Raw genomic sequence first — 56,263 nt, forward strand, 5'->3', positions numbered from 1 at the left:
GCGTTCGCACCGCAAGGCGTGTTCGGCGACATCCTGAAGTCGGTCGCACCGACCGTCGGCTCCGTCGCCGGACAGCTCGGCGGCTTTCTGCCGTTCTCCGTCATGCCTGCCCAGCCGGCATTCCACTGACCGCTGCTACTGAAGACCTGCGCCACCGTGCGTGACCGCGCGGTGGCGCACCCGACGGACGCCCGTCGCGCAACGATCCGATCGCGTCGGGATGCGCGCCCGTTACTTTCGACCAACCAACCCCGCGACGCGTCGCGATTGGCGCGCCGCGAAGGAGATTGCGATGGACAAGGACAAGAAGCCCGCCGCCGCGAAGGCGGCAGCCATGCCGACGGACAGCGCGGCTGCCGCATCGGACGTCACGCCGCCCGATTCGGCCAACGAAGCGGTCCACGTGACGAGCGGCAAGCGCCAGTATCTGATCGCGCCTCGGCGCGGCGTGCTCGCACGTCAGGCGGCCGTGACGCCGATGTCGGCTCACGACCTCGACAACGCGGTCGGCCGGCTCCCCGGCGTCGAGGTCGTGCGCGTGATCAACAGCCACAAGAACGCGCAGATGATGTCGGCGAGGCCGGACGAAGCGACCGACACGTATGTCGTCAAGATGGATCCCGCGAACGCGCAAGTGCTGCAGGCGACGGCGCCGCCGGGAATGATCGTCGAGGAGGATCATCCGCTCGGCTATGGGAAAAAGCCGCAACAGGAGTCCGGCGCCGAGCTTCGTCCGCAGGCGGCCGTCGCGTCGATGATCTTGCGCCCGGTGACGATCCGCGTGCTGGGAGCGAACGACCAGCCCGAGCCCGGCGTGCCGGTGACGCTCGCGGGCGACGGCTTCCCGGTGAGCGGCACCACCGACGCGCGAGGCGAAACGACGCTGACCGTCGCGCAGATGGCGCCCGGGCCGCTCCAGTCGCTGGCGGTGCGACCGCCCCACACGTACTGGAATGTCTATTTGCCGGCGCCGCTGCTGTCGAGCGATCAGGCGAACGTGGTGCGGCTCACGCCGTTGTCCCAGCCGAACCCGAACGTGCCGCCGCGTGCGCCGCTCGGGTGGGGGCAGCGCCTGATGGGCCTCGACGAGCTTCCCGCCACGGCGACGGGGCGCGGCGTTCGCGTCGCGATCGTGGATTCGGGGGCGGACGCGTCGCATCCGCTGTTGAACCATATCCTGCGCGGTGCCGATCTGACCAACGACCAGAACCCGGATACCTGGAAGGACGACGTGATCGGCCACGGATCGCATTGCGCGGGCGTGATCGCCGCGCGAATCAGTCCGCAGGCTGCCGACGCGCAGATGGCGATGCGCGGTTTCGTGCCCGACGCAGAGATCCATGTGCTGAAGATCTTTCCCGGCGGCCAGTTCAGTACGCTGATCCAGGCGCTCGACTATTGCATCGACCACGACATCGACGTCGTGAACCTGAGCCTTGGCGCGCCGCAGGCGTCGCTCGCCGTCGAGCAGAAGCTGATGGAGGCCGTGCAATCCGGCGTCGCATGCATCGTCGCGGCCGGCAATTCGGGCGGCCCGGTCCAGTACCCGGCCTCGTCGCCGTACGTGCTTGCGGTATCGGCGCTGGGGCTGCAGCGCGAGCTGCCCGGCAACACGTGGGAGCAAACGCAGATCGTCGCGCAGGCCGCGACGCCCGACGGCCTCTTCGCGCCGACGTTCTCGTGCCACGGTCCGCAAATCGGCGTGTGCGGGCCGGGCGTCGGCGTCGTATCGACCGTGCCCGGGTCGGCGTTCAATGCCGAATCCGGCACGTCGATGGCGGCGCCGCACATCACGGGGCTCGCGGCGCTGCTGTTGAGCGATCCGCAGATCGCCAGCCATCTCGGGCCGCGCCGGCCGGAGCGCGTCGCCGCGCTGTTTCATCTGATCCGGATGATCTGCACGCCGATCGTGCAATACGACGTCGCGAATCGCTTCGGCGCCGGCCTGCCACGCATCCAGAACCTTCGCCAGCTGTTGCAGCAGGCGGCCCGCTGACCGCGCGCGAGCCGCGCCGGCCGATCGCCGATCGCCGATCGCCGGCCGATTCCGTCGGCCGGCGCACATCGCCACACACAAGGAGAAATTCGACATGTCGACCCTGTTGCGCATCACCCGGGCGGCCTGCGCCGCCAGCCTGATTCTGACCTGTGCCGGCGCACACGCGCAGGACTGGACGCTGTCGCTGTCCTGGAAGCTAGGCTCGTGCGTCGGCGGCGACGGCGCGCAGACATGCACGGCCGGCCAGCCGCCGTCCGCGCGCCAGGACGCCGACGGCACACCGATCCGGATCACGGCGATCGGCCTGTATACGCCTCGGCGCGATTGCGGCACGGCGGCGGTTCCGGCCGACACGCTGCCCGGCGATGCCGCGCCGTATATCGCGCTTGCGAGCGCCGATGCATTCCAGCAGCACTGGAACCGCTACGGGAGCTGCACGGGCTACGCGCCCGCCGGCTATGCCGCCGAGCTTGCCGCGATGGCGCGTGCAGTGGGCCTCACGAACCTCGGCCGCTACCTGAACGAGCACGACAACAAGGTGGTGCGGCTCGACGAGCTGAAGAACGCGCAACTGCACGATTTCTTCCTCGGCGCGGACAAGGCGGTCCAGTTCCTGTGCACGCCCGACGGACGGCTCGCGGAAGTGCGCTACCGGCTGCGCGACTGGTCCGACGTATTCGTGTATCGCGACAAGGGCGGCATGCTGGTCCTGGCGCCGGGCGGCAATTGCGGCGACGAAGTGCGGCTGTAGCGCGCGCTGCCCGCCGACATCGTGGAGAACCGTCATGCGCACGCATCGTTCATGGTCCCGGACAACGGCGGACGCACCGCCCGAAGCGGACGGTACGAACACGGCCGCATCGAGGCGCGATCTGATCGGGCAGCTGCAAATCGAATGCAATGCGATGGCGCGCTACGCATTGCAGCACGGAATCGCAGTGGCGCCCGATCTGATCGCGCAGTTGTCGATGCTGATGGTCGCGGCGTCGCGCGCCGCGGCCGAATCCGCGGCGGACGATGCGTCGTCCGTGCACGGCGCATCGTATGCGCTTGCCGCGATTCATCGTCGGCTCGCGGTCGCGATCGCGCCCGCGACGCCGCAGGCGGTCACGCTGCTCGACGGCGAACTGCGCGTCCGCTCGCGCTTCGCGTGGCTCGGCCCGGTACCGCTGATCCGCGCGCTGACGCTCTCCGCCGCGACGTTTCTGGTCGCGGTGATTGCGACGTCGCTGTCGCCGGAAGTGTCGGTCGCGAACATCGATCAGGGGTTTCTCGATTCGCACGGCACCCGGCTGCTGTGGAATGCGCTGTTCCTGATGTTCTGCGCCGGGCTCGGCGCGTCATTCGCAACGCTGTTCCAGGCTCATCGCTACGTCGCGAATTCGACATACGACCCGAAGTACGACGCGTCGTACGGCGCGCGGCTGATTCTCGGCGTGATCGCGGGCCTGATTCTCGTCGAGCTGCTGCCGCCGCACCTGTACGACGGCGCAAGCACGCGCAGCTTCGGCAAGCCGGCGCTTGCGATGCTCGGCGGTTTCTCGGCGACCGCCGTGCATCGGCTGCTGCACCGGCTCGTCGAAACGCTCGAGACGCTCGTGCGCGGCGACACCGCGGCCGCCGCGCAAGCGACCTTCGAAGCGCATCGCGCCCATGCGGCAACCGAGCGCGTGCAATGGCAAAGCGAACTCGCGGCGGATCTGCTGCGGCTTCAGCAATCGCTCGAAACGGGGATGCCGGCCGATGCGGTCAAGCAGCGGCTTGCCGAATTCACACGCGCAATGCTGTCGGCAGACGCGCCGCGCACGGGCCGTCACGACGGCGCAAATGCAATCGGGGAATGACCATGCTCTTTCTTTACAACTGGCCGTCGTGGCTGATGGGGCTCTTCATCGTGACCGCGACCGTCGCGGCCGCATTGGCCGGCTACGCGCTGTTCCGCCGCATCGCGCCGGTCGACGTGCATCCCGAGCAGCGAGCGATGGCGATCACGATGGTGTCGGTCATCACGACGATCAACTCGCTGCTCGTCGCGTTTTCGGCGATCAGCGTGTGGGACGCGTACAACAGCGCGGAGCGCACCGTGGACGCGGAAGCGACCGCGGCCGGCGAGCTGTCGCGCGATCTCGCCGCGTTCGGCGATCCGGTTGCCGACGCCGCCTCGGGCGCGCTGCGCGCCTATCTCGACGGTGTCGTCCGTTACGAGTGGCCGACGATGCAGCAGCACGCGAGTGCGGATGCGCAGGCGGCGGCCCGCTTCGATCGCCTGTTCGACATGGCCAACCGGATCGAGCCGCGCAGCGAGCGGCAAAGCGTGCTGCTCGGCGAGGTGCTCGCACGCGTCAACGAGATGGCCAAGCATCGCGAACAGCGCCTGCTGACGCTCGACGTCGCGATGCCGGCCACGCTGTGGGGCGTGGTGCTGCTCGCGAGTGTCGTGTCGTTTCTGCTCCTTTACATCCTTCCGGGCACGCGCTTCAACATCGCGCTCGTCGCGAGCTGGGCGCTCACGCTCGGACTCGCGTTCTTCTTCGTGCTTGCCGTCGACCGTCCGTTCGCAGGCGAAGTCAGCGTCAAGCCGGAGTCGCTGCGCGCGATCGTCGCCGCGATCGACGCGCAATCGCAACGAACCGGGCCGGCTGCGCATCGCAACGTTCCGCCTTCGCCGCGCAGCCCGACGCGTTCGGAGGTGGACGACGCTGCCGCGTTGACTGCTTCGACCGTTTCCTCACCGCCGAGCGCGTCCGGCGCGGCCTCGCTCGGCCATGCCTCGCAAGGAGAACGCGATGACACCCGATGAATTCCAGTCCGCCGCCGCCGTATCCGCCGTGCTCGCGCAACGCTGGTATCCGGCACTTGCCGCCGCGATGGCCGAGTACGGCATCTCGACCCCCGGGCGTATCGCGGCCTTCGTCGCGCAGACCGGCCACGAGACGCTCGGCTTCACGCTCACGCGCGAGCTGTGGGGGCCGACAACTGCACAGCGCGCCTATGAGCCGCCGTCGCGCAAGGCCGCCGAACTCGGCAACGTCCAGGCGGGCGATGGCAGGCGCTTCCTCGGACGCGGGCTCATCCAGATCACCGGGCGCGCGAATTACCGCGAATGCGGCAACGCACTCGGTGCCGATCTCGAGCGCCAGCCCGAACTCCTCGAACGGGAACCGCTGGCCGCGCGCTCGGCGGCCTGGTGGTGGGAACGGCACGGCTGCAACCTGATCGCCGACTCGGGCGATTTCGTGTCGCTGACGAGGCGCATCAACGGCGGTGTCAATGGACTCGAAGACCGGATGCACCGATGGGCGATCGCGAAAAAAGCGATGTGCCTGTGAGCGTGCGGCATGGAGCAAAGACCAACCAACGGAGGGCAACATCATGAAGACGCGAATCTGGGGTAAGTGCGTATCGATGCAGGGCGTGCTGATTGCGGTGGCGGTGACGGTGGCGAGCGCGGCCATGCCTCGGCACGCATCGGCGGAAATCGAATGCCGGCCTGTCACCGTGAAAACGGGCAAACAGTTGAACAACACATGGGGAAAAGACCTGCATCGTCTGGAAAGCAACGGCGGCGTCGACACGATCGTCAACAGGATGTGCCGGCCGGACTGGGCCCGCGCCGACGACTACTGGCTGTATGGCAACTATTACCCGCTCCACGACGACCCGCATACGCAGCAGCGTGAAGGCGCCGACCTCTTTGTCAAATCGAGGCCGAATCAACCCGAACTGACGAGATACCTTTGCAAGGATACTGGCGCGAACGGCGCGACGCCGTATGACAAGGCGACGCCGGTTGGCGTATTCGCTTACGAAACCTTCAAGACGGACGAGTCGCGGAAGAAGGCGACCGACATCGCCAAGCAAGTCGAGCTGCATGTGCTGTGCGTGGCGCCGGCAGCGCGAGAAAAGGGGCTCGGAATACGGATCCTGAACGAGGCCGTGCAGCGCATGACCGAGGGCGTCAACCACGACAAGAAGGTTCGCATGCAGCTGACCTCGCACGTGAAGGCGCAAGGCTTCTACGACCGGCTCGACATGACGTGCCGCGAGGAACAAGCGAGCGATTCCACCGCGCGCGTCTACGAGCGCACACTGAAACCCGGTGATCGCATCAAGCGGCGCGATGCGATGTATTACGTGGACTGGAACGACGGCGGCCAATGCCGGCGCGTGACGTTCGGTTGCGGCAATCGAAATGAGTATGAACAGCTGCGGCTACGCGCGTTCGATTCGGAAGATGGTTTCGAAAATTCCGATGACGCTGCGCATGTCAATGGAACGCTCGTGGCCGGCGCCTTTGCCCATGCCAACGGATGCAACGCCGAATCGGAGGAAATCGGGTATGACGAGGTGATCCGGAAACTGGGCGGGCACGGCCAATGAGTCTCCGGCGGTTGCGTCGTCGCAAGATGTGCCGCATTCGACGGGTAGCGGCATGCTTCGAGTGCCGTCGTGCGGCCGTCGGCGGCACAGGCACGACGCAGCCGATCCAGCCGATCGACCCGACTCGAAAGCGCTCTACATGGTCGGCGATCCGGGCAAGGTCCGACAAAGCCTTGCTTGTCGGCTGAACAGGAACGCTCATGCGCGAGCCTGTCGGATGTCCAGTGTGCGGAGGTCGGCGAGCCCCGGGAGCCTGCGTGCGACGCACCCGCAGCGAGGTCAGATTTGCTCGAGGCCGTCCGAATCGACGATGCGAATCTGCTTGCCGTGCGCCGCGACGAGCCCCTTGTGCTGGAACTTCGACAGCATGCGGCTGACCGTTTCGAGCTTCATCCCGAGATATTCTCCGATCTCGTCGCGCGTCATCCGCAGCACGAATTCCGCGGCGGAGTAGCCGCGTGCCTTGAAGCGCGTGGAAAGGTTCAGCAGGAATGCGGCCACGCGCTGCTCGGCTGTCATCGTGCCGAGCAGCAGCATCAGCGCGGATTCGCGGACGATTTCGCCGCTCATCATCTGGTACACGTGATGTTGCATCGACCGTACTTCGCGACACATCTGCTCGAGCTGGCCGAACGGGATGATGCAGACGGTGCTGTCCTCGAGCGCGATCGCGTCGCCGTTGTGGTGCCCGGTGTGCACGCCGTCGAGCCCGAGCGATTCGCCGACGATCTGGAAGCCGGTGATCTGCTCGTTCCCGTCACGATGCATCATGGTGGTCTTGAACGAACCGGTTCTCACCGCATAGATGCTGTTGAACACATCGCCTGCGCGAAACAGCGTTTCACCGCGCCTGACGTGACGTGTCGTGCAGATCATTGCGTCGAGACGCGCGAAATCGTCAGGCGAAAGATCGGGCGGCATGCAGACGGTACGCAACGTGCATGTCGAACATCGGGACGTGGCGCGCTTCGGCTGGTCCGCCGGCTCGACGGGACGCAGCGGGATGAACGGGCGTAACGGACGTAACGGGTGCAACGGCATGGTCGTCGAGACATTGGCATGGCTCTCCATGATCGGCTCCAATTCGTGGGGCAGCGGCGAATTGCTGTCGGGCAGGATCGCGCTGGCTGTATTGCTGGCGGCCTTGGCGTCTGCCGCCTTCGTGAAGGGAGAACCCCACCGGATGGGCCAGGAGACCGATGCGCCGGTCTCGACGGTGATGCTGCCTTTGCGCCGGGAGGCACGTGTGTTTGTTGTTCTTGATGGGAAGTATGGATGCCGCGCAGCGCCAGGGAAATCAGCCGGCATTGAAGATGAGGTAGGTGATGCGGAAGGGCTGTAGGACGTTTCCTACAGCGGCGCGGCGGTGAACCCGTTGACCTGGCTCAATACCTGCGGCGATGCCGTGTTCCATCTTGGATAACACCGATACCGTAAGAGGAATTCGCGAAGCGTTCCGGTTGCCACGGCTTTCGTGGAATCCGGTGTCGTGATCGTGTGGCGCACCGAACCGTATCAACGGACACATTCAGGCGTCGCCCGCCGGCCGCCCGCTGCGGCAAGCCCGCTGTTGATTGATCCTCGTCAAGCTGCCCGAGCCGCCATGCGCGATGCTGAATGCGGTGCGGCACGCATCCGATTGCAAGACCCGCGATCGACACGGGCCGACTGGAGACCGCCATGAAGTCCGATGCAGCACTCAAGCAGGATGTCGAGCAGGCGCTTTTCTGGAATCCGGCGATCGACGCGCGCCGGATCGACGTCGACGTCCGCGACCGGATCGTCACGTTGCGCGGCACGGTCGACAGCTGGGCCCAGAAACTCGAGGCGCAGAAAACGGCGCTGCATGTCGCGGACGCGCGCGCGCTGGTGCTCGAACTGAACGTTGCGCCGCCGGAGAGCGCCTGCGCCGATCAGGAACTGGCGATCGCGATCACGTTCGCGCTCGGCTGGCAGGACGCGTTACGCGATCACGAGATTCGCGTCGAGGTCGATCACGGCTGCGTGACGCTCGATGGCGAAGTGGATCACGCGTTCCAGAGCCGTGCGGCGGAAGCGATGGTGAGCCGGATGATCGGCGTCGTCGGCGTGGCGAACCGCATCCGGGTGCGTACCGACCATACGGTGCCGGACGTCGGCGCCCGGGTTGCCGAAGCGCTTGCGCGACGCGCACGGCGCGAATCCGCGGGGATTTCGATCGACGCGGCCGACGGGATCGTTACGTTGACGGGCACGGTCGCATCGCTGGCCGAAAAGCGTGCCGCGTGCGGCGCGGCAGGGTCGGTGAGGGGTGTGCGCGAAGTCGTCGATCACCTGTCGATTGCCTGATCGGTTCGGAGCAGGACAGACGTTGATCGACGGTCAAGGATGTCCGAACCGCGGTGACGACTCGCGTTGCCCGGGACAACCAGGAGATGACATGAATGCTGCGATGCTCTGCACTCGCGATGTCGCCACGTGTTTCGAAACGATCACGGTCGTCGAGGCAGCCGAACGGATGCGCGATGCGCACGCTGGCGATCTGGTCGTGGTGCGTGAACGGGAAGGGCACCTTCTGCCGGTCGGCATGGTGACCGACCGCGACATCGTGCTCGCCGTGGTGAGCCCGGGCGCGGAGGCGGGCTCGCTGTTCGTCGGGGACATCATGTCGGAACCCGTCGCGGTTGCAAACGGCGACGAAGATGTCTGGCTGCTCGCAAAGCGCATGCGGCAGCATGGCATACGCCGGCTTCCGGTCGTCGGCGACGACGGCCAACTGGTGGGCATCGTCACGCTCGACGATCTGTTGCGTGCTGCCGCGGCGTTGCTCGACGAGTTGCGTCTCGTCGCGGCACGTCAGCCGTATTTCGAGGAAAAGCAGCGTGGGTAGCGCGCTCCGACGCGCTTTCCGCTTTCATCATTGCCGGTCCCTGCCGGGTCTTCGCACGGTCACTGCTGCCGATGGGGTCTGGCAGTTGCTTCAACGAGCTTGATTTCGCCATCTTCATTCAGTCGCGTCTCGACGACTTCGCCCTCGATATGCTCGACACCCCAACTTGCCGCGAGATCCCCGAGGTAATTGGCGACGAGATGAGCGTCGAAATGCCACGCATGGCTAATACCTCTTGCAGATTCGGAATGGTTGCCTCGACCACTCAAATTTTTGGAATGGTGAGTGACTCGATCAGTGAGATTTTTACCTTGTAACCATACGCTTCGGAAAGATGGGCGACGGTCATCCATCCCGCGCTTCCCCCGCCCACAATCAGGATGCTTTTCACCAAATTCCGCATAATTCCTCTCATGTGACTAAAATTGAACTGTTTAGCTCGGCGGCACAATCCGACTTTCCATTGCCGTTTTTATTGGACTTTACGAAGTCCAAGATAACGCAGTCGTCCACAGCTACCGCAACAATATGGATTGTTTAATAAACAAACGCTAACCATAAAATTGCTCGAAAATAAAAAACTCCAATATGAAATTATTTCCTTTCGGCACGTATAGTTTTCCGATTTGGGATGGCGCAATTAAATGTGGTGGATAAAAAATAAAAACCCTGTCAAACATATCAGTTTGATTTAAATAATCGCCAGCCTATTCTGGGTGCCGATTAATTGACCACCCTCTCGGAAGTCCATTCGGTTTTTAAATCCTATGGGAAGCGTGTCATGAGCAATCCGATCAAGAATATCGTCATCGTGGGCGGCGGCACCGCGGGCTGGATGGCCGCCTCGTACCTCGTCCGGGCGCTCCAACAGCAGGCGAACATTACGCTCATCGAGTCTGCGGCGATCCCCCGGATCGGCGTGGGCGAGGCGACCATCCCGAGTTTGCAGAAGGTGTTCTTCGACTTCCTCGGGATACCGGAGCGGGAGTGGATGCCCCAGGTGAACGGCGCATTCAAGGCCGCCATCAAGTTCGTGAACTGGAGGAAGTCTCCCGACCGCTCGCGCGACGATTACTTCTACCATTTGTTCGGCAGCGTGCCGAACTGCGACGGCGTGCCGCTTACCCACTACTGGCTGCGCAAGCGCGAACAGGGCTTCCAGCAGCCGATGGAGTACGCGTGCTACCCGCAGCCCGGGGCGCTCGACGGCAATCTGGCACCGTGCCTGGCCGACGGCACCCGCCAGATGTCCCACGCGTGGCACTTCGACGCGCACCTGGTGGCCGACTTCCTGAAGCGCTGGGCCGTCGAACGCGGGGTGAAGCGCGTGGTCGACGAGGTCGTGGACGTTCACCTGAACGAGCGAGGCTACATCTCCAGCCTGTCCACCAAGGAGGGGCGCACGCTGGAGGCGGACCTGTTCATCGACTGCTCCGGCATGCGGGGGCTCCTGATCAACCAGGCCTTGAAGGAACCCTTCATCGACATGTCCGACTACCTGCTGTGCGACAGCGCGGTCGCCAGCGCCGTGCCCAACGACGACGCGCGCGTGGGGATCGAGCCGTACACCTCCGCGATCGCCATGAACTCGGGGTGGACCTGGAAAATTCCCATGCTTGGCCGGTTCGGCAGCGGCTACGTCTTCTCGAGCAAGTTCACGTCGCGCGACCAGGCCACCGCCGACTTCCTCGACCTCTGGGGCCTCTCGGACAAGCAGCCGCTCAACCAGATCAAGTTCCGGGTCGGGCGCAACAGGCGGGCGTGGGTCAATAACTGCGTCTCTATCGGGCTGTCGTCGTGCTTTTTGGAGCCCCTGGAATCGACGGGAATCTACTTCATCTACGCGGCGCTCTACCAGCTCGTGAAGCACTTCCCCGACACCTCGTTCGACCCGCGGTTGACCGACGCATTCAACGCCGAGATCGTCTACATGTTCGACGACTGCCGAGATTTCGTCCAGGCGCACTATTTCACCACGTCGCGCGAAGACACGCCGTTCTGGCTCGCGAACCGGCACGACCTGCGGCTCTCGGACGCCATCAAGGAGAAGGTTGAACGTTACAAGGCGGGGCTGCCGCTGACCACCACGTCGTTCGACGATTCCACGTACTACGAGACCTTCGACTACGAATTCAAGAACTTCTGGTTGAACGGAAACTACTACTGCATTTTTGCCGGCTTGGGGCTGCTGCCCGACCGGTCGCTGCCGCTCTTGCGGCACCGGCCGGAGTCGATCGATAAGGCCGAGGCGATGTTCGCCCGCATCCGGCGCGAGGCCGAGCGTCTGCGGACGAGCCTGCCGACGAACTACGACTACCTGCGGTCGCTGCGCGAGGGCGACGCGGGGCGGTCTCGCAGCCAGCCCGGGCCGACGCTCGCGACGCCGGAGGTCCTGTAGTGGAAAGCGCCCTGGACCCGGTATGCACATTCGCGGCCACGCACGCCGAGGTGGCAGCCTGCGATCCGCTGCAGGCGAGGGCGCTCGTCCTGCAACTGCCGGGCCTGAATCGCAGGAAGGACGTGCCCGGCATCGTCGGCCTGTTGCGCGAGTTCCTTCCGGTGCACGGCGTGCCCGCCGGCTGGGGCTTCGTCGAAGCCGCCGCCGCGATGCGGGACATCGGGTTCTTCCTGGGGTCGCTCAAGCGGCACGGACACGAGCCCGTGGACGCGGTGCCCGGGCTCGAGCCGGTGCTGCTCGACCTGGCGCGTGCGACCGACCTGCCGCCGCGCGAGACGCTCCTGCATGTGACGGTCTGGAACCCCGCGGCGGCCGACGCGCAGCGGAGCTACACCGGGCTCCGCGACGAAGCGCACCTGCTCGAGAGCGTACGCATCTCGATGGCGTCCCTCGAGGCGGCCATCGCGTTGACCGTCGAGCTGTCCGACGTGCCCCTGCGGTCGCCCGCGTTCGAGCAAGGGTGCGTCGAGCTGGCGGCCTATCTACAGAAAATGGTCGAATCGATCGTTTACGCCTACCGCTTCATCTCGCCGCAAGTCTTCTACGACGAGCTCCGCCCGTACTACGAACCGATTCGAGTCGGGGGGCAGAGCTACCTCGGCCCCGGCGCCGTAGAGATGCCGCTCTTCGTGCTGGAGCACGTCCTGTGGGGCTCGCAATCGGACCACCCGGCTTATCGAGAATTCAAGGAGACGTACCTGCCCTATGTGCTTCCCGCGTTCAGGGAGGTCTACGCCCGGTTCGCCGGGGGGCCGGCGCTCGTCGACCGCGCGCTCGACGAGGCGCAAGCGGCCCGCGTGCGGGGCGAACCCGTCGGGGCCGGGCTGGCGGCCCTCGAGCGGGTCTTCGAGGTCCTGCTGCACTTCCGGGCGCCTCACCTCAAGTTGGCGGAGCGGACGTACGAAGCCGGGCGAAGCGGCCCCACGATCGGCAGCGGGGGATACGCGCCCAGCATGCTCGGCGATCTACTCGAACTCACGCGTGCCGCGCGGTCCCGCCTCCGCGCCGCGCTCGACGAATCCTGATGCGCGCGGCCATGTGTTCCATCTCACAAGGAGAGTTTGCCCCCATGACTCAGAAGAGCCCCGCGAACGGGCGCGATAGCAACCACTTCGACGTGATCATCCTCGGCTCGGGCATGTCCGGCACCCAGATGGGGGCCATCCTGGCCAAACAACAGTTTCGCGTGCTGATCATCGAGGAGTCGTCGCACCCGCGGTTCACGATCGGCGAATCGTCGATCCCCGAGACGTCTCTGATGAACCGCATCATCGCCGATCGCTACGGCATTCCGGAGCTCGACCACATCACGTCGTTCTATGCGACGCAGCGTTACGTCGCGTCGAGCACGGGCATCAAGCGCAATTTCGGCTTCGTGTTCCACAAGCCCGGCCAGGAGCATGACCCGAAGGAGTTCACGCAGTGCGTGATTCCCGAGCTGCCGTGGGGGCCGGAGAGCCATTATTACCGGCAAGACGTCGACGCCTACCTGTTGCAAGCCGCCATCAAATACGGCTGCACGGTCCGCCAGAAGACGAACGTGACCGAATACCACGCCGACAAGGACGGCGTCGCGGTGACTACCGCCCAGGGCGAACTGTTCACCGGCCGGTACATGATCGACTGCGGGGGGCCCCGCGCGCCGCTCGCGACCAAGTTCGGGCTCCGCGAAGAGCCGTGCCGCTTCAAGACGCACTCGCGCAGCCTCTACACGCACATGCTCGGGGTCAAGCCGTTCGACGACATCTTCAAGGTCAAGGGGCAGCGCTGGCGCTGGCACGAGGGGACCTTGCACCACATGTTCGAGGGCGGCTGGCTCTGGGTGATTCCGTTCAACAACCACCCGCGGTCGACCAACAACCTGGTGAGCGTCGGCCTGCAGCTCGACCCGCGTGTCTACCCGAAAACGGACATCTCCGCGCAGCAGGAATTCGACGAGTTCCTCGCGCGGTTTCCGAGCATCGGCGCGCAGTTCCGGGACGCCGTGCCGGTGCGCGACTGGGTCAAGACCGACCGCCTGCAGTTCTCGTCGAGCGCCTGCGTCGGCGATCGCTACTGCCTGATGCTGCACGCGAACGGGTTCATCGACCCGCTCTTTTCCCGGGGGCTCGAGAACACCGCGGTGACCATCCACGCGCTCGCGGCGCGCCTCATCAAGGCGCTGCGCGACGACGACTTCTCCCCCGAGCGCTTCGAGTACATCGAGCGCCTGCAGCAGAAGCTTTTGGATCACAACGACGACTTCGTCAGCTGCTGCTACACGGCGTTCTCGGACTTCCGCCTGTGGGACGCGTTCCACCGGCTGTGGGCGGTCGGCACGATCCTCGGGCAGTTCCGGCTCGTGCAAGCCCACGCGAGGTTCCGCGCGTCGCGCGACGAGGGCGACCTCGATCACCTCGACAACGATCCGCCGTACCTCGGGTACCTGTGCGCGGACATGGAGGAGTACTACCAGTTGTTCAACGACGCCAAGGCGGAGGTCGAGGCCGTGAGCGCCGGGCGCAAGCCGGCCGAGGAGGCCGCGGCGCGGATTCACGCCCTCATCGACGAACGAGACTTCGCCAGGCCGATGTTCGGCTTCGGGTACTGCATCACGGGGGACAAGCCGCAGCTCAACAACTCGAAGTACAGCCTGCTGCCGGCGATGAAGCTGATGTACTGGACGCAAACCAGCGCGCCGGCAGAGGTGAAAAAGTACTTCGACTACAACCCGATGTTCGCGCTGCTCAAGGCGTACATCACGACCCGCATCGGCCTGGCGCTGAAGTAATCGACCGACGACCACACAAAAAACGATGGACGACATTCAATTCGATCAACCGAGCGTCAAGGAGCAACCCCAGGCGGCGTACGACGCGACCACGCGCCTGGCCGCGAGCTGGTACGTCGCGATGCGCTCGGACGACCTCAAGGACAAGCCGGCGGAGTTGACACTGTTCGGCCGTCCGTGCGTGGCGTGGCGCGGCGCGACGGGCCGGGCCGTGGTGATGGACCGTCACTGCTCGCACCTTGGCGCGAACCTGGCCGACGGGCGGATCAAGGACGGGTGCATCCAGTGCCCGTTTCACCACTGGCGGTACGACGAGCAGGGCCAGTGCGTTCACATCCCCGGCCACAGCCCGGAGGTGCGCCGGCTGGAGCCCGTCCCGCGCGGGGCGCGCCAGCCGACGTTGGTCACCGCCGAGCGGTACGGCTACGTGTGGGTCTGGTACGGCTCCCCGCAGCCGCTGCACCCGCTGCCCGAAATCGCCGCGGCCGACGTCGACAACGGCGACTTCATGCACCTGCACTTCGCGTTCGAGACGACGACGGCGGTCTTGCGGATCGTCGAGAACTTCTACGACGCGCAGCACGCGACCCCCGTGCACGCGCTCCCGGTCTCGGCCTTCGAGCTCAAGCTCTTCGACGACTGGCGCCAGTGGCCGGAGGTCGAGTCGCTGGCGCGGGCGGGCGCGTGGTTCGGTGCCGGGATCGACTTCACCGTGGACCGGTACTTCGGGCCCCTCGGCATGCTGTCGCGCGCGCTCGGCATGGACATGTCGCAGATGAACCTGCACTTCGATGGATACCCCGGCGGGTGCGTCATGACCGTCGCGCTGGACGGAGACGTCAAATACGAGCTGCTCCAGTGCGTGACGCCGGTGAGCGACGGCAAGAACGTCATGCACATGCTCATCTCGATCAAGAAGGTGGGCGGCGCTCTGCGTCGCGCGACCGACTACGTGCTGTTCGGGCTGCAGACCAAACAGGCCGCGGGGTACGACGTCAAGATCTGGAACGGGATGAAGCCGGACGGCGGCGGCGCGTACAGCAGGTACGACAAGCTCGTGCTCAAGTACCGCGCGTTCTACCGGAGCTGGGTCGACCGCGTTGCCGAGGCGACCGCTCAACCGCGTGACCGCGCCGCCGCGAGTGAGCGGCAATGCGTGAGTCGGCAGCCCTAGCGGCGCCGGTCTCGGCCGCATCGTTCCGTCAGGCGCTCGCGATCCTGGTGAGTCCCGAGCAGTTTGTGGGTCTCGTCCGTCGGTATGCTCGCGTGGATCTCGTAGTCATTTCTCCGCGCGTGGTCCCGACAAGCAGCCTCGCGGATCTTGCCACTTGCGTACAATTCGTCGAAGCCGCCGTACGCATCGGCTTGCAGGATGCCTTCGAATCCGGCGAGTGGGTCTGAGGATGGATGCCTTTGCGACCGCACGAGTACGCGAACCATACCGCAGCCGGCTCCGTCGAGCCCGAACGGCTGTCACCCGCTTGTCCGTCTTCCGCGTCTTTGCGGCGGTCGCACTTTCCTGAGGCATTTCATGACTATCTGGCTGCTACAACTCGTGGTCGTGATCGGACTCTGCAACGTTTGCGGCCGCGTTGCCGAACGGCTCGGCCAGTGCGCGGTCGTCGGCGAGATCGCGGCCGGCCTGCTGCTCGGGCCTTCGCTGTTCGGCGTCATCGCACCTGATTTCTACGATGTGCTGTTCGGCCCGCGTGCGCCGTCGGGAATGGCGCAAGTCAGCGAGGTCGGTCTGGTGTTGCTGATGTTTCAGGTCGGTCTGCACATGGAGCTCGGCGTCACGCTGCGCGGCAGCCGGTGGCGCGTGCCGGTTGCGATTGCGGCAGGCGGCCTGTTCGTGCCGGCCGCGATCGGCATGATCGTGGCGGTCGTGTCGAAGGGGGCGCTCGCCAGCGATGCACCGGCGTTGCAGTACGTGCTGTTTTGCGGCGTCGCGCTCGCGGTATCGGCGGTGCCGGTCATGGCGCGCATTGTCGATGACCTGACGCTCGGCGCGATGGCGGGCGCGAGGCATGCGATGTCTGCCGCGATGTTCACCGACGCGCTCGGCTGGATGCTGCTTGCGGCAATCGCATCGTTGTCGAGCGGGCCGGGCTGGGCATTCACGCGCATGCTCGTCAGCCTGCTCGCGTATCTGGCGCTGAGCGCGTTGCTGGTGCGCTTCGTGATCCGCCCGGCGCTCGCGCGGCTCGCATCGACGGCGCATGCCTCGCGCGACCGGCTGGCAGTATTGTTCTGCTTCGTGATGGCGTCGGCGCTGGCGACCTCGATGATCGGGTTCCACAGCGCATTCGGCGCGCTTGCCGCGGCGCTGTTCGTGCGGCGTGTGCCGGGCGTCGCGAAGGATTGGCACGATAGCGTCGAGGGCTTCGTCAAGCTGGTGCTGATGCCGGTGTTCTTCGCCCATGCGGGGCTGCATGCGTCGGTAGGGACGATCGACGACGCGACTTCATGGCTGTGGTTCGGGGTGTTTTTCGCGGGCGGGTTCGTCGGCAAGTTCGGCGGCAGCTATCTGGGTGCGCGTGTCACCGGGCTTGCGCCGCACGACGCGATGCTGGTGGGCTCGCTGATGAATACGCGCGGATTGATGGAGCTGATCGTGCTATCGATCGGTCTGCAGATGCAGATTCTTCCGGCGCGTGTTTACACGATTCTCGTCGTGTTCGCGCTGGTGACGACGGCGCTGACCGCGCCGCTCGTCAGGTTTACGCTGCGCATGCAATCGCGCTCGACGCCGGCGATTTCGGTCGCCGGCAAGTGACGCGGTGCCAGACGCGAAAGCGTCCGGCGCGCAGGGTGAAGCGGAGGGTAGCGGGGGGACCATCGACGGGAACCGGTGGCCGTGATAAAGCGATTTCGTTCTCGTCATCGCATCATGTTACGCGAACACCCCGCCAACGTGACAGCGCCCGGGAATGCATTCGCACCTGCACGGCGGTGCGTGAAGCATCGCCAGTACAAAGCAATCCCCGACGTCCGGCAACTGCGAACCCTGATAGTCGAGCGATGTCATGCGGCCGGGCATCCGATCGACGCCGAGGTCTTCAAGGTGCATTCGCCATACCGGTGCGAGCCCATCAACCGGGCTCGGGGCCTGTCTGCCGGATCGCCGGCGGAAGGTGTCACCGCTCGCGCCAAGCATCGATTTTAATTTTGAATCGATCGCTTAGGGGCACTCGGCGAAATGTCGCGAATCGCGGCCGACTTGGGATCAGCAGTCACGGACACGACGTTACGACCGGATCGGCAACATAGTTTGCGATACTGAAGAATCGATAGTTGCTCAGCAGATCCGGCGCCGGGAACCCCTCCGGATGAATCCGCCCATAAATCGGGCTGTCGGGGCGCAGGCCGGCCAGGGTCAACGCGAGCGTGAATTCGTTGAACGGCGCCATGAACTGACGCGACACGAAATGCATGCCCCAGTTGAACACCGACGGAAGCTGCTCGGTGCGCAACCACGTGTCCGGCCCGCCCGGCGCACGCGCGCAAAGATTCTCCGCCCACGGGCTATGTCCTTCCACGATGAGAAAGCCGTGCTTCGCGTGGCGCTTCCAGCGGGTCAGGAAATCGATGAGATCCGCAGCCGCCACGTAACCGGGCACAAGGCCTTCCGCATCGCTGTACGCCACCTTGAACGCACGCTTGATCTGATCGAGCGCGATCGGCAACCCGGCCTGATCCGATACCGTCAGGATGCCTGCATAGTGCTGGTCGATAACCGCGCGCAGGCGGGCTCGATCGACGGTGCGGAGATGGCGCTCGAGGATCGCTTCGGCGGCGTCCTTGCGCCGGATGCTCAACCGGCGGTTGTGGACCAGGAACATGAAAGTATGCAACAGGTCGCTCAGCCGCGCCGGGCGCACGCTGCCGTCCGGCTGCCTGACGGTCAGGCCGCTTTCGGCCACGGCTTCGTCGTAGCGGTCGGGCTGGGAAATGTCGGCGGCGATCACGCGTACCTGCACACCGGGGATGTCCTTCAGCACAGACAGCGTGGCGGCGGCGCGACCGCGCGCGGATTCGTTGTAGTCCGCGCCGATCACGAGCAGCGGATAGGTCGCGAGGTGTCGGCCGCGCCGCGTCGACGTAATGACGTATTCCGCCAGGCGCTTCACTGCGCTGCCGTCGCCGCAGCCCATGTCTGCGATGCCGGCCGGCTGGCGATCCAGCGGCGCGTCGTCGAATAGCTCGCGCAGGATTTTCGTCGTGATTTCCTGCGACGCCGGCCCCGACCCCGCGCCGCTCGACGCATACACGTTCATCACGCGATCGATGTGGCCGTCGCTATCGATATCGAGCGGATCGGGGTTGCCGAACAGGAGTTCGTCGAGCAGCGCATACGAACGCAGATAGGATGCGGGCAACCCCGCGTATGGAGCGGCAATCGGCCGGTGAATCCGGCCCGACTCGGTGAGGCGCACCTTTTCCCGATCGATTTCCGCCATGCCGAACTTGCACATCAGCGCCCATGCCGCGCGCAGGACGACAGGATCAGCATGCGGCCAGGCGCCGACCGCAACCCCGCCGGGCTGCTCGTCGAACTTGCCGAGGATTCCGGGCGCCGACTGCGAGTACTGGCCATCCGGCTGTCTGTCGAACACCGGCATATCGAGCGCGACCCAGGTCGGGCCGAGCAGCAGGCCGTCCATCGCCGTGCGTAGCTGTCCATTCACCTGGCGCTCCAGATCGGTGGCCGGGGGCGGAAGCTCCGGCCAACCCGCCACGCAGATCCGCGCGAGCTGCGCATACAGCACGCTGTCTTTGGCCGCCACGCGCGTTCGATGACATAGTGCATGCAGATGCTGGAGCACCGACGTGGCATCCGCCAGTTGCTCGAACAGCGGCCGGGCGCGCTCGACGCACGCGACGACATATTCACCGGCCGGGGTGAGCGCATATTCGGCGTCTTCGTCGCCGCGATCGAGGGTCAGCCAGCCTGCCAGGCTCAACAGGTTGAGGGCGCCCCACAGCACCCCCAGGTTACGGGTCGGGTCGGGCTGGCGGGACTTCGCGAACGCGCGCATCGAGCGGGGCGCTCCGGCCCGCAGGCCGCGGAATGCGCCGGCAAACACCAGGCGCGCCAGCGTCGGCACCAGCACGATGCCGCTTGCCCAGTTGCAACTGCGCGTATAGGCCATCACGCGCTGCGCATCGTGTCGGCCGATGCGCAGCGTGGCCGCATGCGTGTGTTGCTCGAGCTTGACCGGCAGCTCCATGTCGAGCACCTCGACGCCGATCGAGGTACCGGCCGACAGGCCGAGCAATGTGCGCGTTTCGTCGGGATATGCGTCGAGATAGTGTTCGAGCTGCCGGGCCAGCGCGGTGGTGGAATCACTCAGGTCGAATCGGGCGTGCATGTTGGGCGGTCTCACAGGGTCGAAGATTGAGCTGCAATGGGTGAAGGTGCATCCGAATCGGCGTGCGCTACGGCAACCGCCGGCGCGGCGCCGCGAGTCCGCGGCGCGAGATGGGCGGCCAGCGCGCGAATGGACGGGTAGTCCCAGACCGCGGACGGATCGACGGTCACGCCGAACGTCTCGCTGAATACGAGCGTCATTTCGACGGCGAGGATCGAGTCGAAGCCGATCTCGGCGAACGTCGACTCGCGCGTCAATCGAACCTTGCGGTGCTTGAGGCGCTCATCCAGCCACGCGATGAGCCATTGTTCGACGGCATGAACCTGCTGGCGATCGATCAGGCTCGCCGGCTCGCTCACGATCGGGGCCGCCGCCGAACCGGTGTCTTCGCCGGCTGGCGCGTCGGGCGCGCGGGAGACCGAATGCGCGTCGGCATTGGCGTCCAGCAACGGATCGACGAGTTGGCTTGCGCCCGGGATCGTTTGTTCGATCGAGCCGATCTCGAACCCGGTGCGCGCTGCCCAGTCGTTCAATTCCGCCGACGTGGACAGGGCAGAGCGCAGGCCGACCTGCCGCTGCGCCGCCTCGATCGCGAGTTCGTACTGGCTCTGCGCCCAGCGCAGCGCGCCGTCGTCGATGCGCTGCTGCGCAGCCGCGCGTTCGATCACCGCCAGCAGCAGTCCCCATTGCGCGACCGTGCCGAGCCAGTAATTGACCCAGACGGCGGCGTGCGCGGCGCCGTCGAGTTTTGACGCATTGGCGAGCCCGTCTTGCGCCAGCTGTGCGCCCAGCTGGCGCAGCTCCATGGCCAGCGTGCCGGCGCTCAGCGCACTCTCCAGATAGCGCGGCAAATCGTCGCTTCCGTTGAGCAGACGGCTGCCCAGGTGAACCAGCAGCGTTTCGGTCGGCCCCTCGAAGATGCGGGTCAGGCGCGCGTCCCGGAAGATCTGCGGCGCCAGGTTGGTCTCGATATAACCCCGGCCGCCCAGGAACTGCATCATCTCGTCAGCGGATTGCGACAGCAGCTCGGAGCCGAGAATCTTCGAAATCAGCAGGCAGTCTTCAGGCAGCGCGACGCCGAGGTCCAGCTCGGCGGACAAGTGCTCGACCAGCGCGTTGAGCCCATCGATGCGGTGCCGCAGCTCGCCCAGGCGCAGGCGGCTCAGCGGATTGTCCAGCAGGAGCCCGGTCCCGACCTGGCGCCGCGCCCCGTAGCGATGCATCAGCTGCGCACAGCGTTTCATTCCGCCCACGCAGACGGCAGCGATGCCGAGGCGCGCAATGTTCATCGCGTGCTGCGCCACGAACATCCCTTGCCCGATGTCGCCGAGCCGGTACGCGTCGCTGATCCGCGCGCGATCCAGATGCAGCGCATTCTGGATCATGCCGCGCACGCCCATCGTCAGCTCTTCGGCGCCGATCCGCACGCCTGGCGTGCCGGGGCGCACCGCCAATCCGACCATCCCCGTGCCGTCGGCCTGCCTCGCGAACACGTTGATGATCCCCGCCCATGCGGATGAGCCGCTCCAGCTCTTGTTCCCCGTGACCAGCCAGTCGCCGGACTCGATGCGCTGCGCGCGGGTGGCGATCGCGCGCACATGCGAGCCCGCGGCCGGCTCCGTGATCGCGAATGCGGCGAGCATCCGGCCGCTCGCGAGGCTCGGCAGCAATTCCTCGCGCAATGGCGGCTGCGCATGCTGCATGATCGGCAGGATCCCGAGCGTGTTGTTCAAGGCGACAAAGAAAGCAAGGGTCGAATCGATCGCGGCCAACTGCGCAAACACGCGCGACATGTCGCGCTGGCCGAGGCCGAGGCCGCCGTACGAACGGTCGATCGGCATGCCGAGCAGGCCCCGGTTCCCGAAATCGAGCACGACGTGCGGCGGAATGGTGCGACGCTCGTCGATGGTTCGCGAATCGATCCGCGTGCGGGCGTAGTGCCTGAGCCAGTCGTTCAGTTCGTCGACGGTGGCGCTGTCATCGCGCCGACGATCGTTGGCCGCCGGCTTGTCGATGCCGGCTGCCGGGCGCGCGGGTTGCCGGCGATCGGCAGCCGGCGTTTGCGTGCCGGCGTCGACGTCCCACTGCGCAAGGATCGTCAGTGCGCCGTCGCGCAGCTGCGTGCGGCACGTGCTGCGGCGCACCTTGCCACTCGACGTTTTCGGCACGCTGCCGGGCGACACTAGCACGATCGCGCTCGGGCCGATGTCGAGGCGGTTCCAGATCGCCTGGCGAATCGCGTCGATGAAGCTGTCGAGATTGCCCTTGCGCTGCGAGCGCTCGACTTCCGCCACGACGATCAGGCGCTCCGCGTCGACCTGGTCGTCCATGAAGGCTGCACAACCGTTCGGCACGAGTTCCGCCACGCCGACGATCAGCGCGTACTCGATGTCTTCCGAGTAGTAGTTGCGGCCGGCCAGGATCACCATGTCCTTGAGCCGGCCGGTGACGTAAAGCTCGTCGCCCAGAATGAAGCCGAGATCGCCGGTGCGCATGAACACCTGATCCCGATGGCCCGCCAGACTGTGCTGGAAGGTCGAATGCGTCTGCTCGTCCAGATGCCAGTAGCCGGCGGCGACGCTCGGGCCGGCCACGCAGATTTCGCCGATGGTCCGATCGGCGCAACGCTCGTTCGTCTCCAGGTCGCGCACGATCACCTGTTGTTCGCCGTCGGTGCGGCCCACGCTGACCAGGACCCGTTCGCCCGGACGATCCAGCGGCTGAGGCGACACGCCCAGGAACTCGCTGCGCGGCACCACGGATTGCCGCTGGAGGGCGGCCTGGTCGACGCACAGCGTCCGGATCGGATGCTGCTTCGTGCGACCGGCGACGTACAGCGTCCCCTCCGCCAGCCCGTAGCACGGCAGGAAACCGTCGGCGGCGAAGCCCGCGGCGGCGAAGCGCCGCGCAAAATCCGACAAGGTGCTGGCACGCACCGACTCGGCGCCGTTATAGGCGGCCCGCAGGCACGACAGGTCGAGCGTCGCCAGCTGTTCGTCGGAGATTCGCCGGCAGCACATCCGGTATGCGAAATCCGGCGCGCCCGTCAGATCCGCCCGATACTGGCTGATTGCTCGCAGCCACAGGAACGGATGCTGAATGAACCGCTCCGGGGCCATCAGAACACTGCGGAAACCGCCATAGAGCGACGTCAGGATCACGCCGATCAACCCCATGTCGTGATATGGAGGTAGCCAGCTGACGATCGTGCTCCGCTCGTCATAGGCCAACCATTTGCCGATCATTTCCAGGTTGTGCATCAGGTTGCCGTGCGACACCATCACGCCCTTGGGGCTACCGGTGGTCCCCGACGTGTATTGCAGAAAGGCGATCCGGGATGGCTGCACGCTGGCGGGCGAATGCACGGGATCCAGCGCCTGCGCGCCCCCCACGTCGAGCAGCGTGCTGCCGGATGCATCGGTATCGGCGAGCCAGGTCGTGCAGCGCGCATGGTCCTCGGCCGAACACAGAATCGTGTTCGCGCCCGCGCTCTCGACGATGCCGGCGATCCGCACCATATGCTGCCTGTTGCGCGGCGGGTAGGCGGGAACCGCGATGGCGCCCGCATACAGGCACCCCATGAAGGCACTGACATAGTCGAGCCCCGGCCGGCACAGCAGCAGGACCCGGTCGCCGATGTCGACCGCGTTCTGCCGCAGCAGCGCGGCGACCCGGCGGGCGCGCGTGTCGAGCTCCGCGAAGGTCATCGATTCGGCCTGTTCCTGTTCGGGCGGGCCGCTCAGGAACACGTAGGCGGTTTTGTCGCCGAGTGTGGCGGCCCGGTTCTGAAGCAATTCGCTAAGCGTGGTCGGCAAGGTCGCAGTGGTCATGATGTCGTCGGAAGAGGAATGAAAACAGCGAGCAGCGGCCTGACGCCGGCCGGCGCCCATGCGTTGCTGCGGCGGGAATCCGCAGGAGGCTATTCGGCGCGATGGAACAGATCGATCATGTGCATCATGCTTTTGAGATGCAGGAAATGCGGCACCACCCGTTCGCTCCTTGCCGCATAACGCGCAGTCCAGTGGTGGGCCAGTTCGTGCGTGGCGGTGGCGTTGCCGCGAACCGCGCGTGCGTTGGCCTCGCGCGCATCGAGGCACGCACGTGCATGCCGCACGGCCGATCGGGCGAGCTCGCCGGTGAGGATGCCGTGATGCCCCAATGCGAGCCGCGGCGCCTGCAGTTGCTCGATGACGTCCAGCGAGTGCCGATAGGCAAACAGGTCCTGAAAGACCAGCGGCAGCCAGCTGGTGGCGCCGTGAAACTCGCCGAGCGCATCCGACACGAAACCGATGTCCAGCTGCGGGCAGTGGTAGCCGAACTGGCAACGGCTGTGGCCCGGCAGCGCGATCGTGCGAATCTGCATCCCGTCGCCGATGTCGAGCTGCGTGCCCGGATTGACCGGGTAGAACGGCAGGTCGGACAACTCGGTGAAATCGACGCCGGCGGCGGGATCCCACAACCGTGACGCCTGCGCGTCGAGCTGACGGATGGTTCTGCAGGCCGACGGGCTCTGGAACGCATCGAACGCATCGGGAGAACCGGATACATGGAGCCACGGCATGCGCGACTTGAGCGTCATCAGCAGGCTGCAATGGTCATAGTGCGAGTGGGTGATCAGCCAATAGCGCAAATGCCGGATGCCGCCGAAGTCCCGCAGCAGGTCGTGAAGCTGCTGCCACACGAGCTCCGTCATGCCGCTCAGGCCGCCCTCGATCAGCGTCGCGGCCTCGTCGTTGACGATCACGTACAGCGGCACGTCAGCCGTGCCGACGAGGGCCAGCCGCTGATCGATCCACCCCGGGGAAGCGTTCGGCATGTCGTTCAGCTCCGGTAGAGCGCACAGGCCCATGTCGCGCCCGCGCCGTAGGTCACGAGGAGGTTGATCTGCCCAGCCGGCATGCGGCCTTGCTCGCGTGCGATGGCGAGCGCGACCGGAAACGCCGCGCTCGCCATGTTGCCCAGCTGATCGACGGAAATCATGCACCGCTCGCGGGGCAGCCCGAGTTGCCCGATGACCGCGTCGAGGATGCGCAGGTTAGGCTGGTGCGGCACGACCAGGCCGATATCCCCAATCGTCAGCCGGTGCTTGTCGAGCATCTGCCGGCACGCGTCGACGATGCGCCGCGTGGCGTCTTCGAACATCGGCCTGCCTTTCATCCGGAAATGGTGCCGGCCGGCCGCGATGTCGTCTTCGTCGATGAAGCGCGGGCGTCGCGCGCCGGGCGCTTCCGTGCTGAGCAGGTCGAACTGGGTGCCGTCGGCGCCGAGCGTCAGGTCGATCAGCCCGTGCGCCGGGTGGTCCGTCGCTTGCAGCAGCAGCGCGGCGGCGCCGTCGCTCAGCAGGATCGACAGATTGCGGCCGGCATTGCTGGAGTCGATCCGCCGCGACAGGGCCTCGGCGCAGATCAGCAGCACGTTGCGATACAGGCCGCTCGCGAGGAAGTGGCGCGCGATCTCGATCCCGTAGAGCCCGCCGCTGCATTGCGCGCGGATATCGAAGCACGGAATCTCCCGCAATCCGAGCCGGGGCTGGATGTAGCACGCTTGCGACGGATCGTGATGATCCGGCGACAGCGTATTGACGATCAGCAGATCGACGTCGCGCGCCGTGACGCCGGCGTCGGCCATCGCCCGTTCCGCGGCGGGGCACGCAAGATCCGCCAGATGCTGATCGGGGGCAAGATAGCGTCGTGCCACGACGCCGGTTCGTTCGCGAATGAACGCGTCGCTGGTGTCGATCATGCCGGCGACTTCGTCGTTGCTGACGATCCGGTCCGGCAGTGCGTGGCCCATCCCGGCGATGACGAGTCTGGCGGTCATGTCCGCACCTCCTGCTCCGTCACGGCGGCGACGGCATCGCCCGCATCGGTCACGACGGTTTCGCCCCAGCGCCACAATTGCGCGCCGAAACCCCAGCCGGCGCCTGCGCCGGCAATCACGACCAACGATCCCGGCCGGATCACGCCTTCCCGGATCGACTCGGCCAGCGCAAACGGCACGGCGGCCGACACGAGGCACGCACAATCGGCGACGCGAATCACGTATTGGTCGGGCTTGAGCCCGAGCCGCTGCGCCCATGCGCGCACGAGCAGCGCCGACGGCTGATGGAACACCATCGCATCGATGTCGCCGATGCCCGTTCCGCTCCGGTGCAACAGCCGCTCGACGATATCGGGAATGGCCACCGGCATGAAACGCGAAATCGCCTCCTGCGCTTCGGGCTTGAGCGTGAAATACACGCCGAACGGGTTGTCGGCGTCGGTTGCCGCGTCGTCGTCTGCCGCAGCCCGCGCGTTGCGCCACTGCATCGTCACGAGGTCGTAGCGGGTTGCATCGCTGTGATACGCGGCATCCAGCCAATCGGCGCCGTCGGGATCGGCCGGCTCGGCGACGAGCACGGCCGCGGCCGCGCCATCGCCGAAGTTCGTCGACGATTTACTGGTGTAGTCGACCACTGCCGACATGCGCTCCGACGAGCACACCAGGGCCCGCTTCACCCGTCCCTGCTTGATGAGGTTGGTGGCGATCTGCAGTTGCAGCACGAAGCTCGCGCATTCCATCTCGACATCGGCGTCGAGCGCGCGCGTGGCGCCGAGCCTGTCGCGCAGCGCACGCGCCAGCCGCGGCGCGAAACGGCGCCGGCCGTCGGCGAGCGAGACGAACGGCGACGTCATGTTGAACAGCACCAGATCGAGTTCGGCGGCCTCCACGCCGGCATGGGCGAGTGCGTCGCGGGCCGTGCGCTCGGCCAGCGCAAGCTCGGATTCGCCGGCATCGGGATCGATCATGTAGCGCGATTCGATGCCCCAGAATTGCCACCATTCCGACGGAATGGGCTCGACGCCCGCGAAGACGGGATCGTCGTTGGGTACCCGGCGTGCCGGCAGGCGGCAGGCCAGACTTGCGATTCGGACGTTGTGCACCATCAGACCTCCATCGTGCTGCAGGCGATGCGCGGCCTGAACGGATCCAGCGTCATGGCGACCACCGTATGTTCATCGTCACGCAACGACATCGAATTTGCGACGCGGGACGCGAGCCACGCGGGCAACTGGAACGGGTTCGGGATGTCCGTCGAACCGGCGACGACATCGACGTGGAAATCGCGACCCACGCCGGTGGCGATCGATGGCCATCCGCTCAACCACGATTCGCAAAACAGCGCGGCGGGGCGCCGGTCGATGCGGCTCTGCACCGCGTCGACCATCGCGCGCACCGCGGTGGCAGCATTGGCCGGTTCGGCGTCGAATCGACCGGTTGCGTGATCGAACCGGCTCTCGAAGCGGGCCAGTGACAGGATGCCGTTCACGCGCCGGGCGGGAAGCGCGTCGAGCGTCGCGAACGGGGGCGAATCGAGGTCCGCGTAGCGGCCGGCATACACGCGGTCATGGCCGGAAGGCGTCAGGACGATCGCCCCCGCGCCGTCGGCGAAGCCGCTCGTGGTCACCTGTTCGACATCCGCGAGCGCCTCCGCGCGAACGACGAGCGCGCGTCGATAGCCGAGCTGTTTGCAATGGCTTTGCGCGAGATCGAGTGCGAGCGCCCAGTCTGCGTCGAGCAGATCGAACACGGCCGCATGTCGCGCACGCAGGTCGCGCTGCACCGGGTGCGCCAGCCGCGGCCCGGCGATCGTCGGTGCGTCCGCCATCCGGCTGGGAGAAATCGACAGGCTGACGATCAGATCCAGTTCCGACGGCAGGCAACCGGCTTGCAGCAGCGCCTGCCTGGCTGCCTTGATCGCGTAATCGTTGGCGCAGGATTGCGCGGTGGTCGCTGGGTCCGGAATGGCCACCGCGGCTCCGAGAATTTTCATAGGGCGTGCTCGTTCTGGACTGCTTGATTTACGGGACGCGTCGCGCCATGACCCGCCTGCCGGAGCACGGCGCGACGCAATTTGCCCGATTCGTTGCGCGGCAGACCGCCGGCGTGATAGGCAATACGATGCGGACATTTGTACGGCGCAATCACGCTCTTGACGTGCTGCTGCAGCTGCGTCGTCAACGCCTCCGAGCCGTCGACGCCCGGCCGCAGCACCACATGCGCGCAGATGAGCGTGCCGCCCCATTCGTCGATCTGTCCGACGACGCCGCATTCGGCGATATCGGGATGGCGCAGCAGCACCTGCTCCACTTCGCCGGGAGACACCGTGTAGCCGGAGCTGATGATCATGTCGTCCGCGCGCGCCTGATAGAACAGATAGCCGTCCTCGTCCAGGTAGGCGCTGTCGCCCGTCAGGTTCCAGCCGTGCTTGACGTAGTCGCGTTGCCGCGCGTCATTCAGGTAGCGGCACCCGGTCGGCCCCTGCACGGCCAGATAGCCGATTTCGTAGGGCGGCAGGCATTGGCCGTGCTCGTCCACGACGGCAAGGCGGTAACCGGGCACCGCCTTGCCGATCGCGCCGTCCTTCGCGCCGGTGTCGCCTGTCGACGCGAAGATATGCAGCATCTCGGTCGACCCGATTCCGTCGATCAGGTGCAGGCCGGTGCGCTCCCGCCATGCGTCGCGCGTCCACGACGGGAGCGCCTCACCCGCCGACACGCATTTGCGCAGGGACGACATGTCATGCCTGTCGAGATGGTCGAGCATGGACCGATAGGCCGCCGGTGCCGTAAACAGGATGCTGACCCGATGCCGGTCGACGGCGGCCAGCAGCCGTTCCGGGTTCGCTTTCGGCAACAGCACGACGCTCGCGCCGACACTGATCGGAAACAGCAGCAGCGCGCCGAGGCCGAACGTGAACGCGAGCGGCGGCGACCCGCAGAAGACGTCATCGGCCGTGGGCCGGAGCACGTGCTGCGGAAAGCAGTGGCAGGCTGCCATCACGTCTCGATGAAAATGGACGGTTGCCTTCGGTTCCCCGGTCGTCCCCGACGTGAACGCGATGAGGCAAGGATCGTCCGCGCGCGTTTCGGCGGCCGCGAATTCCGCTGAATAGCCGCCGAGCCAGCGCGCGTGCGGATGCGTGTCGTCCGTCTCGTAGCGCCGAACTTCGCCGCGCCACTGCATGCTCGCCATCGCCGCGTCGAGCTCGGTCGACAGCCCGGCTTCGCAGATGACGTGCGTGACCCGGGCTCGCCCGATGATGGCCGACAGTTCTTCCGCGCGCAGCTTCGGCATCGTCGCGACGGCCACGCCACCGGCCTTGACCACGCCGAACCACGCGGCGGCAAGCATCGGGTGATTGGCGCCGTGCAACAGCACCCGATTGCCGGCCACCAGGCCCGCATCGCGGACCAGCATGTTGGCGATCCGGTTGCCGGCATCGCGCAATTCGCGATACGACCATGCTATGCCCGACTCGGTCCTGATCGCAACGCGATCGCCCCAGCCCCGTTCTTCGACTGCGGTATCCAGCAGCGCGGCGGCGCAATTGAGAAACGGCGGAAACTGCAGCCCCGGCAACTCAAAGACAAACGTCGGCCAATCCTCGGCAGGGGGCAAGTTCGCGCGGCAAAAGTCGTCCATCGTCAGCGCTCGCAAGAGTGTGAGTTCGAAGTCCGCAATAGCAGTGCGGCGCCGGCCGGGCCATATGATCGGGCCCGTCCCGCACAGCCTGAATCGCGATGCCAAAGAGATGCGGTCGAGGCGGCAGGCACATGTCGCCGAGCGACGCACAGAGAGCCCGGTCAATCACATGATGGCTTGCCGGTTTTTATAGATTCATTCCGTCTCATTTCAATTTAAAAATAAACAATAATCAATCGATTTAATTCAGATCAATCGAGATTCTTAATTCTTGTATCGTTGCAATGGGTGCCGAAAAATTCTTGCCGCAAGCTTAACGGAAGTAAGATTGAAAAGTAAACATTCATATTGATGAATGGCTCTAGTTATTGATTGAAATCGATGCCATCAAGCATATTAATTTGATTAAATTAATCGTCTCCTGTTAATTATCTCGGGATTTGTTGACTCCGGTTGAGCATGGTTGCCGAAGCAGTGAATAAAGCATCGCGAAGTTCACCGAGGCGAAACGAGCGTCGCTTCACGAAGCGGATTGCCCCGCGCGAAAGGCCTGCGCTCTCGGGAGCAGCGGAGCCTTGGGTCGGTTTGGATGGGGAATCAGGGATCCCGGCGCCGGGGGTCCCAGGTTGCGCCCATATAGGTTTTCGCAATTGTATTAGCGAATGTTTTGTTTCAAGTAGGAAACGGAATGCGGAACGCCAAGCTGGGAGAATTGACAGGTGTGCCGGGGATCGCCGGTACGGTTGGCATGACCGTCATTCGTGCGAGGCTCGAGTGACTGGTGCGAGTCGCGGAATGAATGCCGACGCGGCGTTCGGCATGTTCTGGAATTGAATTGATAAATACAACAAATTCAGATATCGCGAATATTTTTGTCGTCAAAACCATTCTTAAATATCCGCTTGCCAGTTCAATAATTGGAATGGTCGCCTCCTGCTACAACGACCGTTCCAGCGCCTCGCCCCCGCGGGACGGGGGGCGAGGCGGCGCGCCGCGTGACGCATCGAATGCGTCATTCGTGCGTCGGAGAAGGCAGCGTCGCGAAGTCCTGATGCAGGCTCGCCGACGCGGCCACGGAGATTTTCGGATCCGGATGTTGCCGGGCCGTCTCGAAATCGCGCGCGGGCCCGACGGTCATCGAAGCCACGGCGTTGATCGCCGAACCGGCCGCGGTGACCGCGGCGTCGCGATACTCTCCGCGCTGAAAATGCTCGACCGCGTCTTTGCCGAACGACTTGCTTTCCTTCATGTGCGCGCCCGTATGCGTCTGCTTGCCTTGCGAGATGCCGTCGAGATTGCCCACCACGCTGTTGTGCGAGCCTTCCGTGATGCCGAGCTGGCCGTGCTGCAGCACCGAGCTGACCCCAAACACGGCCGCCGAATAGTACGTCGCGCCCGGTTTCTCCATATGGCTGGCCGCCTGGTTCGTTACGTCGTTGCGGCGTGTATGCGGCGTCGACAGATTGTTCAGTCCGCTCAGCGTCGCGCCGCCCGTCGGTCGATCGCTCGAACGCCGGGTCGACTGCGAATCGTCGCTCGACGAAGTGGTCGTGGCGTGATTGTCGAGAGGCGCGGTGCTGCCGCCGGTGATTTTTGTCATGGTCGGTACCTTCGATCAAGAGGAGGAAAGTGCGTCGGGCGCCGTGGCGCTCGACGGCGAAATCGACGGACCGCTCCGCCGTCGGAACCGCATGACGGTAACTGCCGATCGATGGAGGGATGATGCGCGTCGCGGCGGGCGTGACGGCCGGATACGCGAAGCGAGCGGCGCGAAAGCGAAACGTCGAGTGCGTGGATCGGAATCCGGTCGGCGCGGGTCGATCGCGTCGCGCAGCGGGCACTTCTTCCACGACGTCGATGCATCCTTCGCATGAATGCCCGCGTGGAACCGCCCCGAACGTCCGCTGTCCCGATGGCGCCCGCCGTGCGAAAGCAGTTGCCCCGCCTATCGGCCGGCCAGTTGCTTCACCTGCTGCGCGAGCCCCGCCAGCGAAATCTGCCCGCGCATCTCGCTCACGAAACTCCCCGCCAGCACCGCGACGATCAGCACCGCGATCGCGCCCTTGAGCGGCTGGCTGACCGACATCAGATCGAGCTTCTGCGCCGAGCGCGAGACGAACGCGAGGCCCAGGTCGACGAGCAGCAGCATCGCCATCATCGGTGTCGCGATCCGCGCGACCATGTTCATCAGCATGTCGAGCCGCGCCTGCGCGAACATTTCGAGCAGTGGCGCGGGAACCGGGTTGAACGACCCGAGCGGCCACCACGCATACGATTCGTACAGCGCGCCGAGCAGGAACGTCATGCCGCCCAGCATCCAGAACGACGCGATCGTCAGTTGCCCGAGCAGCGTCGCCATCAGCGACGTCTGCGTGCCCGAGCTCGGGTTCTGCATCTGCACGTTGTTGAAGCCGGCGACATCGTCGACGTAGGTGCCGATCGCCTCGGCGGCCCAGAACACGGTGGAGGCCGCGATGCCGAGCACGAGCCCGATCACGGCTTCCTTCGCGCAAGCGATCACGAGGAACGCGCCGCGGAGCTGCGGGATCAGCGCCTGCTGTCCACACGCGACGAACAGGCACCAGATCGCGGCCGCGCCGCTGCGCAGCGGGCCTTTCAGCACGTTGTCGGCGGTCGCGGGCAGGATCGTCGTGATCACGAGAAGCCGCTCGCTCGACAGCGCGAGCAGCACGATGAAGCCGATGAATTCGTCGCCCAGGTGCTGCAGCGGAAAGATGTCGTAGGTCGTCATGCGCATGTCCAGGGCACGTTCCCGCGACGTCGAGAATGCATTCGCGGGGCCGGCCGTCATTGGCGGGAACAGGATTCAGGTCGAGGTCCGCACGGCCGCGAGCCGGCGTGCGAGCACGCCTTCCTCGATCTCCTCGTCCTGTACGTCTTCGGCGGCTGCCTCGGCCGCGCACGCGAGCCGCCGGATCCGCTCGCGCACGACGTCGATCTGCGCGTCGTTGCGCGCGATCCGGCGTGCGGTCGCGGCGAGCTGCTCGATCTTGGCCTGCAGCGCCGCATGCAGGCGAGCGCACTGCGCGCTCGCGAGCGTGTGTTCGTCGAGCAGCACGTCGCGATAGCGGCGACACGCCGCGTAATCGCCGATCGCAAACGCCGCATGGCCGGCCGCCATCGCGTCGACGCGCGCCGCATAGCGATTCGCCGCATCGAGCTTCGCGTGCGCGTGCGCTTCGCCCTGCGCGAACTCGGCCGCCGCCGCGTCGCGTTCGGCGCGCTGCGCGGCCTGCTCGGTACGCAGCTTCGCGCCGCGCTGTTCGCGCCGCGCAAGCAGCGTCTCGAAGGCGCGCTGTTTCGGGTTCCTCATTGGACGAGCGCGTGCAGTGCGGCGAGTGTCGCGTCGGGCGGCGCGTACTCGTCGGTGCGCTGGTTGAGGAACGTGCGGATCCGGTCGATCTTCGCGACCGCTTCGTCGGCTGCCGCGTCGCTGCCCGCCTGGTATTCGCCGAGCTGCAGCAGCGTTTCGATCTCGCGGTGCTTCGCGAGCAACTGGCGCAGCCGGCCGGCCGCGCCGACGTGCTCGCGCGTCGCGATCTGCGGCATGATCCGCGACAGGCTGCCGAGCACGTCGATCGCCGGATACTGGTTGCGCGCGGCGATCTCGCGCGACAGGATGATGTGGCCGTCGAGAATCCCGCGCACTTCCTCGGCGATCGGGTCGCTGCCGGAATCGTCTTCGGCGAGCACCGTGTAGAGCGCGGTGATCGAGCCTTGCTCGCCCATCCCGGTGCGCTCGAGCAGGCGCGGCAGCTCGGCGAACACGGAAGGCGGGAAGCCGCGCCGCGCGGGCGGTTCGCCGGCCGCGAGGCCGATCTCGCGCCCGGCGCGCGCGAAGCGCGTCAGCGAATCCATCATCAGCAGCACGCGCTTGCCCTGGTCGCGGAAATACTCGGCGATCGCGGTCGCCGCGTACGCGGCCTTCGCGCGCTCGATCGACGAGCGGTCGGACGTCGCGCACACGACCACCGAGCGTGCCATGCCGTCCTCGCCCATGATCAGCTCGACGAACTCGCGCACTTCGCGGCCGCGCTCGCCGATCAGCGCTATCACGTTGATGTCGCACGACGCGCCGCGCGCGAACATCCCGAGCAGCGTGCTCTTGCCGACGCCGGCCGGCGCGAAGATCCCCATCCGCTGGCCTTCGCCGAGCGTGATCAGGCCGTCGACGATCCGCACGCCGGTCGCGAGCGACGCGTCCACCATCCGCCGCGACATCGGGTTCGGCGGCGGCGCGAGCACGGGGCGAAGCGCGTCGTAGTCGAGCGGGCCGCGCCCGTCGATCGGCTCGCCGAAGCTGTCGATCACGCGGCCGAGGATGCCGTTGCCGACCTTCACCGACAGCGGCCGCCGCAAGCCGATCACGCGCGTGCCGCGATTGATCTCGCCGAGCGTGCCGAACGGCGACAGCAGCGCGACGTTGCGCGTGAAGCCGACGACTTCCGCATGCTGGAGCAGCGCGCCCGACGCGCTGCGCAGCTCGCACAGTTCGCCGAGCGTCGCTTCGAGGCCGACGACGCGCACGAGCGTGCCGATCACCTCGAGCACCTTGCCCGTCATGCCGACGGCAGGCTCGATCGCAAGCCGCGCGGCCATCGCGTCGGCGACGCGGGACAAATCGGTCAGTGCGTTCATGGGCGGCTCACGTCGTCGAGTGCGCGGCCGAGCGCCGCGCGGATCGCGTTCAGTTGCGTGTCGAGGCTCGCGTCGACGGTGCCGAAGTCGGATTCGCACACGCAGGTGCCGCGCGCGACGCGCGGCTCGACGACGACCTCGACCGGCACGTTGCGACCTTGCCGGCGCCACGCGTCGGCAAGCAGCCCGAACTGCTCGCGCGCGGCGTCGTAATCGGCGTCGCACACGCGCACCGTCAGATAGCTTGCGTCGGCGACGACGCGCTCGACCGTTTCCGCCGCGCGCGCGAACAGACCGCGCGCGTCCTCCGCGCGTACCATCTGCTGGACGGCCGCGGCGACGAGCTCCGCGAGCCGTTCGCGCATTTTGTCGCGCACGCGCCGCTCCTGCTCGAACGAGTCGGCCGCCTGCGCGTGCCAGTCGGCGATCGCCTGCGCGCGGCCCGCGTCGTAGCCGCGCGCATATGCGCCGTCGTGCTCGCGCCGCGCGGCTTCGACGAGCGCGCCGGCCTGCGCACGCGCGTCGGCGCCGATCCGTTCGGCTTCGTCGCGGGCCGCGTGCAGCACCGCGTCGCGTTCGGCCGCGAGCGCGTCGAGCGCGGCGTCGAGCGCCTGAACCGTCTCGAACGCGTCGCGCCGCAGCACGCCATGCGGCGCGTCGAAGCAGAGATCGTCGGTGAGCGGAATCTGCCGGTTTTTCAGCCAAAAAGCCATGACCACTCCGGAAACAGCGACGGCAGGCGCGCAAGCAGCGTCGCGCCGTCCGCGTCCGCCGCCGCGCGTTCGATCCACGGCGGGCGCGCGGTGTCGCGCGGCAACGCGTGGCGCACGATGCGCATCGGCCCCGCCGGCGCCCAGGCCCGTTCGCGTTCGAACAGGCACCAGCCTTCCCACGCGATGTCGTCGCCGGACAGTTGCGCGAGCGGCGCGACCGGCTCGCGGCGATCGAGATCGCGCGCGCGCGGCGCGTCGGGCAACGCCGCGAGCGCGTTGCAGCCGTCGGCGCCGACCCAGCCGGCGAGCCGCTCGCGGCTCGCACGGTCGATCCAGTGGCGCAGCTCGGTGCGCCGGCACAGCAGCGCACGCACGCGCAGCAGCCGCAGCGTGTCGGCGACCGGCAGCGCGGCGAGCCGGTCAGCACGCGCATCGAAACCGTCGAGCGACGGCGACGTCGCCCCAAGCGTGCGCAACAGCAGCAGCGAGCACGCGGCGCGCAGCGCGGGCGCATGCGCGCGCGTCGTCGCGACGAGCGGCGCGAGCGTGCCGTGCCAGCTCGCGTGAACCCAGTCGGCCGCGCGTCGCGCGTTCGCGTCGTAGCCGGCGAGCCACGCGGCCCGCGCCGCGACGCTCGCGATCGGCGCGCCGCCGCTCATCGCGCACCGGCCTGTTGAGGCGCGGCCGCGGCCTGCGCGTCGTTGCCGCCGCGCAGTCGCGCGGCCAGCCCGCCCACGCCCGCGCCGCCGTGCTTGCGCGCGCGCCACCACAGCACACCGCCCGCGGCCGCGAGCACGACGCACATGAGGAGGGCGATCAGCAGGCCGACGAGCGTCGCACCGCCGGACTTCTGCGCGCTCGGCTGCGCGGCCGACACGAGATCGACCGGATCGGCGGCGACCGACGTGACGCTCACTTCGTCGTACGTCAGCCCTTCGACGCTATGGACGACGAGGTTCTTGATCTGCGGCGTCAGCGTCGCGAGATTCGCGTTCGGCCGGTACTTGATGAACACCGACGCCGACGACGGCTTCGCGACCTGTGCGAGCGGATCGTTGTTCGGCAGCACGATGTGCACGCGCGCGACGACGACCCCGTCGATTTTCGACAGCGTGTCCGACAGCTCCTGCGACACGCCGTAGATGAACCTCACGCGCTCCTCGGTCGGCGTCGACACGAGGCCGTCCTTCTTGAACAGCGCGCCGAGATCGTCGTAGCGCGTCGCGGGCAGCCCGCGCGCGCGCAGCACTTCCATCGCCTTGACAATCTGCTTGTCGTCGACGGCGAGCGTCCACGTCTTGCCGCCGTCGGGCGTCTTCTTCTGCGCGTCGACACCGTTCTGCAGCAGCGCGGCCATCATCTCGTTGCAGTCGCGCTCGGCGAGGCCGCCGTACAGCTCCTGCTGGCAGCCGGCGACGAGCGCCGCGCACGCGAGCAGCGCGGCAAGCCGGGCCGCGCGGCGGCCGCCGCCGGCGGCAATCGGGGAAGGGAGTCGTTCCATGGTCACTGGTTCTTCATCAGGGAGCCGATCGCGTCCTTCGTCGACGTGACGACGCCCATCTTTGCCTGCAGGTCGATCTGCATCGCGGTCGCCTCGGCCGACGCCTGGATCGACGCCGCGAACATCTGGTTCATCGACAGTTCGTCCGCGTGCTGGCTCAGGTAGGCGGAGTTGTCGAGCACCTGCTTGATCGCGGCGTCCGACGTCTCGACGAGCTTCGACACGGCGCTTGCTTCGCGCGAATGCGCGACGGGCGGCGTCGGCGTCGCGTTCGACATCAGCGCCTGGAAACGGCTGGCGACGTCGGCCGGGACGTCGGGCGTCGGCGCGGCGGTCGCGCCGGCTGGCGCCGCCGCCGCGTCGGAGAACGCGACGTCGAGCGCGCGGGTCAGGTCGACCGGGGAAAGCGGGGCATTCATGCGGGCCTCCTCGTCAAAGACGCAGATATTGCTGATGCGCGAACGCGGCCTGCGCATCGAAGCCGCCCGCCGGGTTCGCGGGTGGCGCATCGGGCGTGTCGCCGTTGGCCGCCGCGGCCGATTCGGGAAGCTCCCAGACACCCGTGCGATCCGCGTGTTCCTTCGCGAGCATCACGTCGTGCTGCCGCTCGAGCGCGCGCACGAGCGCGACCGCCTGCGCGGGGCTGCCGGCCGCGAGCACCTCGTCGGCGGCGATCCGCCATTCCGGATCGCGCTTCAGTTGCAGCGCGAACGCGAGCAGCGCCTTGCCGTAGATCGTGTTCGTCGTGCCGTTCGCGATCTCCGCGAACACGCGCACCGCGTCGTCGAAGTTGCCGAGCGCGACGTGCAGCATGCCGTCGAACATGTCGGCGGCGGGCAGTTGCGGCGCGAGCACGCGCAGCGCGTCGATCAGCAGGCCGATGTCGTAGGGATCGGCGGCCGGGCCGTCGAGCGCGCCGCCGAGCGCGAGGCTCGCGGCGTCGATCAGTTCGTTCAGCGCCGCTTGGTTGCATCGCAGATAGGTCGGCCGGGATTCGTCCATGGTGTGCGCTCCGTGTCGCCGCGCGAGCGGCGCATGTCGTTGAGGAAATGGCGTATGGAGCGCAAGGTAGCAGCGCGCCGCGCCCGCCCGGCCGCCGATGCGAAGTGCGCGCGCGCGAGGCGAAGCGCCGCACGCGCTTCGCGCCGGACGGCGCCGCTTCGGGTCGGCGCGCGCGGCCGCCGCCGCGTGCCGCTAACGTACGCGCCATGTCCGACTCTCGACAGGAACGGCGGCGATGGCCGAAGAGAAAACCGAAGAACCCTCCGAGCGGAAGCTGAAGAAGGTCCGCGAGAAGGGCCAGGTCGCAAAGAGCAAGGACGTCGCGGACGCGGTGACGCTGGCCGCCGCGATCGGCGTGCTGACGGCGGGTGAATCGATGCTCACCGGCGGCCTGTCGCGCACGATCCGCACCGCGCTCGATTTCGTGAATGGCGAACGCACGCCGCAGGCGACGCTGTCCGCGCTGCACGACCTCGCCGCGAGCGCCGCGCTGACGATGCTGCCGTTCGTCGTCGCCGCGATCGTCGCGGGCGTCGTGTCGCAGGCGCCGCAGGCGGGTTTCATGATCACGCTCGAGCCCGTGATGCCGAAGTTCGACGCGATCAATCCGATGGCGGGCATCAAGAAGATCTTCTCGATGAAGTCGCTGCTCGAGCTCGTGAAGATGATCGTCAAGGCGGTCGTGCTCGCGTGCGTGATCTGGAAGATGATGATGTCGCTGTTTCCGCTGGTCGTCGCGAGCGTGTACGAGGCGACGCCGCAGTTGTCGCGCGTGCTGTGGACCGTGCTGATGAAGCTGCTCGGCGTCGTCGCGCTCGTCGTCACGGTGTTCGCGGCGGCCGACTACAAGATCGCGCGCGTGATGTTCATGCGCGACAACCGGATGACGAAGGAAGAAGCGAAGCGCGAGAACAAGGAGAGCGAAGGCGATCCGCACACGAAGGGCGAGCGCCGCCGGCTCGCGCGCGAGATCGCGACGAGCGCGCCGGCGCGGCAGAAGGTCGGCCAGGCGAACGTGCTCGTCGTCAACCCGACGCATTACGCGGTCGCGATCCGCTATGCGCCCGACGAGCATCCGCTGCCGCGGGTGATCGAGAAAGCCGTCGACGACGGCGCGCTCGCGCTGCGCCGCCACGCGCACGCGCTCGGCGTGCCGATCGTCGGCAATCCGCCCGTCGCGCGCGCACTGTACCGCGTCGAGCGCGACGCGGCGATTCCCGAAGAACTGTTTGAAACGGTGGCCGCGATCCTGCGCTGGGTCGAGTCGGTCGCGGGCGCGCGCACCGACGCCGCCGTTCCCTCCGAGAGGTCGTCATGACGCTGAAAACCCTCAAACTCCCCGCCGGCGGCGAGGTCGGCATCACGGTGCTGGTCGTCGCGATCGTCTCGCTGATGATCCTGCCGCTGCCGCCCGAGGTGATCGACGTGCTGCTCGGCATCAACATCGCGATCAGCGTCACGCTGCTGATGGTGACGATGTACGTCGGCAGCATCGTGTCGCTGTCGGTGTTTCCGTCGGTCCTGCTGTTCACGACGCTGTACCGGCTGTCGCTGAACATCGCGTCGACGAAGTCGATCCTGCTGCACGCGAACGCGGGCGACATCATCGAGAGCTTCGGCGAGCTGGTCGTCGGCGGCAATCTCGTCGTCGGCCTCGTCGTGTTCCTGATCATCACGACCGTGCAGTTCATCGTGATCGCGAAGGGCTCGGAGCGCGTTGCCGAAGTCGGCGCGCGCTTCACGCTCGACGCGATGCCCGGCAAGCAGATGAGCATCGACGCGGACCTGCGCGCGAACATCCTGACGCCGGACGAGGCGCGCCGCAAGCGCGCGACGCTCGCGAAGGAGAGCCAGTTGCACGGCGGGATGGACGGGGCGATGAAGTTCGTCAAGGGCGACGCGATCGCGGGGCTCATCATCACGCTCGTCAACATCGTCGCGGGCATCGCGATCGGCGTGATGTATCACGGGATGACGGCCGGCGAAGCGGCGAACCGCTTCTCGATCCTGTCGGTCGGCGACGCGATGGTGTCGCAGATTCCGTCGCTGCTGATCTCGGTCGCGGCCGGCGTGATGATCACGCGTGTCGCGGACGATCACGACGAAGGCGAAGGCACGTCGCTCGGCTCCGAGATCGCGAAGCAGCTCGGCGGCAGCTATCGCGCGCTGTACTTCGCGGCGGTGCTGCTGATCGGCTTCGCGGCGGTGCCGGGCTTCCCGGCGGCGCTGTTCGTGCTGCTGTCGGCGATTCTCGCGTTTTCCGGCTACCGGCTGCAGAAGGGCGCGCGCCGCACGACCGCGCGCGGCGAGCCGGTGATCGCGCTGCAGCGCGCGGGCGCGAAAAGCAGCACGCCGTCGATCCTGCCGCGCGCGCCGCTCTTCACGTGCGCGATCGGCGTGCGGGTGTCGCCGGATCTCGTCGCGCGGCTCGCGCCCGCCGCGCTCGATCGCGCGTTCGACGAGGAGCGCGCGAAGCTGCAGGAAGAGCAGGGGCTGCCGTTTCCCGGCATCACGCTGTGGACGAGCGACGCGCTGCCCGAAGCGACGTGCGAGATCCTGATGCGCGACGTGCCGCAGACGCGGCTCGAATTGCCGGCCGACCAGACGATGCTGCCCGACGCGGCGTCGGACCCGGCGCTCGCCGGCCGCTGCACCAAGCGCGGCCCGGCGGGCGGGCTCGCCGAGAGCTACTGGATCGACGACAAGGCGGTGCCGGCCGGCGCGCGCGCGTGGCGTGCCGAGCAGGTGATCGCGCACGAGACGATCGCGCTGTTGCGACGCAACGCGCATCTGTTCCTCGGCATCCAGGAAACCCAATGGATACTCGACCAGCTCGGAACCGACTATCCGGGGCTCGTCGCCGAAGTGCAGAAGGCGCTGCCGACGCAGCGGATCGCCGACGTGCTGCGTCGCCTGCTCGAAGAGCACATCCCGATCCGCAACGCGCGCGACATCATGGAGAGCCTCGTCGCGTGGGGGCCGAAGGAGAAGGACATGCTGATGCTCGCCGAATACGTGCGCGGCGACCTGTCGCGCTATCTCGCGTATCGCGCCGCGCGCGGCGCGCGGCAACTGCCGGCCGTGCTGCTTGATCTGCCGGTCGAGCAGCATATCCGGCAATCGATCAAGCAGACACCCGCGGGCAACTTCCTCGCGCTGCCGCCCGAGCAGGTCCGCTATCTCGTCGACAGCGTCGCGTCGTTCGTCGGCGAGACGCCGCGCGACGACGTCGCGCTCGTCACGTCGATGGACGTGCGCCGCTACACGCGACGGATGATCGAGGCGCGGCTCGGCTGGCTGCCCGTCTACTCGTATCAGGAACTCGGCGACCAGGTCGAATTGAAGCCGGTCGGCCGCGTGACGATGCCGGCGGCGGCCCACGCATGAGCGCCACCGATCTGAGGCCCGTGCGAATCATCGCGGGCGAGCCTGCCGCCGGGCCGGACGGCGCGTGCGCGTCGCGCACGGCGCGGCGCGGCTTCGACTATGCGCAACTGATGCGGCGCTCGCGCGTCGCGCCGGCCGGCGAGCGCGCCGCCGCCGACGACGAGCGGCGACATGACGCATCGATGCCCCGGCACGACGGCGCGATGCCGTCGTTCGAACGCGATCCGGCCGCGCTGCCGGACGCGGCCGGGCGCGAAGCGATGGCGCGCGCGTGCGCGGGCTCCGATGCGTTCGTCAATCAGGTGTTCGCGCAGCGCGAGCGGATGGTGCGCGTCGCCGAGGCGCTCGTGGCCGAGATTGCGGCGCTGTGCGGCGACGACGTGTCGGGCCACTGGGAGATCAGCCTGCCGCTCGACGCCGCGCTGCTGCCGGACACGGTGCTGCACCTCGTTCTTTCGCGTTTCGACTTGCGGCTTCGGTTCGAGACGCCGGACGCGGCGACGCGGCACTTACTCTGCACGCATGGCGCAACGCTGCACGCGCGACTCGACACGCTGCTCGCCCATCGCGGCGCGCCGCGCACGATCGAGATCGACGTCGACTGAGCGCCCGTACAACCGAATCCGACCGACCGCGACGATGGAACCCGAGACAAGCGAACTGGAACTCGCCGCCGCGCCGCGCGGCATCGACGCCGCGCTGCCGCTGCTCGCGTGCAACGCGTTCGACGCGGCGCTCGCGCGCATCGTCGCCGATGCGCGGCTCGCCGCGTGGCTCGCGCGCTTCCCGGCGTTGTCCGACTGGCGCGCGGCGCCGGGCGAGCGGCCGCGTTTCGCGCGCCCCGGCGTGCTCGACCTGCGACTGAACGGCGCGACCGCGCGCGTCGCGATCGACCTCGCGGCGTTTCCGGCGCTCGACGTCGTCGCCGTGCCGACGTCCGACGCGCCCGGCGACGCGAGCGTGTCGCTGCGCACGGCGCTCGCGTCGACGCTGCTGGCGCCGCTCGTAGCCGCGTTCGCGGCGGCGGGGCTCGACGACGTGACGATCGGCGGGCTGCGCGCCGTGCATCCGGCGGCGCTCGACGCGACGCGCTGCGTGCTGTCGTTCGCGCTCGACGGCGCGCCGATGCGCTGCGCGCTGCTCGACGCGCAGACGCCATGGCTCGACGCGCTCGCGGCCCGGCTGCGACGCGAGCGGACGGGCGATACGGCGAGCCTGCTCGCATGCATTCGCCTGCCCGGCCGCGTGCGGCTCGGGTCGCGCGCGCTGCCGCTGTCGGTGCTGCGCAGCCTGCGGCCGGGCGACGTGCTGCTGGACATGGCGCCGGCCGCGCTCGGCACCGCGCGGGCGGGCCCGCTGCACGCGTGGTGGGGCGCGCGTCGCGCGACGCAATGGCATGCAACCGTTCTGATCGAGGGAACCACGATGACGATGACCGAAACACCAGACACCGCCGACGATCTCGACGAGCCGATCGTCGCAGGCGACCTGCCGGCCGCCGCGCCGGACGACGACGCGCCGCTCGCGGCGCCCGAGCCGGCCGCGCTCGGCGACGTCGACCTGCCCGTGCACGTCGAGATCGACACGCTGTCGCTGTCGATCGCCGAGCTGGCCGCGCTGCGGCCGGGCTACGTGCTCGAGCTGCCGCTCGCCGCGCGCGACGTGCCGGTGCGGCTCGTCGCATACGGCCAGGCGATCGGCGGCGGCAGGCTCGTCGCGGTGGGCGCGCATCTCGGCGTGCGGATCGATCGGATGGCGGGCGACGATGGTTCAGTTTAACGACATCACCGGCCTGCTGATCGCCGTGCTCGTGATGAGCATGGTGCCGTTCATCGCGATGGTCGTTACGTCGTACGCGAAGATCGTCGTCGTGCTCGGCCTGCTGCGCAACGCGCTCGGCGTGCAGCAGGTGCCGCCGAACATGGTGCTGAACGGCATCGCGATCCTCGTGTCGCTGTACATCATGGCGCCGATCGGTTTCGCCGCGCAGCAGCAGCTGCAGGGGCAGGCGCTGTCGCCGCAGCCGACGCAGGCGATGCTGCAGGCGTTCGGCGCGGCGAAGGAGCCGTTCCGCCAGTTCCTCGCCGCGCACTCGCGCGAGCGCGAGAAGCGCTTCTTCCTGCGCTCCGCGTCGGTGATCTGGCCGAAGGCCGCGGCCGCGCAACTGCGCGAGGACGACCTGATCGTGCTCGCGCCCGCGTTCACGCTCGCGCAGATGACCGACGCGTTCCGCATCGGCTTCATCCTCTATATCGCGTTCATCATCGTCGATCTCGTGATCGCGAACGTGCTGATGTCGATGGGGATGAACCAGGTGCAGCCGACCAACGTCGCGATCCCGTTCAAGCTGATGCTGTTCGTCGTGATGGACGGCTGGTCGACGCTCGTGCACGGCCTCGTGCTGACCTATTCCTGATGTCCCGATCCCGATTTCAATCCCGATTCCGAGGAGGCTTGTCCGATGGAAATCGATGACCTGATCCGGCTCACCTCGCAAGGCATGATGCTGTGTCTTTACATCTCGCTGCCCGTCGTGCTGGTCGCGGCCGCATCCGGGCTCGCGATCTCGTTCCTGCAGGCGATCACGTCGCTGCAGGAGCAGAGCATCTCGTACGGCGTGAAACTGGTTGCGGTGACGGTGACCGTCGCGATCGCCGGGCCGTGGGCGGCCGCCGAGATCCTGCATTTCGCGCAGCAGTTGCTGTCGGCGGCGGTGCCGTCATGAGCCGCATCACGCGCGCGATCGCGCAGACCATCCACGCGGCGAAGCCCGATCCGCGACGACGCCGGCCGGTGCGCGCGCGCACCGCGACGACCTACGGCAAATACGGCACGCGCTTCACGTATTCGAACGGCAATCAGGCGGCCGCGCTCGCCGCGCGCAACCAGATGCTCGCGAAGCTGAAGCCGCGTCCGAAGGCGGGCGCCGCGGGATCGCGGCGGCGCCGGCGCGCCGACAGCCAGGGCGAAGCGTTCGATGCGGGAGAGGAATCGACGGTGCCGCACGCGCACGTCGCGCCGCACGACGAGCACGACCGGCATTCGGGCGGGCAGGGCGGCGGCCGGGAGCAGCGCGAGCAGGACGAACGCGACGGCGATTCGGCGAACGTCGCCGCGCTGCCGCGCGTGCGCGCGTCGCGAGCGCGTCCGGCGCCCGTGCCCGCGCAGCGCGCGCTGCGCGACGTCGCGCATACGCTCGCGGACCCGATGGAGCGCGAGCATGCGTTGCGGCATCTTTGGGCCGACATACTGCTCCAGCTCGGCCGGCGCGTCGATACCGATCCCGGCGCGCGCATCACGGCCGCGCTGCTGAATCACAACGCGGACCTGCTCGCCGCCCGCTTGCACACCGGGCCGTGGACGCCGATCGGCTGGAGCGGCGTGAAGCAGTTGCTGCTCGACGCGATGCGAAGCGCGGGCGGTGCGCCGCGCGACGCGTCGGCCGCGCGTAGCGAGCGTGCGAGCACGCATTATTTTCTGCTGCCGCTCATCGTGTTCAACGCGGAGCGTCCGTCGACGAACGCGCAACTCGCACGCGCGTATGCAAGCGTCGAGACGTTGCACAAGGGCGTGTTGGCCGCTCAGCGAGCGTGAACGTCGCGGCGCACGCGACTCTTCGCAAATGCGGCGGCGAATTCGCGCGACGGACGAACACCGATGCCGCGTCGAACTATTCTGGCTGCATGGACGAACGATGCGGCGCGATCGAACGGATGCACCGATCGCGACCGATTCGATCGACGCAAATGAAACACACGACGCACGGATAAGGAGCAACCGATGAAGCTGCTGCGGATCCTGACCGGCCTGCATGCCGGTGCGGAAATCGCGCTCGATGCCGGCGAGCACCGGATCGGCGCGGGCGACGACGCGGAGATTCGCATCACCGACTGGCGCGACGGCGATCTGCTGCTGTCGATCGATGCGCAGGGCGCAACCCGCGCACGACGTGCGGCGCCCGTGCCGGCCGAGGCGGCCGCCGATGCGTTCGACGCGGATGGTTCGCCGCTCATGATGCTCGACTTCGTGCCGGTGCCGTTCGGCGAGACCGCGCTGTGCGTCGGGCCCGCGAACGGCGAGTGGCCGAGCGATCTCGAGCTGCTCGCGACCTTGTGGGCGCCGCCGCCTGGCGCCGATGCGGCGCGGCGGGGCGCGCAACGCAAGCTCGCCGCGTGCGCGGCGGCAGGCGGCGCGCTGGTCGCCGGCCTGCTTGCGATGGGGGCCATGCTGGCGAGCGCCCATCCGGGCGTGCCGCCCCCGGTCGAGCGTACCGACGCGCTCGCGACGCGCATCGGCGCGGAGCTGCGGCGCGCGGGCTATGCGGAGCTGCACACGGCGCCGCGCGGCGCGATGATCGCGGTCACCGGGATGGTCGCGACGCAGGCCGACGACCTCGCCGCGCGCAAGCTGCTGGACCGGCTCGCCGCGCACCGCGTCGAGCGCCGGTACGACGTCGCGCAGGACGATGCGCAGAGCATCGGCGAATCGCTCGGCGTGTCGGGGGCGACGGTCGCGTATGCGGGGCAGGGGCGCTTTCGGGTGTCGGGCGTCGTGCAGGACATCGCGCAGCTACGCGCGGCGGTCGAGCGCGTGCGCGCCGACGTCGGGCCGAACGTGCGCGCGATCGACGTCGATGCACGCCAGTCCGGCGACGCACCGGTGCCCGTCGCGTACTCGGGGATGCTCGAGATCGGCGACGTGCGCTACATCGAGACGCCGGACGGCGTGAAGCACGTGTTTGCGGGCGCGTCGGCGGACGGCGCGCCGGACCTCAACTGACGGGAGAAACGGCATGTACGAAGCATTGGAACGGGCAGCGGATGAATGCGGACCGCTCGAGCAGGCGCTCGGGGCGCCTGACGCGGCGGTACGGATCGGCGTGCTCCGCGAGGCGCTCGGCGAGACGGCCGAGCGGGTGAGCGCGGCCACCGCGCAGGCGGCGAGCGACTACGACCGCGACGCGATGCAGAAGGTCTATCGCGGCTTGCTGGCGGCGCAGCGGATTGTCGCGACGTTGCACGAGGCGAACGCGACGGCCGCGTAGCGGCCATGGTTTCGCCGCGCAGCGTGCGGCGGCGGACGGAGCGGCGCGAGCCGTTCCCGACGATGCCGCACGCTGCGCGGCAGAAAAGCGGCGGGCCGCGACATGAAGCGGCGGCGCCGGAACTTTGTCAACGCGTGATCGAATCACGCACTTTCTGGAGAGTAATCATGTCGGCATTGGTAGGCGGTGCACTGGGCGAAATGACGAAGGACACGATGGCAGGCATCGCGTTTTCGAAGGCGGCAACGAAACTGCAGCAGATGCAGGAGATGACGAAGGCGGAGAACGACGTGAAGAAGCAGGCCACGAAGATGGTCAGCGACGCGTCGAAGCCGGCGCAGTAAGCCGGCTGCCATTCGGCATCGTGTTGGGCGGCCGGCGCGCGAGCGCCGGCTGTATTTTTTTTGGGGACGCCGGATACCGGGGTGAAACTGTCATGAGTTGGGAACGTTATGCACAGGTCGTCGCGGAGGTATGCGCGGTCGTCGGCTTGCCGGACGTCGATTACGTGCTCGAGACGCGCACGATCGACGTCGAGGGCTTCGACGTGCGCGTCGACTACTTCGACGAGGATCCGGAGTCGATGTACGTGAATTTCCATTACGGCATCGTCAGCGCGGGCCGCACGCTCGCGGTGTACCGGCTGCTGCTCGAGGCGAACCTGCTGATCTACGCGCAGGACCAGGCGCAGCTCGGGATCGACGCGGACACCGGCAGCATCGTGCTGCTGATGCGATTGCCGCTCACGCCGGACGTGACGGGCGGGACGCTCGCCGATCTGTTCGCGCACTATGCGGAGCACGGCCGCTACTGGCGGCAGAACATCATCGAATCGGGCGACGAGATGTTCAGCGGTATCGCGTCCGGCGAATATTTCTGGCTGCGGGTGTAGCGGAGCCCGACGGCGGCACGCGCAACCGCCGGGCCAATCGTAACGGAACGTCACAAATTGCTGCGCGGATCCGGCGCGAACGAGACGATAGCGGCACGCATCCATGCGCTGCGCCCCGCGACGAGCGGCGGCGCGGCGCGCGGATCGAGCCCGAACTTCGTATTCGAACCCGCTTGCCGAGAGGATCCACCATGTTTTCGACACTCTATTTCGCCGCCGCCGCCGCGCTTGCCAATCCGGCGTCGAACGACGCCTACGCAGCGCGCGTGTTCGACGGCCGCTTCGCCGAAGCGGCCACGCTCGTCGCCGCGCGCTGCGAAGCCGACCCGGGCGACCCGGCCAACGACGTGCGCGACGTCAGCGCGTACGCGGACATCCAGCTCGTGCTCGGCCGCTTCGAGGAGGCCGAGGACACGTTCCGCCGCGCGCTGAAGCTGCTGCGCGATTCGCGCGACCAGACGCGCGTGATGACCTGCCGCAACGCGAGCTGGCAGGCGTTCTTCCAGAACCGTTTCGGCGTCGCGCAGGCGGGCTTCCGACGGATCGCCGACGATCGCGCGGCGAGCGTCGGGCAGAAGCTCGAGAGCCTCGTCGGCGCGTGCGTCGTCATGCATCATCTCGGCCGCGCCGAGGACGCGATGGTGGCGCTCGACGGGCTCGACGCAGCCGCTCGCGATGCCGATCCGCGCTGGCGGCAGCTCGCCGGCGCGCTGCGCGCGGACTTGCTGCTGCAATACCGGATCGGTCGCGCCGACGCGCTCGGCGATCACGTCTACTGGTGCTCCGCGTTGGCCGATCTGCCGTTGTCGGCGTTCGCGGAAACGGGCGCGGCGGCGGCCGATGCCGATGCGCTGCCGCTGCTGCGGATGCGCGTCGACTACATGCGCCAGGCATGCGCGCTCGCCGCCGGCGACCACGCGGCCCTCGCGCGGATCGATGCGCATGTGAGCTGGTGCGCGAAGACGGGCCTCGTCGACTACCAGCGCAGCGTGTGCCTTGAAGTCGCGCTCGCGGCGCTCGCGGGGCACGCGCCGAATGTCGCCAACGCGATGATCGCGCCGTATCGCGACGCGGCCGGGCGCTGCGGCTCGCACGTGCGCTGGACTCTCGACTATCTGTACTGCGCGGCGAAGGTGTGCGAGCAGCAGGGGCGGATTCGCGAATCGTCGTCGCTGTATGCGCGCTATGCGCTCGCCTCGGTGCGGCACGTGCGCTCGGACGGCGCGGCGCTCGCGCCCTCGCTCGCGATCGCGCGGTGCGGCACGCACACGGCGGCGCCGAGCGACGACGTCAGCGCGCGGCTGCCCGGCAAGTACCGGCGCGCGTATCGCTATTTGATGGAGCGGCTCGACCAGCGCGACCTGTCGGTGCGGGAGATCGCCGCGCACATCGACGTGACCGAGCGCGCATTGCAGGCGGCGTTCAAGACGTTTCTCGGGTTGTCGCCGAGCCAGCTGATCCGACGGCAGCGGATGGAGCGGATTCGCGGCGAGCTGCTGTCGGAAGGGCCGCGCGCGGCGAGCGTGCTCGAGATCGCGAACCGCTGGGGGATCCAGCATCGGTCGACGCTGGTCAACGGCTATCGGCGGATGTTCGACGAGGCGCCTTCGCAGACCTTCGACCGGTGAGGACGCGGGGCGACGCACAGCGCGTCGCCGCCGGTCGGCTGTTGCACACCGGGCGATCGTTCTGGCCGGGCGAAGCCGGCGCGCGGGCTCGCCGCGCCAATACCTCACCGCGTTGCTTCGATGTCGCGCCGACGCATTACGATCGCGATACCGCCTTCTTGATCATGTCGATCAGTTTCATCTGGAAGCTGTTGATCATCTCCGCCACCGCGAGGAGCTGGTTCGCGAAACCGATTGCACGCTGCATCCTGATCGTCTGCTCGGTCTCGTGATGGATCTGGTGGATGCTCGGCATCCCGGCCGCGGCAAGCGTCTGCGCATCGTGGGCGCCGTGTGCTTCATGCGCGGCGGCGGATGCGGGTTTCGAAGGCGGGGTGCCCGCAGCCTGCGATTGAGCGTGCGCGGCCCCGAGCGGCGACGGCTGCCCGTGCGCGGGTTGCGGTGCCGGTGGCGGATCGCTCGGATCGATGAGATTGCCTTCCGGCACATGTGCGGAATGAGGCACGGCCGGTTGCAGGACCGCATGATGCGCGACGGTCTGCAATTCATCGGGCGTTGCCTCGAGCAGCGACGTTGGCGTACCGGTGGGTTTCGTCGTGGAGGGCGGATCGCTCAGGTCGATGAGGTTGCCTTCGTGCGGGTGTGCGGAATGAAGCACGACCGGTTGCAGGACCGGATGATGTGCCACCGTCTGCAATTCGGCGGGCGTGGCTTCGAGTAGCGACGCGTTGTTTCCAGTCGCTTCCGGCTTGACGGCGGTGCGCTTCAGTGCCGACGCGTTCAGCGGACGGGCGTCGGGTCGAGACCTCGACTCGCCTTTCGGTCGCAAGCCTCCCAGCACGCCTGACGGCTTCGGTTGAGGAGCCGCGGCGCCGGACAGGGGCGCGCCGATCGACGGCGGGTTCTGCGAGGGTGGAGACGAGCCCCCGGTTTGAATGGGGGATTTGATCGATACTGGCTGCACAATCCGGCTCCTGAAGAAGGTCGACCTGGGCGCCCGACTGCCGCGCAATGGGCGCACCGGGCGACGTGGCGCCACTGTACGTCGACAGGCGCGCCGCGGCCGACCGCGGTGCGAAGCGATACACCCGCGCGCGAACGTCGCCGAAGCGACGCGGCTCGCGCGATCGCGATTCGCATTTCGCATACGCCGCCGCGGCTTCGCGCGCGTGGGGCACGCTCGCGCGTCGGCGCCCGACAATCGGCGTGTCCATTCCCTGAACCGGAGCCGCCGATGAATGCCATCCGTCCACCCGAACTGATCGAAACCGAGCGCCTTCATCTACGCCCGCTCACCGCCGACGACGCACGTGAAGCCTTCGACGCGCTGTTCGGCGATCCGGCGACGACGCTCGACCTGCCGTGGCCGATGCATCGCAGCGTCGACGAAACGCGCGCGTGCATCGGTCGTCTCGCCGAGGGCTGGCGCAGCGGCGCGTTTTTCAGCTGGGGACTGTTCGAGAAGCGCGACGGCCGTCTGATCGGCACCCTCGAGATGCACGGTCGCCTGCCGCGCGTCGAGATCGGGCTCGTGACGAGCTTCGCACCGGGGCGCGTGCGGACCCGCGCATGGTCGGAGATGCTGCGCAGGTTTCTCGACTGGCTGATCGCGCAGCCGGGCGTATACCGGATCGAGGCGTTCTGCTCGGTGACGGGCCGCGCCGCGCCGTTCATGCCGAAGCTGGGTTTCGTCAGCGAGGGCGTCGTGCGCAACTACGAGGCGCGTCCGAATCGCGGGATGAGCGCGGGCGACAGCTATCTGTTCGCGATCACCAGGGCGCCGGCGCCGTTGGGCGAGGCCGTCGCGACCCGCGACGCGCAGGCGTCGGCGCGCCAGGCTGCGTGAACCGGCGAGGAGCTTGCACGGGAGCGCCAGGGCGGCGGGTTGGCCGCGACGATCCGCGACTACGCTCGCGCCGGGCATCGATTGCCTGCGTCCGATTCGTCGCGACGCGCATCGCGGATTTCGTGCGGTCTCGCTGACTTTCGCCGCCGCGTCCGACCAATGACGGAAGTCGCGACGGAGATGCGGGTTCGCCGGGTCGAACGTCGCGCGTATCCGGGCTCTCGACATTCGGGTTCGCGTGACACGGTGACGACCGATGTGCGGCTCGCCACGATCGCCGCAAACCACAAACCCGCCCGATCTTCACCCCATCCCGCTCGCATGCACATGCCGCGCCCATTGATACCGGTCGAGCCGCAGCAGTTGCGAGATGCGTGCGGCGACGTCGCCGTCGTGCGCGCCGGCGCCCTCCGCGAGCTCATCCACTTTGAGGAACCGGCCGACGAGCACCGTCGACGCCCGATCCCCCGACAGCACCACGGTCTGCGCATAGCGCCGCCAATCGTCGTCTTGCAGCGCGTACAGGCACCAGCTCTGCAGCGCCGTGCACATCGGCGTGCCGCGCTCCTGGTCTTCGAGCGTGCGCAGAATGTGCAGCGCGCCGATCCAGTCGCGCCGGCTGATCCGCAGCCGCACGTCGCACAGGTCGACCGCGGCGTTGCGCGGCTGCAGAACGCGCAGCGCGATCAGCAGTTCGTCGAGGTCCGCGTGTGCGCTCGCGCGCAGCCCGACCGAAAAGGCCGAGAGCAACGCGCGCAATGCGGCTTTGTTGCACGATTTGATCGCCATGTCGGTGCGATGCGTCGAGAAGAGATGATCCGTCTGCGATGATCGCCGTCGTACGCGCGCGAGCGGCCGGCGCGTGCGAAGCGACATCGTGCGCGGCGAAGCGATGCGCGCGTTGCGGCGGCGGCGCACGATGCGCGACCGATCGTTTCGGTCGCCGCGACGTCGCTTCGCGCGGTTCGCGGCGCGCGCGTACGCGCTGCCTAAGCTTGTCGTCGAACCGCGGGCGCATGAGCGCCGTGCGCGTTCTGTTCCCTTTCCTTCAGTCGATTCACATTCATAGCGAGACGATCATGAGCGTTAACGGCATTACATCGACGACTATCCACCCGTCGCAGTTCAACTCCTCGTCGACGTCGTCGAGCAGCCGCGATCAGAAGATCGACAAGCTGCTCCACGAAATCGAAGCGCTGCTGATGCAGGACGATTCGGGAGACGGCGACGATACGGACATCGGTGGCGATTCGAACGGCAACACGCCGACCGGCGACAACACCCCGACGAACCACGTGACGCCGTCGACGGGCGACAAGCCCGGCGAAGACATGCGCGACGTCAAGCTGAACACGAAAGCGGGCGGCGAAGCGCTGCACCTGAAGATGGACACGCAGGGCAACCTGTACAACGGCAGCGGCAATTCGGTCGGCGTCGTCGACAAGGACGGCAACGTGAAGCTGAACTCCGGTGCGACGAAGGAGCTGGAGCGCCTCGAGACGGGCGGCAATCCGCTCATGAACGCGAACGTCGGCAAGCGCGGCGCCGGCGGCAACATGGAGTTCACGCCGGACGAAGTGACGGTGAGCGCGGGCGACGTCGACCAGAAGAACGACTTCTGACCGCGCGGGCGGCGCGGCGCGGCGGCACTGGACACGCGCTTTCGAATCGGTGCACACTGCGCGCTCGCGCCGCCGCGTCGCGGCCCGTCCAATCATTCGCGGACCGCGACGTCCGCCGGAGTCGAACTTGATCGTGTCGCAACGGGCCGACGCCCGAATCCTCGAGGTGATGCAGGCCCGGCAGGCGTGGGGCACGCTCGCGCTCGACCGCGACGGCGCGATCGTCGCGGCCACCGAGCGCGCGCACGCGCTGTTAGGCCGCACGCTCGCCGCCGGGCTGCCGCTGCACGCGCTGCTCGGCGACGCGGCGGGCGCGGATCCCGCCGCGCTGTTCGACACGCTCGAACAAGGATTCGAATTCGAAACCGACGACGCGATCCTGTGGCTGACGCTGCAGCCGGTTGAGCACGATCCGGCGATCGCGGCGACGGTCACGGTCGCCGACGTCACGCCGCTGCGCCGCGCGCTCGACGAGCGTGTTGCGTCGCTGCGCTTTCTGGCGCACGACCTGCGTTCGCCGCAGAATTCGATACTCGCGCTGACCCAGTTGCACGACGCCGATCCCGACGCGTTCGCCGCGTGCGGCGGCCTCGAACGGATCGCGCAGCTCGCGCGGCACGCGTTGCTGCTCGGCCAGGACTACCTCGTCGCATCGGCGGCGGACGATCTCCGGCAGCGCCATTTCATGCGCTTCGACCTGCGCACGATGCTGCGCGAGCTCGTGCCGAAGCTCGAAGTGGGCGCCGTCTATCGCGGCGTCGCGTTGCAGCTCTGGCTCGACGACGCCGTACCGCTGTGGTTGCACGGCGCGCGCGTATTCGTCGCCCGCGCGCTGCAGAACCTGATCGACAATGCGGTGCAGGCGTCGCGGCAGGGCGCGCGCGTCGAGATCCGGCTGCACGTGCGTGACGCGCACGCGGAAGTGACGATCCGCGATTGGGCCGGCGGCCTGCCGGGCCTCGCCACGGACGGGCGCATGACCGATTTCGCGCCGCTCGCGAAGCGTGGCTCGATGGGCTTCGGCCTCGGGCTGCAGCTCGCCGCGCAGGTCGCCGCCGCGCATGCGGGCACGCTGTACGCCGAATCGAATCGCGGCGTCGGCACGGCGTTCGTGATGCGCCTGCCGATGCCCGCGCCGGCAGGCGCGGCAGCTTCGGCCGTGCCGGACGGCATCGCGCGCTGGCGCGCGAGCGTCACGCCCGACGGCTGAGCGCCGGCATCCTTTCCTTTTCGCTTGACGAACCCCATTTCCGCGATGTCCGAACCGAACATGCAGCGCACCGTGCAGCAGCCCAAGCAGATCGTCGTCGTCGAGGACGATCCGGTGCAGCGCACGCTGCTCGTCACCTGGCTCAAGGCCGAGGGCTACCGCGTCGAGGCGTTCGACGACGGGCTCGACGCGCGCCGTTTCCTCGGCGACAGCTGGGCCGATCTGCTGGTGCTCGACTGGGACCTGCCCGGGATGACGGGCGAGCGGCTGCTCGGCTGGGTGCGTGGCCGCGCGCGCTCGATCGTCCCGGTGATCTTCCAGACCGTGCATTCGGACGAAGAAGACATCGTGAAGATTCTCGACGCCGGCGCGGACGATTTCCTGATCAAGCCGCTCGAGAAGCAGACGCTGCTCGCACGCGTGCGCGCGTTGTTGCGGCGCTTCGCGGCGCTGTCGGTCGACAGCGGGCGCATGCAGCTCGGCGGCTGCGTGTTGTCGCGCGCGACGCTGACCGTGTCCGACGGCAGCGCGTCGCACGCATTCAGCGCGAAGGAGTTCGACATTCTCTGGCATCTGGCCGAGCATCCCGGCACCGTCGTGCAGCGGCAGGATCTGTTGCGACTCGTGTGGGGCGCGGAAGCGTCCGCGCAGACCCGCACGGTCGACATGTACGTGAGCCGGCTGCGCAGCCGGCTGAAAGCGGCGGGCCTCGGCTGGACCGTGCATGCGGCGTACGCGACAGGCTACCGCCTGAACCTGGGCGCGGACGCCGAGCCGGCGGATCGCGCATCGTGACGCGGCGCGCGGCCGCGTCGGCTGCCGCCATCGCGCTCGCGCTCGCGAGCCATGCGCCGGCGCTGCATGCGGTGCCGCTCGCGTGGCCGCTCGCGCGCTTCGACTATCGCGTCGGGCCGGTGAGTGCCGCCGCCGCGCTGAGCGAACTGAGCCGCCGCTCGGGCGTCGCGATCGACGTGGACGCAGGCGCGGCGTGCCGGCTCGACGTGCGCGAGGCGTTGCCGCCGCGGCGTTTTGTCGACTGGGTGGCGCGCACGTGCGGACTTGCGGCGTACTACGACGGCGCGGTGCTGCAGCTCGTCGCGCCCGATGCGTTCGAGCGTGCGGCGGTGCGGCTCAATTACGCGACGCCGGCCGAGCTGCGCGCGACGCTCGCACGGCAGCGGATCGTCGACGAGCGCTGGCGGCCCGGCTATGACGACGCGGCGCGGATCGTGCGGGTCGCCGGCCCGCCGCGCTATGTCGCGCTCGTGCTCGCCGCCGCGCGCGCGCTCGACGAAGCCGCGCAGGCGCGCGTGCGGACCGAGACGCGCGCGTTCAGGCTGCATGCGCGCGCGGCGGCTGACCGCGTCGTGCGCGGCGACGCGGGCGATGCGTCGCTGCCGGGGCTCGCGACGCGGCTGCGCCGCCGGCTCGAGCAGGACGGCGTCGCGCCGCGCGCGGTGCCCGGCGTGCGCGAATTCACGGCGTCGCTGCCGATCGTCGACGCGGATGCACGCTCGAACACCGTGCTGATCCGCGACGTGCCCGCGCGGCTGGCGCGCGATGCACGGCTCGTCGCGCAGCTCGATACGCTGCCCGCGTCGATTCGGATCGATGCGTTCGGCGCGACGCTCGCGCGCGCGCAGATCGACGCGCTCGGGTTGCGGTGGCGCGACGACACGCAGGCGTCCGTATCCTCCGGCGCATCCGCCCCGCGCGTGGCGATCGCGCCCGCGCCGGACGGCTGCGCGCCGATGCGCGAGCGCATCGCCGAGCTTGCCGCGCACGGCGACGCATCGATCGACGCCGACGGCTCGACGCTGACGCTCCCCGACGACAGCGCGGATTTCGGCCGTCTGCGGCAGGTGTTCGTCACGTCGGGCGATGGCGATGCGCGATCGCTCGACGCGCAGCGGAACGGATTCGCGATGCGGGTCACGCCGCGCGAGACCGCGCAGGCGGGCCGTTATGCGCTCGACATGCGGATCGTCGAGCGCTGGGCGGACCGCGACAGCCGCTCGGCCGGCGCATCGTCGTCGCGCGAAACCGTGTCCGGCGCGACGCTCTCGGCAGGGGAATGCGTGGCGCTCGCGCTGCCGCTTGCCGCCGGACATGAGACGCAGCAGCTCGTGCTGGTGACGCCGCGCGTGACGTCCGCCGATCCCGTGCGCCGGCCGCCGCCGGCATCGCCGACCGCGCAGGCGCGACGCGCGCCGGCCGCGGCAATCGCAATCGCAATCGCCAGCTTCCCCGAAACCGCGAAGCGCGCGACGCAAACGCGCGAGACGTTACGCGCGCATCCGCCGGCGACGCCGCCGGACGGCCTCGGCCTCAGCACGCAGACGCGCCTGCTCGGCAATTGATGCAAACCCCACGCATTATTAAACGACGGTCTAGCATGATTTAGACGCGCGATGACAATCGGCTTTTGAAATTAATTCCACCAGTCGATTAACACGGGATTCGGCATGTTTATACGATTTTTTCCGATTTTAGATCGGCATGGAAAATGCCGGATCGGATGCGCGCCTAACGATTAACAATCGACTGCATCATTTCATTCAGCTCGATCCGATTGTAAGTCGCCCGTAACGCGTCCTTCGTCGAGATCCGGTTGCGGGCCGCGAGCGCGGCGAGGTCGTCGTTCAGGGAACGCGACATGTTGTCCTCGCGGCGCCGCAGGAACTCGTTGACGAGGTGCAGCTTCGTCGGATCCGCGATCAGCTTCGCGACCTGGTTGTTGTTGTTGAACAGCAGTTCGCTCGCGAGCACGAGGCTTTCGCCGTCCGCGCTCGGCACGAGGCTCTGGCAGACGATGCCGATCAGCGATTCGGCGAGCGCGACCGCGTGCCGGTCGCGCTGCTCGACCGGAAAGAACGACAGCAGCTTGTTGAGCGCGCTGACCGCGCTGCCCGTGTGCATCGTCGCGAGCACGAGGTGCCCCGATTCGCCCGCTTGCAGCAGCGTGTCGGCCGTCTGCGCGTCGCGCACCTCGCCGACCATCACGACGTCCGGCTTCTGCCGCAGCGCCTCGCGCAGCCCGTGCGGGAAATTCGGCGTATCGGTCGGCACTTCGCGCTGCGAGATGATTGACTGGCGGCGCTCCAGATAGTATTCGATCGGCTCCTCGATCGTGACGATATGCGTGTTGCGCGTCGCGTTGACGTGCTCGAGCAGCGACGCGATCGTCGTTGTCTTGCCCGAGCCCGTCGGGCCCGTGACGAGGATGATGCCCTTCGTGTTGTCGAGCATCGAGCGCACGTAGACGGGCAGGCCGAGTTCCTCGAGCGGCAGCGGCTTGAGCGGCAGCCGGCGCATCGAGATCACGATCTTGCGGCCGCCGCCCGCCCGGTACACGTGGCAGCGCAGCCGGCAGCGCGTGAGGACGAACGGGCGGTCGAGCGTGCCTTGACGAAGCGCGGCTTCCCAATGCTCGTCGATCGCGTCGA

General features: G+C 67.6%; 53 protein-coding genes and 2 pseudogenes (1 of these 55 cut by a window edge). 32 read left to right on the forward strand and 23 right to left on the reverse strand.

The features are described from left to right. Positions 1-292: 292 nt before the first annotated feature. From BT264_RS04315 to BT264_RS04340, 6 genes are all read left to right on the forward strand, one after another. Positions 293-1,996 (forward strand): S8 family serine peptidase, encoded by a 1,704-nt coding sequence (locus BT264_RS04315; RefSeq protein WP_072436891.1) that lies wholly within the window; start codon positions 293-295, stop codon positions 1,994-1,996. Between the two features lie 94 nt (positions 1,997-2,090). Beyond that, a complete protein-coding gene (locus BT264_RS04320; RefSeq protein ID WP_072436890.1) occupies positions 2,091-2,750 on the forward strand; it encodes a hypothetical protein in 660 nt (219 codons plus the stop codon). Between the two features lie 34 nt (positions 2,751-2,784). After that, a complete protein-coding gene (locus BT264_RS04325; RefSeq protein ID WP_239483286.1) occupies positions 2,785-3,843 on the forward strand; it encodes a hypothetical protein in 1,059 nt (352 codons plus the stop codon). Beyond that, complete coding sequence (locus BT264_RS04330; RefSeq protein ID WP_256260561.1) at positions 3,840-4,799, forward strand: bestrophin-like domain; 960 nt, start codon at positions 3,840-3,842, stop codon at positions 4,797-4,799. The genes BT264_RS04325 and BT264_RS04330 overlap by 4 nt, the downstream gene beginning before the upstream one ends. Beyond that, positions 4,786-5,328 (forward strand): glycoside hydrolase family 19 protein, encoded by a 543-nt coding sequence (locus tag BT264_RS04335; protein ID WP_072436888.1) that lies wholly within the window; start codon positions 4,786-4,788, stop codon positions 5,326-5,328. The genes BT264_RS04330 and BT264_RS04335 overlap by 14 nt, the downstream gene beginning before the upstream one ends. A 43-nt stretch (positions 5,329-5,371) precedes the next feature. Continuing rightward, positions 5,372-6,379: a GNAT family N-acetyltransferase gene (locus BT264_RS04340; RefSeq protein ID WP_177318344.1), complete on the forward strand. Its 1,008-nt coding sequence runs from the start codon at positions 5,372-5,374 to the stop codon at positions 6,377-6,379. 279 nt (positions 6,380-6,658) lie between these two features. Here BT264_RS04340 and fnr read toward each other — a convergent pair whose 3' ends face one another. Beyond that, entirely contained in the window at positions 6,659-7,414 is a 756-nt protein-coding gene (fnr, locus tag BT264_RS04345) for a fumarate/nitrate reduction transcriptional regulator Fnr (RefSeq protein WP_256260562.1), read from the reverse strand. Here fnr and BT264_RS39785 point away from each other — a divergent pair. The 3 genes from BT264_RS39785 (at position 7,299) to BT264_RS04360 (ending at position 9,248) form a co-directional block, all read left to right on the forward strand. Beyond that, on the forward strand, positions 7,299-7,721 hold the full coding sequence (locus BT264_RS39785) for a hypothetical protein (protein ID WP_256260578.1): 423 nt from the start codon (positions 7,299-7,301) through the stop codon (positions 7,719-7,721). The two genes, fnr and BT264_RS39785, sit on opposite strands and share 116 nt — an antisense overlap. A gap of 338 nt (positions 7,722-8,059) precedes the next feature. Then, entirely contained in the window at positions 8,060-8,707 is a 648-nt protein-coding gene (locus BT264_RS04355; protein ID WP_072436884.1) for a BON domain-containing protein, read from the forward strand. A 91-nt stretch (positions 8,708-8,798) separates the two neighbouring features. Beyond that, positions 8,799-9,248, forward strand: coding sequence for a CBS domain-containing protein (locus BT264_RS04360; protein ID WP_072436883.1), 450 nt, complete (start codon positions 8,799-8,801; stop codon positions 9,246-9,248). A gap of 59 nt (positions 9,249-9,307) precedes the next feature. Here BT264_RS04360 and BT264_RS39525 read toward each other — a convergent pair whose 3' ends face one another. Both BT264_RS39525 and BT264_RS40420 read right to left on the reverse strand, forming a co-directional pair. Further along, positions 9,308-9,517: a tryptophan 7-halogenase gene (locus BT264_RS39525; protein ID WP_072436882.1), complete on the reverse strand. Its 210-nt coding sequence runs from the start codon at positions 9,515-9,517 to the stop codon at positions 9,308-9,310. Further along, the gene (locus BT264_RS40420; protein ID WP_371293563.1) at positions 9,514-9,663 is read right to left on the reverse strand and encodes a tryptophan 7-halogenase; all 150 of its coding nucleotides are present in this window, start codon (positions 9,661-9,663) and stop codon (positions 9,514-9,516) included. Before BT264_RS40420 ends, BT264_RS39525 begins: the two co-directional genes overlap by 4 nt. 366 nt (positions 9,664-10,029) lie before the next feature. On the opposite strand from BT264_RS40420, the gene BT264_RS04375 reads away from it, so the two are divergent. The 4 genes from BT264_RS04375 to BT264_RS04390 are packed head-to-tail and all read left to right on the forward strand — an operon-like array spanning position 10,030 to position 15,650. Next, complete coding sequence (locus BT264_RS04375) at positions 10,030-11,646, forward strand: tryptophan halogenase family protein (protein WP_072436881.1); 1,617 nt, start codon at positions 10,030-10,032, stop codon at positions 11,644-11,646. Continuing rightward, positions 11,646-12,731 (forward strand): monodechloroaminopyrrolnitrin synthase PrnB family protein, encoded by a 1,086-nt coding sequence (locus tag BT264_RS04380; protein ID WP_072436880.1) that lies wholly within the window; start codon positions 11,646-11,648, stop codon positions 12,729-12,731. Before BT264_RS04375 ends, BT264_RS04380 begins: the two co-directional genes overlap by 1 nt. Positions 12,732-12,775: 44 nt before the next feature. Further along, complete coding sequence (locus BT264_RS04385; RefSeq protein ID WP_072436879.1) at positions 12,776-14,476, forward strand: NAD(P)/FAD-dependent oxidoreductase; 1,701 nt, start codon at positions 12,776-12,778, stop codon at positions 14,474-14,476. Positions 14,477-14,501: 25 nt separating this feature from the next. Continuing rightward, positions 14,502-15,650: a Rieske 2Fe-2S domain-containing protein gene (locus BT264_RS04390; RefSeq protein WP_072436878.1), complete on the forward strand. Its 1,149-nt coding sequence runs from the start codon at positions 14,502-14,504 to the stop codon at positions 15,648-15,650. Positions 15,651-15,703: 53 nt separating this feature from the next. On the opposite strand, the pseudogene BT264_RS04395 reads toward BT264_RS04390, so the two are convergent. Beyond that, positions 15,704-15,951, reverse strand: a pseudogene (locus BT264_RS04395) (transposase); the annotation flags it as partial. 56 nt (positions 15,952-16,007) lie between these two features. Between BT264_RS04395 and BT264_RS04400 the strand changes: the two are divergent. Next, positions 16,008-17,252, forward strand: coding sequence for a cation:proton antiporter (locus BT264_RS04400; RefSeq protein ID WP_072436877.1), 1,245 nt, complete (start codon positions 16,008-16,010; stop codon positions 17,250-17,252). Positions 17,253-17,709: 457 nt separating this feature from the next. Here the strand turns inward: BT264_RS04400 and BT264_RS04405 are convergent, their stop codons facing one another. From BT264_RS04405 to BT264_RS04440, 8 genes are all read right to left on the reverse strand, one after another. Beyond that, positions 17,710-19,848, reverse strand: a complete 2,139-nt coding sequence (locus BT264_RS04405; protein ID WP_072436875.1) for an AprA-related methyltransferase — start codon at positions 19,846-19,848, stop codon at positions 17,710-17,712. A gap of 11 nt (positions 19,849-19,859) precedes the next feature. Beyond that, positions 19,860-23,678, reverse strand: coding sequence for an AMP-binding protein (locus BT264_RS04410; protein WP_072436874.1), 3,819 nt, complete (start codon positions 23,676-23,678; stop codon positions 19,860-19,862). A gap of 89 nt (positions 23,679-23,767) precedes the next feature. Next, positions 23,768-24,664 (reverse strand): MBL fold metallo-hydrolase, encoded by an 897-nt coding sequence (locus tag BT264_RS04415; protein ID WP_072436937.1) that lies wholly within the window; start codon positions 24,662-24,664, stop codon positions 23,768-23,770. Between the two features lie 5 nt (positions 24,665-24,669). Continuing rightward, positions 24,670-25,668 carry a ketoacyl-ACP synthase III gene (locus BT264_RS04420; protein ID WP_072436873.1) on the reverse strand — a complete coding sequence of 333 codons (999 nt, stop codon included), beginning with the start codon at positions 25,666-25,668 and terminating at the stop codon, positions 24,670-24,672. Further along, on the reverse strand, positions 25,665-26,774 hold the full coding sequence (locus BT264_RS04425) for a 3-oxoacyl-ACP synthase III family protein (RefSeq protein WP_072436872.1): 1,110 nt from the start codon (positions 26,772-26,774) through the stop codon (positions 25,665-25,667). Before BT264_RS04425 ends, BT264_RS04420 begins: the two co-directional genes overlap by 4 nt. Continuing rightward, on the reverse strand, positions 26,774-27,661 hold the full coding sequence (locus BT264_RS04430; RefSeq protein ID WP_072436871.1) for a beta-ketoacyl-[acyl-carrier-protein] synthase family protein: 888 nt from the start codon (positions 27,659-27,661) through the stop codon (positions 26,774-26,776). Before BT264_RS04430 ends, BT264_RS04425 begins: the two co-directional genes overlap by 1 nt. Beyond that, on the reverse strand, positions 27,658-29,313 hold the full coding sequence (locus BT264_RS04435; RefSeq protein ID WP_072436870.1) for an AMP-binding protein: 1,656 nt from the start codon (positions 29,311-29,313) through the stop codon (positions 27,658-27,660). Before BT264_RS04435 ends, BT264_RS04430 begins: the two co-directional genes overlap by 4 nt. Positions 29,314-30,325: 1,012 nt before the next feature. After that, positions 30,326-30,913, reverse strand: a complete 588-nt coding sequence (locus tag BT264_RS04440) for a hypothetical protein (protein WP_072436869.1) — start codon at positions 30,911-30,913, stop codon at positions 30,326-30,328. Between BT264_RS04440 and BT264_RS04445 the strand changes: the two genes are divergently transcribed. Further along, complete coding sequence (locus BT264_RS04445; protein ID WP_072436868.1) at positions 30,912-31,187, forward strand: hypothetical protein; 276 nt, start codon at positions 30,912-30,914, stop codon at positions 31,185-31,187. The genes BT264_RS04440 and BT264_RS04445 overlap by 2 nt on opposite strands. A gap of 80 nt (positions 31,188-31,267) precedes the next feature. Here BT264_RS04445 and sctT read toward each other — a convergent pair. The 8 genes and pseudogenes from sctT to BT264_RS04485 form a co-directional block, all read right to left on the reverse strand. Then, a pseudogene (sctT, locus tag BT264_RS04450) lies at positions 31,268-32,065 on the reverse strand (type III secretion system export apparatus subunit SctT); the annotation flags it as partial. A 75-nt stretch (positions 32,066-32,140) separates the two neighbouring features. After that, positions 32,141-32,647, reverse strand: a complete 507-nt coding sequence (locus BT264_RS04455; RefSeq protein WP_072436867.1) for a type III secretion protein HrpB7 — start codon at positions 32,645-32,647, stop codon at positions 32,141-32,143. Continuing rightward, complete coding sequence (gene sctN / locus BT264_RS04460) at positions 32,644-33,972, reverse strand: type III secretion system ATPase SctN (protein WP_006761515.1); 1,329 nt, start codon at positions 33,970-33,972, stop codon at positions 32,644-32,646. Before sctN ends, BT264_RS04455 begins: the two co-directional genes overlap by 4 nt. Further along, a complete protein-coding gene (sctL, locus tag BT264_RS04465) occupies positions 33,969-34,685 on the reverse strand; it encodes a type III secretion system stator protein SctL (RefSeq protein ID WP_072436866.1) in 717 nt (238 codons plus the stop codon). The genes sctN and sctL overlap by 4 nt, the downstream gene beginning before the upstream one ends. Next, complete coding sequence (locus BT264_RS04470) at positions 34,670-35,344, reverse strand: type III secretion protein HrpB4 (RefSeq protein WP_072436865.1); 675 nt, start codon at positions 35,342-35,344, stop codon at positions 34,670-34,672. Before BT264_RS04470 ends, sctL begins: the two co-directional genes overlap by 16 nt. Beyond that, a complete protein-coding gene (gene sctJ / locus BT264_RS04475; RefSeq protein WP_072436864.1) occupies positions 35,341-36,186 on the reverse strand; it encodes a type III secretion system inner membrane ring lipoprotein SctJ in 846 nt (281 codons plus the stop codon). Before sctJ ends, BT264_RS04470 begins: the two co-directional genes overlap by 4 nt. Positions 36,187-36,188: 2 nt before the next feature. Then, the gene (locus BT264_RS04480) at positions 36,189-36,605 is read right to left on the reverse strand and encodes a type III secretion protein HrpB2 (protein WP_072436863.1); all 417 of its coding nucleotides are present in this window, start codon (positions 36,603-36,605) and stop codon (positions 36,189-36,191) included. Positions 36,606-36,618: 13 nt separating this feature from the next. Continuing rightward, positions 36,619-37,188, reverse strand: a complete 570-nt coding sequence (locus BT264_RS04485; RefSeq protein WP_072436862.1) for an HrpB1 family type III secretion system apparatus protein — start codon at positions 37,186-37,188, stop codon at positions 36,619-36,621. Positions 37,189-37,423: 235 nt separating this feature from the next. Between BT264_RS04485 and sctU the strand changes: the two genes are divergently transcribed. The 12 genes from sctU to BT264_RS04550 all read left to right on the forward strand — a co-directional run bounded on the left by sctU (position 37,424) and on the right by BT264_RS04550 (position 48,139). Further along, positions 37,424-38,506 carry a type III secretion system export apparatus subunit SctU gene (sctU, locus tag BT264_RS04490; RefSeq protein WP_072436861.1) on the forward strand — a complete coding sequence of 361 codons (1,083 nt, stop codon included), beginning with the start codon at positions 37,424-37,426 and terminating at the stop codon, positions 38,504-38,506. Beyond that, complete coding sequence (gene sctV, locus BT264_RS04495; RefSeq protein ID WP_072436860.1) at positions 38,503-40,575, forward strand: type III secretion system export apparatus subunit SctV; 2,073 nt, start codon at positions 38,503-38,505, stop codon at positions 40,573-40,575. Before sctU ends, sctV begins: the two co-directional genes overlap by 4 nt. Further along, a complete protein-coding gene (gene sctP, locus BT264_RS04500; RefSeq protein ID WP_072436859.1) occupies positions 40,572-41,180 on the forward strand; it encodes a type III secretion system protein SctP in 609 nt (202 codons plus the stop codon). Before sctV ends, sctP begins: the two co-directional genes overlap by 4 nt. 34 nt (positions 41,181-41,214) lie before the next feature. Beyond that, positions 41,215-42,354 (forward strand): type III secretion system cytoplasmic ring protein SctQ, encoded by a 1,140-nt coding sequence (sctQ, locus tag BT264_RS04505; protein WP_072436858.1) that lies wholly within the window; start codon positions 41,215-41,217, stop codon positions 42,352-42,354. Next, positions 42,341-42,991: a type III secretion system export apparatus subunit SctR gene (gene sctR, locus BT264_RS04510; RefSeq protein WP_010109702.1), complete on the forward strand. Its 651-nt coding sequence runs from the start codon at positions 42,341-42,343 to the stop codon at positions 42,989-42,991. The genes sctQ and sctR overlap by 14 nt, the downstream gene beginning before the upstream one ends. Positions 42,992-43,036: 45 nt before the next feature. After that, positions 43,037-43,300, forward strand: a complete 264-nt coding sequence (gene sctS, locus BT264_RS04515) for a type III secretion system export apparatus subunit SctS (RefSeq protein WP_038743708.1) — start codon at positions 43,037-43,039, stop codon at positions 43,298-43,300. Then, entirely contained in the window at positions 43,297-44,169 is an 873-nt protein-coding gene (locus tag BT264_RS04520) for a type III secretion system protein (RefSeq protein ID WP_072436857.1), read from the forward strand. The genes sctS and BT264_RS04520 overlap by 4 nt, the downstream gene beginning before the upstream one ends. Positions 44,170-44,355: 186 nt before the next feature. Beyond that, positions 44,356-45,354: an HrpD5 family protein gene (gene hrpD5, locus BT264_RS04530; protein WP_072436855.1), complete on the forward strand. Its 999-nt coding sequence runs from the start codon at positions 44,356-44,358 to the stop codon at positions 45,352-45,354. A 13-nt stretch (positions 45,355-45,367) separates the two neighbouring features. Beyond that, positions 45,368-45,619 carry a type III secretion protein gene (locus BT264_RS04535; RefSeq protein WP_072436854.1) on the forward strand — a complete coding sequence of 84 codons (252 nt, stop codon included), beginning with the start codon at positions 45,368-45,370 and terminating at the stop codon, positions 45,617-45,619. A gap of 167 nt (positions 45,620-45,786) precedes the next feature. Then, positions 45,787-45,963, forward strand: a complete 177-nt coding sequence (locus BT264_RS39085; protein ID WP_006762820.1) for a hypothetical protein — start codon at positions 45,787-45,789, stop codon at positions 45,961-45,963. A gap of 92 nt (positions 45,964-46,055) precedes the next feature. Beyond that, positions 46,056-46,511 (forward strand): CesT family type III secretion system chaperone, encoded by a 456-nt coding sequence (locus tag BT264_RS04545; protein WP_072436852.1) that lies wholly within the window; start codon positions 46,056-46,058, stop codon positions 46,509-46,511. A 191-nt stretch (positions 46,512-46,702) separates the two neighbouring features. Beyond that, a complete protein-coding gene (locus tag BT264_RS04550) occupies positions 46,703-48,139 on the forward strand; it encodes a helix-turn-helix transcriptional regulator (protein ID WP_072436851.1) in 1,437 nt (478 codons plus the stop codon). 136 nt (positions 48,140-48,275) lie between these two features. Here BT264_RS04550 and BT264_RS39790 read toward each other — a convergent pair whose 3' ends face one another. After that, the gene (locus tag BT264_RS39790) at positions 48,276-49,151 is read right to left on the reverse strand and encodes a hypothetical protein (RefSeq protein ID WP_256260564.1); all 876 of its coding nucleotides are present in this window, start codon (positions 49,149-49,151) and stop codon (positions 48,276-48,278) included. A gap of 222 nt (positions 49,152-49,373) precedes the next feature. On the opposite strand from BT264_RS39790, the gene BT264_RS04560 reads away from it, so the two are divergent. Continuing rightward, positions 49,374-49,985: a GNAT family N-acetyltransferase gene (locus tag BT264_RS04560; protein WP_083533906.1), complete on the forward strand. Its 612-nt coding sequence runs from the start codon at positions 49,374-49,376 to the stop codon at positions 49,983-49,985. A 303-nt stretch (positions 49,986-50,288) separates the two neighbouring features. Here BT264_RS04560 and BT264_RS04565 read toward each other — a convergent pair whose 3' ends face one another. Further along, positions 50,289-50,774, reverse strand: a complete 486-nt coding sequence (locus BT264_RS04565; RefSeq protein ID WP_072436849.1) for an HrpB1 family type III secretion system apparatus protein — start codon at positions 50,772-50,774, stop codon at positions 50,289-50,291. A 227-nt stretch (positions 50,775-51,001) separates the two neighbouring features. Here BT264_RS04565 and BT264_RS04570 point away from each other — a divergent pair, with 227 nt between their 5' ends. From BT264_RS04570 to BT264_RS04585, 4 genes are all read left to right on the forward strand, one after another. After that, positions 51,002-51,607, forward strand: a complete 606-nt coding sequence (locus BT264_RS04570; protein WP_072436934.1) for a hypothetical protein — start codon at positions 51,002-51,004, stop codon at positions 51,605-51,607. Positions 51,608-51,740: 133 nt separating this feature from the next. After that, a complete protein-coding gene (locus BT264_RS04575) occupies positions 51,741-52,817 on the forward strand; it encodes a sensor histidine kinase (RefSeq protein ID WP_072436933.1) in 1,077 nt (358 codons plus the stop codon). 45 nt (positions 52,818-52,862) lie between these two features. Continuing rightward, on the forward strand, positions 52,863-53,612 hold the full coding sequence (locus BT264_RS04580) for a response regulator transcription factor (RefSeq protein ID WP_072436848.1): 750 nt from the start codon (positions 52,863-52,865) through the stop codon (positions 53,610-53,612). Then, a complete protein-coding gene (locus BT264_RS04585) occupies positions 53,609-55,177 on the forward strand; it encodes a secretion protein (protein ID WP_072436847.1) in 1,569 nt (522 codons plus the stop codon). Before BT264_RS04580 ends, BT264_RS04585 begins: the two co-directional genes overlap by 4 nt. A 166-nt stretch (positions 55,178-55,343) precedes the next feature. On the opposite strand, the gene BT264_RS04590 is transcribed toward BT264_RS04585, so the two are convergent. Then, a protein-coding gene (locus tag BT264_RS04590; protein WP_072436846.1) for a type IV pilus twitching motility protein PilT crosses the window boundary here: on the reverse strand, positions 55,344-56,263 show its 3' portion. The gene runs 184 nt beyond the window's last position; only the last 920 of its 1,104 coding nucleotides appear in the window; its start codon lies beyond the right edge, outside the window — the gene reads right to left on this strand; it ends in the stop codon at positions 55,344-55,346.

The organism is Burkholderia sp. NFPP32 (assembly GCF_900119325.1).
Classification (GTDB): domain Bacteria; phylum Pseudomonadota; class Gammaproteobacteria; order Burkholderiales; family Burkholderiaceae; genus Burkholderia; species Burkholderia pyrrocinia_C.

What these genes read in the sequence shown, in the direction of transcription:
- BT264_RS04340 (WP_177318344.1), top strand. Translation starts at nt 5,372, where the DNA reads ATGAAGACGCGAATCTGGGGTAAGTGCGTATCGATGCAGGGCGTGCTG.
- BT264_RS04545 (WP_072436852.1), top strand. Translation starts at nt 46,056, where the DNA reads ATGAGTTGGGAACGTTATGCACAGGTCGTCGCGGAGGTATGCGCGGTC.
- BT264_RS04375 (WP_072436881.1), top strand. Translation starts at nt 10,030, where the DNA reads ATGAGCAATCCGATCAAGAATATCGTCATCGTGGGCGGCGGCACCGCG.
- BT264_RS04335 (WP_072436888.1), top strand. Translation starts at nt 4,786, where the DNA reads ATGACACCCGATGAATTCCAGTCCGCCGCCGCCGTATCCGCCGTGCTC.
- BT264_RS04415 (WP_072436937.1), bottom strand. Translation starts at nt 24,664, where the DNA reads ATGCCGAACGCTTCCCCGGGGTGGATCGATCAGCGGCTGGCCCTCGTC.
- BT264_RS04440 (WP_072436869.1), bottom strand. Translation starts at nt 30,913, where the DNA reads ATGACAAAAATCACCGGCGGCAGCACCGCGCCTCTCGACAATCACGCC.
- BT264_RS39085 (WP_006762820.1), top strand. Translation starts at nt 45,787, where the DNA reads ATGTCGGCATTGGTAGGCGGTGCACTGGGCGAAATGACGAAGGACACG.
- sctU (WP_072436861.1), top strand. Translation starts at nt 37,424, where the DNA reads ATGGCCGAAGAGAAAACCGAAGAACCCTCCGAGCGGAAGCTGAAGAAG.
- sctS (WP_038743708.1), top strand. Translation starts at nt 43,037, where the DNA reads ATGGAAATCGATGACCTGATCCGGCTCACCTCGCAAGGCATGATGCTG.
- BT264_RS04445 (WP_072436868.1), top strand. Translation starts at nt 30,912, where the DNA reads ATGGTCGGTACCTTCGATCAAGAGGAGGAAAGTGCGTCGGGCGCCGTG.
- BT264_RS04410 (WP_072436874.1), bottom strand. Translation starts at nt 23,678, where the DNA reads ATGACCACTGCGACCTTGCCGACCACGCTTAGCGAATTGCTTCAGAAC.
- sctJ (WP_072436864.1), bottom strand. Translation starts at nt 36,186, where the DNA reads ATGGAACGACTCCCTTCCCCGATTGCCGCCGGCGGCGGCCGCCGCGCG.
- sctQ (WP_072436858.1), top strand. Translation starts at nt 41,215, where the DNA reads ATGGAACCCGAGACAAGCGAACTGGAACTCGCCGCCGCGCCGCGCGGC.
- BT264_RS04325 (WP_239483286.1), top strand. Translation starts at nt 2,785, where the DNA reads ATGCGCACGCATCGTTCATGGTCCCGGACAACGGCGGACGCACCGCCC.
- BT264_RS04405 (WP_072436875.1), bottom strand. Translation starts at nt 19,848, where the DNA reads ATGCACGCCCGATTCGACCTGAGTGATTCCACCACCGCGCTGGCCCGG.
- sctL (WP_072436866.1), bottom strand. Translation starts at nt 34,685, where the DNA reads ATGGCTTTTTGGCTGAAAAACCGGCAGATTCCGCTCACCGACGATCTC.
- BT264_RS39785 (WP_256260578.1), top strand. Translation starts at nt 7,299, where the DNA reads ATGCAGACGGTACGCAACGTGCATGTCGAACATCGGGACGTGGCGCGC.
- BT264_RS04580 (WP_072436848.1), top strand. Translation starts at nt 52,863, where the DNA reads ATGTCCGAACCGAACATGCAGCGCACCGTGCAGCAGCCCAAGCAGATC.
- BT264_RS04520 (WP_072436857.1), top strand. Translation starts at nt 43,297, where the DNA reads ATGAGCCGCATCACGCGCGCGATCGCGCAGACCATCCACGCGGCGAAG.
- BT264_RS04455 (WP_072436867.1), bottom strand. Translation starts at nt 32,647, where the DNA reads ATGAGGAACCCGAAACAGCGCGCCTTCGAGACGCTGCTTGCGCGGCGC.
- BT264_RS04360 (WP_072436883.1), top strand. Translation starts at nt 8,799, where the DNA reads ATGAATGCTGCGATGCTCTGCACTCGCGATGTCGCCACGTGTTTCGAA.
- BT264_RS04470 (WP_072436865.1), bottom strand. Translation starts at nt 35,344, where the DNA reads ATGAGCGGCGGCGCGCCGATCGCGAGCGTCGCGGCGCGGGCCGCGTGG.
- BT264_RS04480 (WP_072436863.1), bottom strand. Translation starts at nt 36,605, where the DNA reads ATGAATGCCCCGCTTTCCCCGGTCGACCTGACCCGCGCGCTCGACGTC.
- BT264_RS04565 (WP_072436849.1), bottom strand. Translation starts at nt 50,774, where the DNA reads ATGGCGATCAAATCGTGCAACAAAGCCGCATTGCGCGCGTTGCTCTCG.
- sctR (WP_010109702.1), top strand. Translation starts at nt 42,341, where the DNA reads ATGGTTCAGTTTAACGACATCACCGGCCTGCTGATCGCCGTGCTCGTG.
- sctP (WP_072436859.1), top strand. Translation starts at nt 40,572, where the DNA reads ATGAGCGCCACCGATCTGAGGCCCGTGCGAATCATCGCGGGCGAGCCT.
- BT264_RS04385 (WP_072436879.1), top strand. Translation starts at nt 12,776, where the DNA reads ATGACTCAGAAGAGCCCCGCGAACGGGCGCGATAGCAACCACTTCGAC.
- BT264_RS40420 (WP_371293563.1), bottom strand. Translation starts at nt 9,663, where the DNA reads ATGAGAGGAATTATGCGGAATTTGGTGAAAAGCATCCTGATTGTGGGC.
- sctV (WP_072436860.1), top strand. Translation starts at nt 38,503, where the DNA reads ATGACGCTGAAAACCCTCAAACTCCCCGCCGGCGGCGAGGTCGGCATC.
- BT264_RS04560 (WP_083533906.1), top strand. Translation starts at nt 49,374, where the DNA reads ATGAATGCCATCCGTCCACCCGAACTGATCGAAACCGAGCGCCTTCAT.
- BT264_RS04550 (WP_072436851.1), top strand. Translation starts at nt 46,703, where the DNA reads ATGTTTTCGACACTCTATTTCGCCGCCGCCGCCGCGCTTGCCAATCCG.
- BT264_RS04420 (WP_072436873.1), bottom strand. Translation starts at nt 25,668, where the DNA reads ATGACCGCCAGACTCGTCATCGCCGGGATGGGCCACGCACTGCCGGAC.
- sctN (WP_006761515.1), bottom strand. Translation starts at nt 33,972, where the DNA reads ATGAACGCACTGACCGATTTGTCCCGCGTCGCCGACGCGATGGCCGCG.
- BT264_RS04330 (WP_256260561.1), top strand. Translation starts at nt 3,840, where the DNA reads ATGACCATGCTCTTTCTTTACAACTGGCCGTCGTGGCTGATGGGGCTC.
- BT264_RS04390 (WP_072436878.1), top strand. Translation starts at nt 14,502, where the DNA reads ATGGACGACATTCAATTCGATCAACCGAGCGTCAAGGAGCAACCCCAG.
- BT264_RS04355 (WP_072436884.1), top strand. Translation starts at nt 8,060, where the DNA reads ATGAAGTCCGATGCAGCACTCAAGCAGGATGTCGAGCAGGCGCTTTTC.
- BT264_RS04485 (WP_072436862.1), bottom strand. Translation starts at nt 37,188, where the DNA reads ATGGACGAATCCCGGCCGACCTATCTGCGATGCAACCAAGCGGCGCTG.
- BT264_RS04435 (WP_072436870.1), bottom strand. Translation starts at nt 29,313, where the DNA reads ATGGACGACTTTTGCCGCGCGAACTTGCCCCCTGCCGAGGATTGGCCG.
- BT264_RS04570 (WP_072436934.1), top strand. Translation starts at nt 51,002, where the DNA reads ATGAGCGCCGTGCGCGTTCTGTTCCCTTTCCTTCAGTCGATTCACATT.
- BT264_RS04430 (WP_072436871.1), bottom strand. Translation starts at nt 27,661, where the DNA reads ATGAAAATTCTCGGAGCCGCGGTGGCCATTCCGGACCCAGCGACCACC.
- BT264_RS04400 (WP_072436877.1), top strand. Translation starts at nt 16,008, where the DNA reads ATGACTATCTGGCTGCTACAACTCGTGGTCGTGATCGGACTCTGCAAC.
- BT264_RS04320 (WP_072436890.1), top strand. Translation starts at nt 2,091, where the DNA reads ATGTCGACCCTGTTGCGCATCACCCGGGCGGCCTGCGCCGCCAGCCTG.
- hrpD5 (WP_072436855.1), top strand. Translation starts at nt 44,356, where the DNA reads ATGAAGCTGCTGCGGATCCTGACCGGCCTGCATGCCGGTGCGGAAATC.
- BT264_RS04535 (WP_072436854.1), top strand. Translation starts at nt 45,368, where the DNA reads ATGTACGAAGCATTGGAACGGGCAGCGGATGAATGCGGACCGCTCGAG.
- BT264_RS04315 (WP_072436891.1), top strand. Translation starts at nt 293, where the DNA reads ATGGACAAGGACAAGAAGCCCGCCGCCGCGAAGGCGGCAGCCATGCCG.
- BT264_RS04425 (WP_072436872.1), bottom strand. Translation starts at nt 26,774, where the DNA reads ATGGTGCACAACGTCCGAATCGCAAGTCTGGCCTGCCGCCTGCCGGCA.